Annotated in this window: 40 protein-coding genes and 1 pseudogene (2 of these 41 cut by a window edge); 23 read left to right on the top strand and 18 right to left on the bottom strand. The window is 63.0% G+C overall.

The genetic code is table 11. From position 1 onward, the window contains the following. The 6 genes from puuE to SA496_RS07165 form a co-directional block, all read left to right on the top strand. Nucleotides 1-914: the 3' portion of an allantoinase PuuE gene (gene puuE / locus SA496_RS07190; RefSeq protein ID WP_280357722.1), read on the top strand. The gene continues 16 nt to the left of window position 1, outside the view; only the last 914 of its 930 coding nucleotides appear in the window; the start codon falls outside the window, past its left edge; it ends in the stop codon at nt 912-914. Next, nucleotides 911-1,426, top strand: a complete 516-nt coding sequence (gene uraD, locus SA496_RS07185) for a 2-oxo-4-hydroxy-4-carboxy-5-ureidoimidazoline decarboxylase (RefSeq protein WP_120651856.1) — start codon at nt 911-913, stop codon at nt 1,424-1,426. The genes puuE and uraD overlap by 4 nt, the downstream gene beginning before the upstream one ends. 161 nt (nt 1,427-1,587) lie before the next feature. Further along, nucleotides 1,588-2,091: an ureidoglycolate lyase gene (locus SA496_RS07180; RefSeq protein ID WP_120651857.1), complete on the top strand. Its 504-nt coding sequence runs from the start codon at nt 1,588-1,590 to the stop codon at nt 2,089-2,091. Between the two features lie 53 nt (nt 2,092-2,144). Continuing rightward, the gene (locus SA496_RS07175) at nt 2,145-3,422 is read left to right on the top strand and encodes a urate hydroxylase PuuD (RefSeq protein WP_120651858.1); all 1,278 of its coding nucleotides are present in this window, start codon (nt 2,145-2,147) and stop codon (nt 3,420-3,422) included. Nucleotides 3,423-3,661: 239 nt separating this feature from the next. Next, nucleotides 3,662-5,008, top strand: a complete 1,347-nt coding sequence (locus tag SA496_RS07170; RefSeq protein ID WP_120651859.1) for a nucleobase:cation symporter-2 family protein — start codon at nt 3,662-3,664, stop codon at nt 5,006-5,008. Between the two features lie 167 nt (nt 5,009-5,175). Next, nucleotides 5,176-6,027 carry a nucleoside-binding protein gene (locus tag SA496_RS07165; protein ID WP_330115207.1) on the top strand — a complete coding sequence of 284 codons (852 nt, stop codon included), beginning with the start codon at nt 5,176-5,178 and terminating at the stop codon, nt 6,025-6,027. A gap of 251 nt (nt 6,028-6,278) precedes the next feature. Here SA496_RS07165 and SA496_RS07160 read toward each other — a convergent pair whose 3' ends face one another. From SA496_RS07160 to moaA, 5 genes are all read right to left on the bottom strand, one after another. Beyond that, nucleotides 6,279-7,088 carry an outer membrane protein OmpK gene (locus tag SA496_RS07160; RefSeq protein WP_120651861.1) on the bottom strand — a complete coding sequence of 270 codons (810 nt, stop codon included), beginning with the start codon at nt 7,086-7,088 and terminating at the stop codon, nt 6,279-6,281. Nucleotides 7,089-7,210: 122 nt separating this feature from the next. Continuing rightward, the gene (locus SA496_RS07155) at nt 7,211-7,528 is read right to left on the bottom strand and encodes a hypothetical protein (protein WP_153917087.1); all 318 of its coding nucleotides are present in this window, start codon (nt 7,526-7,528) and stop codon (nt 7,211-7,213) included. A 235-nt stretch (nt 7,529-7,763) separates the two neighbouring features. Next, complete coding sequence (locus SA496_RS07150; protein WP_153917089.1) at nt 7,764-8,582, bottom strand: substrate-binding periplasmic protein; 819 nt, start codon at nt 8,580-8,582, stop codon at nt 7,764-7,766. Between the two features lie 66 nt (nt 8,583-8,648). Then, nucleotides 8,649-10,007, bottom strand: coding sequence for an 8-oxoguanine deaminase (locus SA496_RS07145; protein WP_120651864.1), 1,359 nt, complete (start codon nt 10,005-10,007; stop codon nt 8,649-8,651). A 118-nt stretch (nt 10,008-10,125) separates the two neighbouring features. Further along, nucleotides 10,126-11,121, bottom strand: a complete 996-nt coding sequence (moaA, locus tag SA496_RS07140) for a GTP 3',8-cyclase MoaA (RefSeq protein ID WP_120651865.1) — start codon at nt 11,119-11,121, stop codon at nt 10,126-10,128. A 201-nt stretch (nt 11,122-11,322) separates the two neighbouring features. Here moaA and SA496_RS07135 point away from each other — a divergent pair, with 201 nt between their 5' ends. Next, complete coding sequence (locus SA496_RS07135; RefSeq protein WP_120651866.1) at nt 11,323-11,952, top strand: TetR/AcrR family transcriptional regulator; 630 nt, start codon at nt 11,323-11,325, stop codon at nt 11,950-11,952. Between the two features lie 238 nt (nt 11,953-12,190). Here the strand turns inward: SA496_RS07135 and SA496_RS07130 are convergent, their stop codons facing one another. Next, complete coding sequence (locus tag SA496_RS07130) at nt 12,191-12,628, bottom strand: GlcG/HbpS family heme-binding protein (RefSeq protein WP_120651867.1); 438 nt, start codon at nt 12,626-12,628, stop codon at nt 12,191-12,193. A gap of 361 nt (nt 12,629-12,989) precedes the next feature. On the opposite strand from SA496_RS07130, the gene gcl reads away from it, so the two are divergent. From gcl to SA496_RS07100, 6 genes are all read left to right on the top strand, one after another. Beyond that, complete coding sequence (gene gcl / locus SA496_RS07125) at nt 12,990-14,765, top strand: glyoxylate carboligase (RefSeq protein ID WP_120651868.1); 1,776 nt, start codon at nt 12,990-12,992, stop codon at nt 14,763-14,765. A gap of 93 nt (nt 14,766-14,858) precedes the next feature. Continuing rightward, nucleotides 14,859-15,641 (top strand): hydroxypyruvate isomerase, encoded by a 783-nt coding sequence (gene hyi, locus SA496_RS07120; RefSeq protein ID WP_330115206.1) that lies wholly within the window; start codon nt 14,859-14,861, stop codon nt 15,639-15,641. A 16-nt stretch (nt 15,642-15,657) separates the two neighbouring features. Further along, a complete protein-coding gene (locus SA496_RS07115) occupies nt 15,658-16,548 on the top strand; it encodes a 2-hydroxy-3-oxopropionate reductase (protein WP_120651870.1) in 891 nt (296 codons plus the stop codon). 404 nt (nt 16,549-16,952) lie between these two features. Further along, nucleotides 16,953-18,233 carry a glycerate kinase type-2 family protein gene (locus tag SA496_RS07110; RefSeq protein WP_153917095.1) on the top strand — a complete coding sequence of 427 codons (1,281 nt, stop codon included), beginning with the start codon at nt 16,953-16,955 and terminating at the stop codon, nt 18,231-18,233. Continuing rightward, nucleotides 18,223-19,638, top strand: a complete 1,416-nt coding sequence (gene pyk / locus SA496_RS07105; protein WP_153917097.1) for a pyruvate kinase — start codon at nt 18,223-18,225, stop codon at nt 19,636-19,638. Before SA496_RS07110 ends, pyk begins: the two co-directional genes overlap by 11 nt. A 146-nt stretch (nt 19,639-19,784) precedes the next feature. Continuing rightward, entirely contained in the window at nt 19,785-20,693 is a 909-nt protein-coding gene (locus SA496_RS07100; protein WP_120651873.1) for an urea transporter, read from the top strand. Nucleotides 20,694-20,774: 81 nt separating this feature from the next. On the opposite strand, the gene SA496_RS07095 is transcribed toward SA496_RS07100, so the two are convergent. The 6 genes from SA496_RS07095 to recQ all read right to left on the bottom strand — a co-directional run bounded on the left by SA496_RS07095 (nt 20,775) and on the right by recQ (nt 29,625). Then, complete coding sequence (locus tag SA496_RS07095) at nt 20,775-22,907, bottom strand: FimV/HubP family polar landmark protein (RefSeq protein ID WP_442965074.1); 2,133 nt, start codon at nt 22,905-22,907, stop codon at nt 20,775-20,777. Between the two features lie 271 nt (nt 22,908-23,178). Continuing rightward, nucleotides 23,179-24,582 (bottom strand): DHA2 family efflux MFS transporter permease subunit, encoded by a 1,404-nt coding sequence (locus tag SA496_RS07090; RefSeq protein WP_120651875.1) that lies wholly within the window; start codon nt 24,580-24,582, stop codon nt 23,179-23,181. Beyond that, entirely contained in the window at nt 24,582-25,016 is a 435-nt protein-coding gene (locus SA496_RS07085) for a MarR family transcriptional regulator (RefSeq protein ID WP_120651876.1), read from the bottom strand. The genes SA496_RS07090 and SA496_RS07085 overlap by 1 nt, the downstream gene beginning before the upstream one ends. Nucleotides 25,017-25,093: 77 nt before the next feature. After that, nucleotides 25,094-26,110 (bottom strand): DUF2804 domain-containing protein, encoded by a 1,017-nt coding sequence (locus SA496_RS07080; protein ID WP_330115204.1) that lies wholly within the window; start codon nt 26,108-26,110, stop codon nt 25,094-25,096. Between the two features lie 87 nt (nt 26,111-26,197). Further along, on the bottom strand, nt 26,198-27,370 hold the full coding sequence (locus tag SA496_RS07075) for a GGDEF domain-containing protein (RefSeq protein WP_330115203.1): 1,173 nt from the start codon (nt 27,368-27,370) through the stop codon (nt 26,198-26,200). A 131-nt stretch (nt 27,371-27,501) separates the two neighbouring features. Beyond that, entirely contained in the window at nt 27,502-29,625 is a 2,124-nt protein-coding gene (gene recQ, locus SA496_RS07070) for a DNA helicase RecQ (RefSeq protein WP_120651879.1), read from the bottom strand. A gap of 137 nt (nt 29,626-29,762) precedes the next feature. Here recQ and SA496_RS07065 point away from each other — a divergent pair, with 137 nt between their 5' ends. From SA496_RS07065 to lapD, 4 genes are all read left to right on the top strand, one after another. After that, nucleotides 29,763-30,350, top strand: a complete 588-nt coding sequence (locus tag SA496_RS07065; RefSeq protein ID WP_120651880.1) for a UPF0149 family protein — start codon at nt 29,763-29,765, stop codon at nt 30,348-30,350. 10 nt (nt 30,351-30,360) lie between these two features. Continuing rightward, nucleotides 30,361-30,762 carry a YbaN family protein gene (locus SA496_RS07060; protein WP_120651881.1) on the top strand — a complete coding sequence of 134 codons (402 nt, stop codon included), beginning with the start codon at nt 30,361-30,363 and terminating at the stop codon, nt 30,760-30,762. Between the two features lie 65 nt (nt 30,763-30,827). Then, a complete protein-coding gene (lapG, locus tag SA496_RS07055; protein ID WP_256660985.1) occupies nt 30,828-31,523 on the top strand; it encodes a cysteine protease LapG in 696 nt (231 codons plus the stop codon). Between the two features lie 3 nt (nt 31,524-31,526). Beyond that, a complete protein-coding gene (gene lapD / locus SA496_RS07050; RefSeq protein ID WP_153917103.1) occupies nt 31,527-33,473 on the top strand; it encodes a cyclic di-GMP receptor LapD in 1,947 nt (648 codons plus the stop codon). A 93-nt stretch (nt 33,474-33,566) separates the two neighbouring features. Here lapD and SA496_RS07045 read toward each other — a convergent pair whose 3' ends face one another. Then, nucleotides 33,567-33,905, bottom strand: coding sequence for a tryptophan synthase subunit beta (locus tag SA496_RS07045; RefSeq protein WP_120651883.1), 339 nt, complete (start codon nt 33,903-33,905; stop codon nt 33,567-33,569). A 60-nt stretch (nt 33,906-33,965) separates the two neighbouring features. After that, entirely contained in the window at nt 33,966-46,859 is a 12,894-nt protein-coding gene (locus SA496_RS07040) for a retention module-containing protein (protein WP_330115202.1), read from the bottom strand. 467 nt (nt 46,860-47,326) lie between these two features. Here SA496_RS07040 and SA496_RS07035 point away from each other — a divergent pair, with 467 nt between their 5' ends. From SA496_RS07035 to SA496_RS07025, 3 genes are read left to right on the top strand one after another with little or no spacing between them, the layout of a single operon-like run. Then, nucleotides 47,327-48,682, top strand: a complete 1,356-nt coding sequence (locus SA496_RS07035; protein WP_120651886.1) for a TolC family outer membrane protein — start codon at nt 47,327-47,329, stop codon at nt 48,680-48,682. A gap of 22 nt (nt 48,683-48,704) precedes the next feature. Next, nucleotides 48,705-50,861, top strand: a complete 2,157-nt coding sequence (locus SA496_RS07030; RefSeq protein ID WP_120651887.1) for a type I secretion system permease/ATPase — start codon at nt 48,705-48,707, stop codon at nt 50,859-50,861. Between the two features lie 11 nt (nt 50,862-50,872). After that, nucleotides 50,873-52,225: an HlyD family type I secretion periplasmic adaptor subunit gene (locus SA496_RS07025; RefSeq protein ID WP_120651888.1), complete on the top strand. Its 1,353-nt coding sequence runs from the start codon at nt 50,873-50,875 to the stop codon at nt 52,223-52,225. Nucleotides 52,226-52,444: 219 nt separating this feature from the next. On the opposite strand, the gene SA496_RS07020 is transcribed toward SA496_RS07025, so the two are convergent. From SA496_RS07020 to SA496_RS07010, 4 genes and pseudogenes are all read right to left on the bottom strand, one after another. Further along, the gene (locus tag SA496_RS07020; protein ID WP_330115201.1) at nt 52,445-53,041 is read right to left on the bottom strand and encodes a tRNA-uridine aminocarboxypropyltransferase; all 597 of its coding nucleotides are present in this window, start codon (nt 53,039-53,041) and stop codon (nt 52,445-52,447) included. Nucleotides 53,042-53,209: 168 nt separating this feature from the next. Then, nucleotides 53,210-54,229 carry a methyl-accepting chemotaxis protein gene (locus tag SA496_RS07015; protein ID WP_371924415.1) on the bottom strand — a complete coding sequence of 340 codons (1,020 nt, stop codon included), beginning with the start codon at nt 54,227-54,229 and terminating at the stop codon, nt 53,210-53,212. 234 nt (nt 54,230-54,463) lie between these two features. After that, nucleotides 54,464-54,775: pseudogene (locus tag SA496_RS29125) on the bottom strand (PAS domain-containing protein); the annotation flags it as partial. 139 nt (nt 54,776-54,914) lie between these two features. Further along, nucleotides 54,915-55,808 carry a LysR family transcriptional regulator gene (locus tag SA496_RS07010; protein WP_120651891.1) on the bottom strand — a complete coding sequence of 298 codons (894 nt, stop codon included), beginning with the start codon at nt 55,806-55,808 and terminating at the stop codon, nt 54,915-54,917. Between the two features lie 293 nt (nt 55,809-56,101). Here SA496_RS07010 and speB point away from each other — a divergent pair, with 293 nt between their 5' ends. The 3 genes in view from speB to SA496_RS06995 are tightly spaced (at most 24 nt apart) and all read left to right on the top strand, a layout consistent with a single transcriptional unit that may run on beyond the window. Then, nucleotides 56,102-57,061, top strand: coding sequence for an agmatinase (gene speB / locus SA496_RS07005; RefSeq protein ID WP_120651892.1), 960 nt, complete (start codon nt 56,102-56,104; stop codon nt 57,059-57,061). A gap of 8 nt (nt 57,062-57,069) precedes the next feature. Continuing rightward, a complete protein-coding gene (locus tag SA496_RS07000; protein WP_153917984.1) occupies nt 57,070-57,477 on the top strand; it encodes a YybH family protein in 408 nt (135 codons plus the stop codon). 24 nt (nt 57,478-57,501) lie between these two features. After that, nucleotides 57,502-57,671, top strand: the 5' portion of a protein-coding gene (locus SA496_RS06995) for a purine-cytosine permease family protein (protein ID WP_120651894.1). The gene runs 1,351 nt beyond the window's last position; only the first 170 of its 1,521 coding nucleotides appear in the window; the start codon lies at nt 57,502-57,504; its stop codon lies off the right edge, out of view.

Raw genomic sequence — 57,671 nt, 5'->3', positions numbered from 1 at the left:
CACGCGACCTGATCGGTTACGGCAACAACCCACCCCATCCGCACTGGCCTGGCGAAGCCCGCATCGCCCTGTCCTTCGTTCTCAACTACGAAGAAGGCGGTGAGCGCAACGTGCTCCATGGCGACAAGGAATCCGAAGCCTTCCTGTCCGAAATGGTGGCAGCCCAACCGTTGCAGGGCGTGCGCAACATGAGCATGGAATCCCTCTACGAGTACGGCAGCCGCGCTGGCGTCTGGCGCCTGCTTAACCTGTTCAAGAAACACGACATCCCGCTGACCATCTTCGCCGTGGCGATGGCTGCCCAGCGTCATCCGGATGTGATCCGCGCCATGGTCGAGGCCGGCCACGAGATCTGCAGCCACGGCTATCGCTGGATCGACTACCAGTACATGGACGAGGCCCAGGAGCGCGAGCACATGCTCGAGGCCATCCGCATTCTCACCGAACTGACCGGTGAACGCCCGGTAGGCTGGTACACCGGCCGCACTGGCCCGAACACCCGTCGCCTGGTGATGGAGGAAGGCGGCTTCCTCTACGACTCCGACACCTACGACGACGACCTGCCCTACTGGGACGCCGCCAGCACCGCGGAAAAACCGCACCTGGTCATTCCCTACACCCTGGACACCAACGACATGCGATTCACCCAGGTGCAGGGTTTCAACAAGGGCGATGACTTCTTCGAATACCTCAAGGATGCCTTCGACGTGCTCTACGCAGAAGGTGCCGCCGGCGCGCCGAAGATGCTGTCCATCGGCATGCACTGCCGCCTGCTGGGCCGTCCGGCGCGCCTCGCGTCCCTGGCACGCTTCATCGACTACGTGAAAGGCTTCGATCAAGTCTGGTTCGCCCGCCGCGCCGACATCGCACGCCACTGGCACGCCACCCACCCTTTCAAAGAGCAAGCGAAATGAGCCGCTTCCAGACCCTGACTCCATCCAGCCTGTCCCGCGATGCCTTCGTAGAAGCCTTCGCCGACATCTATGAGCACTCGCCCTGGGTCGCCGAGAAAGCCTTCGACCTCGGCCGGGACGACCGCATCAACGAAATCGATGGCCTGCACCAGCGCATGGCCGACCTGTTGCTCAGTGCCAGCCATGAAGCCCAGCTGGCGCTGATCAACGCTCACCCGGACCTGGCCGGCAAGGCAGCGGTCCGAGGCGAGCTGACCGAAGCCAGCACCAGCGAACAGGCCGGTGCCGGAATCCACGAATGCACGGCTGAAGAGTTCGCACGCTTCACCGAGCTGAACGACGCCTACAAGGCCAAGTTCGGGTTTCCTTTCATCATGGCGGTGAAAGGCAGCAATCGGCACCAGATCCTGGCGGCCTTCGAGGAGCGAATCCACAACTCTCCCGAAGCCGAATTCTCCAGGGCGCTGGCCGAGATCAACAAGATCGCGCTGTTCCGCCTGCAGCAAATGTAAGCCGCAGTCGCACCGCCCCTATTCAAGACCGGGCAGGCCACGGCCCGCCCATCGGCTCTCCGCCGCAGAGGAGAGCCAGGGGGGAGGATGGAATCACTACCTCCCCTACCGGCCCCTCCCTCTCGGGGGATGGGAACCAGCAACGAACAAGTAGAACAGCCATGCGAACCCTGAAGATCGAGCCCCTGACCAAAGAAGCCTTCGCCCCGTTCGGAGATGTGATCGAAACCGATGGCAGCGAGTACTTCATGATCAACAACGGCTCCACCCGCCGTTATCACAAGCTGGCGACGGTCGAAACCGCCCAGCCGGAAGACAAGGCAATCATCAGCATCTTCAGTGCCGAATCCCTTGAGATGCCTCTGCGCATCCGCATGCTGGAACGACATCCGCAGGGCAGCCAGGCCTTCATTCCGCTGCTCGGCAACTCCTTTCTGGTCGTGGTCGCGCCACTTGGCGATGTACCTGTACCGGGTTTGGTCCGTGCCTTCCTCTCCAATGGCAGGCAGGGCGTTAATTACCATCGCGGCGTCTGGCACCACCCGGTGCTGACGATCGAAAAGCGGGATGACTTCCTGGTGGTTGATCGCAGCGGTTCTGGCAACAACTGCGATGAGCATTTCTTCACTGAGGACGAGCAGCTCCTCCTCGACCCCCACCACTAATAAGAGAAGCCCAATGATCGGCGTGCTGGTCAGCGGGAAAAGAGGTAAACACTGTGGAAGCACATTTGACCGAATGGCTGAACCTGAGCATTCGCTGGGTTCACATGATCACCGGTATCGCCTGGATCGGCGCATCCTTCTATTTCGTCTGGCTGGAGAACAACCTGAATCGCGCCAATCCGCGCGACGGTCTGTCGGGTGACCTCTGGGCCATCCACGGTGGCGGCATCTACCACCTGGAGAAATACAAGCTCGCTCCGCCGAAAATGCCGGACAACCTGCACTGGTTCAAATGGGAAGCCTATTTCACCTGGTTGTCGGGCGTCGCCCTGCTGACCGTGGTGTTCTATATGAACCCGACCCTGTACCTGATCGCACCCGGCGTGGACATCGCCCCGGCTGCCGCCGTCGCCATCGGCATCGGCTCGCTGATCGCTGGCTGGTTCATCTACGACTTCCTCTGCGACTCGCCGCTGGGCAAGACCCCTGCCCTGCTCGGCCTCGTCCTGTTCCTACTGGTGATCGGCGCTGCCTGGGGCTTCACCCATGTGTTCAGCGGCCGTGGTTCCTACATCCATGTCGGCGCCCTGATCGGCACCATCATGGTCGGCAACGTGTTCCGCATCATCATGCCGGCACAGCGCGCCCTGGTTAAGGCCATCGAAGAAAACCGCACCCCGGACCCGGTCCTGCCGGCCAAGGGCCTGTTGCGTTCGCGCCACAACAACTACTTCACCCTGCCGGTGCTGTTCATCATGATCAGCAACCACTTCCCGAGCACCTACGGCAGCCAGTACAACTGGCTGATCCTGGCCGGGATCGCGGTGATCGCGGTACTGGTGCGCCACTACTTCAACACCCGCCACGACAGCAACAAGTTCGCCTGGACCCTGCCGGCCGGTGCCCTGGGCATGATCTGCCTGGCGTTCGTCACCGCGCCGAACTACAAGGCCGCCGAACCGAGCCTGGCTGTTGAGCCGGCTCATCAGGAACAAGCCGCTCCCACCACCAGCACCGCCGCCGCTCCTGCACAACCGGCTGAAAAACCGGCCCAGGCCAGCACTACCGGCAATGACTTCGGCAAGGTCCACAGCGTGATCCAGGAACGTTGCGCCGTCTGCCACTCCGCCAAGCCCAGCAGCCCGATGTTCACCTCGGCGCCGGGCGGCGTGATGCTCGACACCCCGCAACAGATCCAGATGCTCGCACCGAAGATCCAGGCTCAGGCAGTCGCCAGCCAGATCATGCCGCTGGGCAACATCACTCAGATGACCCAGGAAGAGCGTGACTTGATCGGCCGCTGGATCGCCCAGGGCGCCAAGACCAACTGAGCAACGGCGAGGCTCCTGATAACCCGGGACCTCGCGCACGACCACGGCGGGTGATGTCCCAAGCTTTACCCGCTTTCAAGCCTGCCCCCAGGCGGGCTTTTTTTCTTCCTCGCAGTACCCGCACGACCCCGGCCGGGAGTCACCCTCCCGGCTTGCAACATGAATACCCCGGCAGGCCGCCCCCACGAGGCGCGGCATTGCCAAGCGACTTACAAGAACAAAAGCGCCCGAGGTGTTGCATGACCACTCCGACAGAGCGAGAAATCGCCCTTTCGCCCGCTGACCAGCGCCTGCCCCTGATGCAATTGCTGCTTGTCGGCTTCCAGCATGTCCTGCTTATGTACGGTGGCGCCGTTGCCGTGCCCCTGATCGTCGGCCAGGCCGCCGGTCTCTCCCGTGAAGAAATCGCCTTCCTGATCAACGCCGACCTGCTGGTCGCCGGTATCGCCACCATCGTCCAGTCCATCGGCATCGGCCCGGTCGGTATCCGCATGCCGGTGATGATGGGCGCCAGCTTCGCTGCCGTCGGCAGCATGGTGGTGATGGCCGGAATGCCCGGCGTCGGTATCCAGGGGATTTTCGGTGCCACCATCGCTGCGGGTTTCTTCGGCCTGCTGCTCGCCCCCTTCATGTCACGCATCGTGCGTTTCTTTCCGCCCCTGGTGACCGGCACCGTGATCACCTCCATCGGCCTCACGCTCTTCCCGGTAGCAGTCAACTGGGCCGGCGGCGGTAACGCGGCAACCCATTTCGGTGCCCTGGAATACCTCTCCATCGCCGCTCTGGTGCTGGGGACGATCCTGCTGGTAAACCGTTTCCTCAAGGGCTTCTGGGTCAATGTCTCGGTACTGATCGGCATGGCCCTGGGTTATGCCCTTGCCGGCGCCTGCGGGATGGTCGACCTGAACGGGCTGGAGGAAACGCCCTGGTTCCAGCTCGTGGAACCCATGCACTTCGGCATGCCGAAGTTCGAGCTGGCCTCAGTGCTGTCGATGTGTCTGGTGGTGGTGATCATCTTCGTCGAGTCCACCGGCATGTTCCTGGCCCTGGGCAAGATCACCGGTCGCGAAGTCTGTCCCAATGCCCTGCGCCGTGGCCTGATGTGCGACGCCGGCGCCTCCTTCCTGGCGGGCTTCTTCAACACCTTCACCCATTCTTCGTTCGCCCAGAACATCGGCCTGGTGCAGATGACGGGTGTACGCAGTCGCTACGTGACGGTCGCCGCCGGTGCCTTCCTGATCGGCCTCAGCCTGCTGCCGAAAGCCGCCTTCCTGGTCGCATCGATCCCGCCTGCGGTACTGGGTGGTGCCGGTCTGGCGATGTTCGGCATGGTGGCCGCTACCGGCATCAAGATCCTTCACGAGGCGGACATCAGCGACCGGAGAAACCAACTGCTCGTCGCGGTGAGCATGGGCATGGGCATGGCACCGGTGGTACGCCCCGAGCTCTTCGCCCAACTTCCCCACTGGATGGAGCCCATCACGCACAGCGGCATCGCCATGGCCACTGTCAGTGCCCTCACCCTGAACCTGCTGTTCAACATCCTGGGTGAAAAGGAACGTAGCCGGCACTGCGCTGCGCACTGAATTTGCTCCCATCCGGCTGTCCCCATGAGGTGCAGCCGGAACTCCAAAGCCCGCCTACCCGGCGGGCTCTTTTAACCCTAACCCCGGTGACGGCCGCGTTCGCGCGCTGCCGTTAAGGACAGGTCTTTTCCGCTTTCAGCTCAACAACAAAAAGAAGGAGTACCCGAATGCGTCGTTACACCAGCCTGGCGCTTGGCGCCGCCTTGTTGGCCACTGGCCAGACCGGCTTCGCCGCCGAGGACGGCAAGATCTTCGAATGGATGAACAACAGCGTTGGTTTCCGCTATGGCCAGCAGTTCACCAACCCGAACAACCCGAACAAGTTCGCCAAACGCATCTACAGCTTTACCCACGCCGATGGTTACAAATACGGCAGCAACTTCTTCAACCTGGATGTGTTTCTCTCCGACAGCCGCGACCCGCGCAAAGGCACTGATCATGGCGGCAGTGAGGTCTACGCGGTTTATCGTCACCAGCTATACGCTTCACGGGTGTTCGACCAGCCGCTGGGCACGGGTCTGATCAAGGACTACGCCTTCACCTTCGGCTTCGACGCCAACCGCAACAACAACCTGGCCTCGGCCAATAAGCGAGCCCTGGTGTTCGGCCCGACGCTCAAGTTCAACGGCGCCGCCGTTCTCGACCTGAGCCTGATGTACTACCGCGAGAAGAACCACTCGGGCATCCCCAGCGCCAAGCATCCTGACCACACTTTCGACGCCACCTACATGGTCAACCTGACCTGGCTCAAGCCTTTCCAGCTCGGCGACCACGACGCCAAGTTCCAGGGATTCGTCAACTACGTCGGCGAAAAGGGCGAAGACTACTTCGACAAGGACACGGCCCCGGAGACCCTTATGCGTACCTCGCTCATGGTCGCCGCGATGCCCGGCGCCAAGCGCAAGCCGAACCTGTGGCTGGGTGTCGGCTACGAGTATTGGCACAACAAGTTCGGCGTCGACGGTGGGCGTGGCAGCCGCACCTCGACGCCGACGGTGAATCTGGAATTCACCTTCTGAACCGAGTCTCGCCGTAAGGCGTTCAATCCCCTTTGCGACCCGGAGGGAGGCCAGTCGCCGTGAGGGCCAGTTGATTCGCGACGGGCTGTACAGCGGCTCCCGGTCCGTTACACCGGGAAATCCGCAGACCCGCATCGCGATCGATCCGGCTCCCACACTGCTGCGAAAGGCTTGTGCCATGGATTGGCTCTCCTCCCCTTTCAACCGCGGGGATGGCGCATTGCGCCTCCCCCGGTCTTTTTCCCGGTGAATCAGAAGTGCGCCTTGACCAGCAGGCTGGCGGTGTTCTGGTCGGTGCCATCGAGGATGACGTCACCCAGGAAGCTGTCGTTGTCGATACCGTACTTGTCCTTCCAGTAGTCGTACTCGAAACCGACGTACAGCTGCTTCTCACCCCAGCCCATGGCCTTGCCCAGGTCGTATTTCACCTGCGGATTGAAGTGCAGGTTCGCGTGGTAAGTGCCGCGGCTGTTTTCGTCGTTGTCCACGACCCAGTCCATGAAACCGTCGATCAGGATGTCGGAGTTGCCCACCGGAATGGTGTAGCTCCAGACCGGAGTGATCTGCCAGACGTTGTCGCCGGGACGGCTGCCATCGGTGGTGCGGTTGTAGAAGTTGACCTGGAAGTAATCGAAGCCGGGAATGGCGAGGTCGAAGCCTGGGCCGATCAGGTAGGACTCGACATCGCCTTCGCCGAACTCGTAGGTCATGGCGAGCAGTACGTCGGTTACAGGACCGAACTGGATCTTCTGATCGAAGATCTTGCCAAGGGAAAGGCGCGGCTGGAATTCGCCGTAGTAGGTGTTGTCACCCACCTGCGCATCCTTTTCGCCGTTGTAGAAGATCTTGTCCACGAAGAAGAAGTTATCGCCGTACTTCCAGCCATCCGCGTGCTCGAAGGTGACGGTTTGCTGGATTTCCGGATTGACCTTGAAGTTCTGACCGTAGAGGTAGGTCAGGCTGTTGTTCTGCCAGAACAGAAGGTCACCGGCGATAGCCTGGCCGCCCCCGAGCAGGCCGGTCGAGAGGGCGAGGCAGTGCGGCAGATACTTGGCATTCATGGTTTTTCCCTTGTTTTAGTGGGTTTCAGGTTTTTCCGCCCCGCACCCACCCGTAGCCCGCCCCGGTTTCCGGGCAGGCTGCAGGCAGGTTCGGGATTGGAGGGAGTTGCGCGCGCCGTGCGTCAGCCGATCAGGCCGAGGCGGTATTGGCGGGCGATGCCGGACGGGCTGTCTTCAGCGTTGCGCTGTTTGGCTACGTCCAGGGAGTTCCGTCTGGCCTCGGCAATCGAGGACAGGAGTGCGAGTTCGTCTACGCCCGCATACGTGGGCGACTGGCCGACGCCGAACAGGCTGCCAAGGTCAGCTGCCAGGGCACTGATAGCGGACGGATGCGCAAGCAAAGGGTGTGGACTTGAAAAACGGGATCGCCACGCCTGCGGCTGGCGGTCGGGACCGCATCTGAGGTTGTAGCGAACCTCGCGGAGGTCGAATGAACTCATGGGTAAAGCCTGCCTATTGTTTTTGTCGGTCGTGGGCTTACAGGGTGGCGGTGAGCCCCCTCATGCAGTTGCTTCATCAGGAAAAGCTGATCTGGCGGTCAGGTTTTCCGAATTATATACACTCTGTGAACATCTCAAACAACAGTTTCTTTCAGAATTGTGTACAAAATTTCAGGCGATCTTCGCGCAGAAGACACGGAGCGCCTCTGGAATGGTGCTTCCGGTTCGGAAGGCGTCAGGGGTTTCCCTTCTCTTTCTGGCGCTTCAGGAAATCGATCTTCCACTGCTCCATCCCGAGGTATTCGGAGTCCAGGTTGGCTTCCACCTGATAGCGGGCCTTGAGTGCATCCACTTCCTGGCGGTGCTCTGCGAGAAAGCGATCGAAGCGTGCGATCAGTTCCGGGTACTTGAGACTGGAGAGATTGAACGTGCCGCGGGTATGGGGAAGTTTCGGGTCGAACACCAATGCCCCGGGTCGGGCACGTATGTTGTCCAGGTAGTAGGTGGCCACCACCACGTTGTAATAGGCACCGTCAGCTTCCTGCTTCATGGCCTGCTTGATCATCTGCCCCAGGTCCGTACTGCGAACCACCTGGGTCTGCCCCGCGCCTATGCGGTCCTGATAGGTCCAGGGCGTCCAGCCGTCCACCACCGCCAGCCTGGCCAGATGGTCCACACCCTGCCCCTGGCGTTTGGGCGCAACCAGAACACCGTCCACGTACTCCACCACTGGCTGGCTGTAGCTGATGCTCTTGCCGTTCTTCAGATCGCCCGCCCAGTTGGGGTTGTCGGGGTACTTCAGATCGATGCTGCCATTGAGCAAATGCTTGGTGAGTTGATTGACCGGCAGCGCCTGATACTGGATATCCAGCCCGGCACTGCGCGCGAACAGATCCAGCAAGTCGCGGGCAAAGCCCTGGTACTCACCCTGGTCGCTGACCCAGTAGTGGGGTTGGAAGGACTGCTGCTCGACCCCGATCACGTAGGTCTGCGCCAGGGCGCCATTCGCGGACAGAAGGCCGGCAGCCAGCCAGCCGAAAACCCGAGGTTTCATGACCTCCTCCTTGTTTTCCATTGCGCGGGAAAGACAGGAGCGGGATGGCCCGCTCCCGGTTGTGGGTTACTCGCCGAGCACCAGTTGGCGCGCCAGTTCGTTGTGGCGCTCCAATACGCGCGGCAGGTCCACGGTCACCACCTGGCCATCACGCACGACCACCTTGCCGTTGATCACACTGGTGGACACATGGGTCGGGGTGCAGAACACGAGCGCCGCCAGCGGATCGTGGAGCGCGCCTGCATAGGCGATGTGATTGAGGTCGAAGGCGACGAAGTCGGCCGCCATGCCCGGCGCCAGGGCACCGATGTCATCTCGGTTGAGCACTTTCGCGCCACCCAGGGTGGCGATTTCCAGGGCCTCGCGCGCAGTCATGGCGTCCGGACCGAAACCGACCCGCTGCAGCAGCAGGGCCTGACGTACCTCGCCGATCATGCTGGCACCGTCGTTGGAGGCGGAACCGTCCACACCCAGACCAACCGGCACGCCGGCATCACGCATACGGCGCACCGGGGCGATACCGGAGGCCAGGCGCATGTTCGAGCAGGGGCAGTGGGCAACGCCGGTACCGGTCCGCGCGAACAACTCGATGCCGTGTTCGTCCAGCTGCACGCAGTGGGCGTGCCAAACGTCGTGACCAACCCAGCCCAGATCCTCGGCGTACTCGGCCGGAGTCATACCGAACTTCTCGCGGCTGTAGGCGATGTCGTTGACGTTCTCGGCCAGGTGGGTGTGCAGCGAGACACCGTAGTGGCGTGCCAGCACGGCGGCTTCACGCATCAGGTCGCGGCTCACGGAGAATGGCGAGCACGGCGCCACCACGACCCGCAACATCGAGCCGTGGGAGGCGTCGTGGTAATCCTCGATCAGGCGTTGGGACTCCTTGAGGATGTCCGCTTCCTTCTCCACCACGGAGTCCGGCGGCAAACCGCCCTGGCTGCGACCGACGCTCATGCTGCCGCGAGCCGCGTGGAAGCGCATGCCGATCTCCCCGGCGGCGTGGATGCTGTCATCCAGCTTGCAGCCGTTGGGGTAGATATAGAGATGGTCGCTGGAGGTGGTGCAGCCGGAAAGAATCAGCTCGGCCATGGCGGTCTGGGTAGAAACGCCGATCATTTCCGGGGTCAGTCGCGCCCAGATCGGATAGAGGTTGGTCAGCCAGTTGAACAGCTCGCCATCCTGAGCTGCCGGTACCACACGAGTCAGGCTCTGGTACATGTGGTGGTGCGTGTTGACCAGGCCGGGAATGACGATCTTGCCCTTCATATCCAGCACTTCGTCGGCGGACTGCGGCAGTTCGCTGCTCGGCCCGACCTGCACGATGCGGTTGTCCTCGATGAACATCCCGCCCTGCCGGATTTCCCGGCGCTGGCCATCCATGGTCACCAGCAGGTCGGCGTTCTTGATCAAGAGTGTCTTTGCCATTCGGCTCTCCTTGTAGGGTGCGCCATGCGCACCGTTATACGGACAGAGGGGTTTCGGTGCGCACGGCGCACCCTACGCGCGGCGTACATAAAGCTTGGAGCTTGGGAAAGGGTTCCGGTCAGCCGCCGGTCATGCTCATGAAGCGAACGACTTGCACTTGCTCGGCGGCGTCGAAGTGATGCCGTTCGGGCTTGAGCCTGAGGGCATCGATCAGCGCCACACGCAGCCTTTCCCGGTCTCCGGGATGGCGACGGATCAGTGCCTTGAGGTCCAGGGCGCCTTCGTGCCCCAGGCAAAGCACCAGCTTGCCTTCGGCTGTAACGCGCACACGGTTGCAGTCGCCGCAGAAGTTGCGGCTATGGGGCGAAATGAAACCGACCTGGGTTTCAGTGCCGATTACCTGGTAGTAGCGCGACGGGCCGCCGGTGCGATAGCTGCTGGGCAGCAACTGGAAGCGCTCGCCAACGCGCTCACGCACTTCTTCCGAGGTGCACAGGGTGACCTTGCGCTCGTGGCTGGAGATGCTGCCCAGGGGCATCTCCTCGATGAAACTGATGTCCAGCCCATGCTCGACCGCGAAGGCGACGAGGTCCTGTACCTCATCATCGTTGCGGCCTTTTTGCACCACCGTGTTCAGCTTGATCCGGCGAAAGCCCGCCTTGCGCGCCGCTTCAATCCCTGCCAACACCTGGTCGAGGCGGTCACGCCGGGTAAAAGCGGCAAAGCGCTCGCGCTGCAGGGAGTCGAGGCTGATATTCAGACGGGTGACACCGCTTCGACGAAGGTCGGCGGCCATGTGTGCGAGCTGGGAGCCATTGCTGGTGATGGCCAGGTCTTCCAGTTCCTCGCGGGCACCGAGCCGCGCCAGAAGAGATGTCAGCCCCTTGCGCACCAGCGGCTCGCCGCCAGTGATTCGGATGCGTTTCACACCGAGGCCGATGAAGGCATCGGCGACCGCATAGAGCTCTTCGAGGCTGAGAATCTGCGCGCGGGGAGCGAAGACCATGTCCTCGCTCATGCAGTAGGTGCACCGGAAGTCGCATCGGTCAGTGACCGAGAGGCGCAGATAGGAAATTCGACGCCCGAAGGGGTCGAGCAAGTGGTTGTCTTGCATGGGTGAAGTCTGCCGCAACACGCACCGGACAGGGTACCGATGACATGGACGGATGCAGAATGGAAACAGAATCAAGTTATTTTGTATACAGGAAATTCATCCAGTGGCTCGCTTGAGAGCCCTTTGATGCCGGTGATACCATGCGCGACCTCTCTCCGACCGGCCTTCCTGGCGCTTCGGTGAGCCAATAAAGGAGCCGATGTGAGTAGCATTCGCGAGCGCAACAGAGACCTCATCCTGCGCGCGGCCAGCGAGGAATTCGCCGATAAAGGGTTCGCCGCCACCAAGACGAGCGACATCGCGGCCAAGGCCGGCCTGCCCAAGCCCAACGTCTACTACTACTTCAAGTCGAAAGAGAACCTCTACCGCGAAGTTCTCGAGAGCATCGTCGAGCCGCTCCTGCAGGCGTCCGCGCCCTTCAACCAGGCCGGCCATCCACACGAAGTACTCACGGCCTACATCCGCTCGAAGATCCGCATCTCCCGCGACCTGCCCTACGCATCCAAGGTGTTTGCCAGCGAAATCATGCATGGCGCGCCGCACCTCTCGCCGGAACAGACCGAGCAGCTCAACCTGCAGGCCAAGCACAACATCGATTGCATCCAGGGTTGGATCGACCAAGGCCTGATGGCCAAGGTCGACCCCCACCACTTGCTGTTCAGCATCTGGGCCGCAACCCAGACCTACGCTGACTTCGACTGGCAGATTTCCACCGTCACCGGTAAATCCAGCCTCAGCGACGCCGACTACGACGCCGCCGCGGAAACCATCATCCGCCTGGTGATAAAGGGCTGCGAAGTGGAAGAGAAGGTTCAGGCGAAGAGCGCCTGATACCGACACCACCGGAACCCTGTAGGGGCGAATTCATTCGCCAAGGGCTGCGCAGCGGCCCCCTACCCCTCTCCGCTCCACACCGATAATCCGGATATGGCAGTCCTTCTGACTGCTTGGCGAATGAATTCGCCCCCACAAAAAGCATTTCGCCCCCACAGGACAGGTACCGGTTGGCACCAACCCTGTGAGGGCGAACTCATTCACCGAGGGCTGCGCCGCAGCCCCCTGCTGACGGTCAGGCCGCGCCGGCGTCCGCCTTCAGGCCGGCCGATTCCACGGCACTGACTGCGCATTGCTCGTCGATATCCGACGTATCGCCGCTGATGCCAATGGCGCCGATCACGGTCCCTTGGCCGTCGCGAATCAGTACACCGCCCGGCGCAGGAACCAGATTGCCATCGGCCAGGTTGTTCACCGCACCAATGAAGGCCGGGCGCTGCTGAGCGTCCGCAGCGATCAGGCGCGAGCCCTTGCCCAGGGCCACAGCACCCCAGGCCTTGCCGATGGCGATCTGCGGGCGAAGCATGCTGGCGCCGTCCTGGCGCTGCAGGGTGATCAGGTGGCCGCCAGCATCCAGCACGGCAATCGTCAGCGGCGCGGTGCGCAGCTCCCGACCAACGGCCAGGGCGTGATTGGAAATGCTCACAGCGGTTTCCAGGGTCAGGGTGGTCATTTTCAAGCGTTCCTCGTGAGTGGTTGAACCTTGTGCGGCGTCGTCCGGGCCAGGGTTGGCGCACTCCTGTATCCACGCGGGCATTCTCCAGCCCGTCCTGCGACGCATCCGAAAGCTGTATCTCACTATCCCACCGAACACAAAAAAATCAATAGATAGATACAATCATTACATTTTTTGTATACAGTATTTCCATCAGCGTTCTGACTATGGCTGGAGACGCCCATGAAACGGGCGTTTTAAAAGAGTCGTCGCCCTGCGACCTTTAGCCTCACAAATGGCCTTGACCCTTCAGTCAGACGATGAATAGAATCGAGCCACGTCGCTTGTATACAATTTTCACAAGAAAGAGGCACAAAACATGGCCAAAATGAGAGCAATCGAGGCTGCCGTCCTGGTGATGCGTCGCGAAGGCATCGACACCGCGTTCGGCATCCCCGGCGCCGCCATCAACCCGCTGTACGCAGCCCTGAACAAGATCGGCGGCATTGACCATGTACTGGCCCGTCACGTCGAAGGCGCCTCGCACATGGCTGAGGGTTACACCCGCACCAACGCGGGTAATATCGGCGTCTGCATCGGCACTTCCGGCCCTGCCGGCACCGACATGGTCACCGGTCTGTACTCGGCATCCGCCGACTCCATCCCGATCCTCTGCATCACCGGCCAGGCTCCGCGTGCCCGTCTGCACAAGGAAGACTTCCAGGCCGTCGATATCACCAGCATCGTCAAGCCGGTCACCAAGTGGGCAACCACCGTTCTGGAGCCGGGCCAGGTTCCCTATGCGTTCCAGAAGGCCTTCTACGAGATGCGCAGCGGCCGTCCGGGCCCGGTGCTGATCGACCTGCCGTTCGACGTGCAGATGGCCGAGATCGAATTCGACATCGACGCCTATCAGCCGCTGCAGGTGCTGAAGCCGTCCGCCAGCCGCATCCAGGCCGAGAAGGCCCTGGCCATGCTGAACGACGCTGACCGTCCACTGCTCGTAGCGGGTGGCGGCATCATCAATGCCGACGCCTCTGCCAAGCTGGTCGAGTTCGCCGAACTGACCGGCGTACCGGTCATCCCGACCCTGATGGGCTGGGGCACCATCCCTGATGACCACCCGCTGATGGCTGGCATGTGTGGTCTGCAGACCTCGCACCGTTACGGCAACGCCACCGTGCTGGAATCCGACCTGGTGTTCGGCATCGGCAACCGTTGGGCCAACCGCCACACCGGTTCCGTCGACGTCTACACCCAGGGCCGCCGCTTCATCCACGTGGACATCGAACCTACCCAGATCGGCCGCGTGTTCACCCCGGACCTCGGCATCGTTTCCGACGCGGGCTCCGCACTCGACGCATTCCTGGAAGTCGCCCGCGAGTGGAAAGCCGCTGGCAAGCTGAAGGACCGCAGCGCCTGGGTCGAATCCTGCCGTGAGCGCAAGCGCACCATGCAGCGCAAGACCCACTTCGACAACGTGCCGGTCAAGCCGCAGCGCGTGTACGAAGAGATGAACGAGTTCTTCGGCAAGGACACCTGCTACGTCAGCACCATCGGCCTGTCGCAGATCGCCGGTGCCCAGTTCCTGCACGTCTACAAGCCGCGCCACTGGATCAACTGTGGCCAGGCGGGCCCGCTGGGCTGGACCGTTCCGGCCGCCCTAGGCGTGGTCAAGGCCGACCCGACCCGCCCGGTCGTGGCGCTGTCCGGCGACTATGACTTCCAGTTCATGATCGAAGAGCTGGCCGTGGGTGCGCAGTTCAACCTGCCCTACATCCACGTACTGGTGAACAACTCCTACCTGGGCCTGATCCGTCAGGCGCAACGCGGCTTCGAGATCGACTTCTGCGTGCAGCTGTCCTTCGAGAACGTCAACGCTCCGGAACTCAACGGCTACGGCGTGGACCACGTCGCAGTGGTCGAGGGTCTGGGCTGCAAGGCGATTCGCGTGTTCGACGCCAACGATTTGCAGGCAGCCTTCGCCAAGGCCAAGCAACTGATGGAAGAGTTCCGCGTGCCGGTCGTGGTCGAGGTCATCCTGGAGCGTGTCACCAACATCTCCATGGGTACCGAGATCAACGCCATCAACGAGTTCGAGGAGCTGGCCCAGTCTGGCGCCGACGCTCCGACCGCCATCTCGCTGCTGGATTGATTGCCGTCTTCCCCTCTCCTATTCGTGGTGGGAGAGGGGCTTTCACCTCCCCTCCTCCCGTCCACGGGAGAGGGGAACCAGAAGGAGACATTCATGCCCCGTTTTGCCGCCAACCTGTCCATGCTGTTCACCGAAGTGGACTTCCTGGATCGTTTCGCCGCTGCCGCCGAAGCCGGCTTCAGCGGTGTCGAATACCTCTTCCCCTACGACTTCCCGGTAGAGGAAATCCGCGCACGTCTGGACGCCAACAAGCTGGAACAGGTGCTGTTCAACCTGCCCGCCGGTGATTGGGGCAAAGGCGAGCGTGGCATCGCCTGCCACCCTGACCGCGTGGAAGAGTTCCGCGCTGGCGTGGACAGGGCCATCGCTTACGCCAAGGTACTGGGCAATACCCAGATCAACTGCCTGGCCGGCATCCGTCCGCAGGGTTACGACTGCGCGACCGTCGAGAACACCTTCGTTGAAAACCTCAAGTTCGCCGCGGAGAAGCTCCAGGCAGCCGGCATCAAGCTGGTGATGGAAGCCATCAACACTCGCGACATCCCCGGCTTCTACCTGAACAACACCAAGCAGGCGCTGACCATTCGCGAGAAGGTCGGCAGCGCCAACCTGTTCCTGCAGTACGACATCTACCACATGCAGATCATGGAAGGAGACCTGGCGCGTACCGTCGAGTCCAACCTCGCCGCGATCAACCATGTGCAGCTTGCCGACAACCCTGGCCGCAACGAGCCGGGCACCGGCGAGATCAACTACCGCTTCCTCTTCGCGCACCTGGACCGCATCGGCTACCAGGGCTGGATCGGCTGTGAATACAAGCCGGCCACCACCACCGCTGCCGGCCTGGGCTGGCTGAAAACCCATAACGCCATCTAAAAAAGAGGTAATCCACATGGCCAAGATCGGATTCATCGGCACCGGCATCATGGGCAAGCCCATGGCTCAGAACCTGCAGAAAGCCGGCCACACCCTGTTCTTCTCCGAGCACTTCGACAAGGCTCCGGCCGACCTGCTGGGTGACAACGGCGTCGCCCTGGCCAACCCGAAAGAGGTTGCCCAGGAAGCCGAATTCATCATCGTCATGGTGCCGGACACCCCCCAGGTCGACGACGTCCTGTTCCGTAAGGACGGCGTGGCTGAAGGCGTTGGCGCCGGCAAGGTCGTGATCGACATGAGCTCCATCTCCCCCACCGCCACCAAGGTCTTCGCCGAGAAAATCAAGGCGACTGGCGCCGCTTACCTGGACGCCCCGGTATCCGGCGGTGAGGTAGGTGCCAAGGCCGCGACCCTGAGCATCATGGTCGGTGGCTGCCCGAATGCCTTCGAACGCGCCCTGCCGCTGTTCCAGGCCATGGGCAAGAACATCACCCGCGTGGGTGGCAACGGTGACGGCCAGACCGCCAAGGTGGCCAACCAGATCATCGTTGCCCTGAACATCCAGGCCGTAGCCGAAGCCCTGCTGTTCGCCGCCAAAAATGGCGCCGATCCGGCCAAGGTACGTGAAGCCCTGATGGGTGGCTTCGCTGGCTCCAAGATCCTGGAAGTCCACGGCGAGCGCATGATCAAGGGTACCTTCGATCCGGGCTTCCGCATCAGCCTGCACCAGAAGGACCTGAACCTGGCACTGTCCGGCGCCCGCGAACTGGGCCTGAACCTGCCGAACACCGCCAATGCCCAGCAAGTGTTCAGCACCTGCGCGGCCCTTGGTGGTAGCAACTGGGACCACTCCGGCCTGATCAAGGGCCTGGAGCACATGTCCAACTTCTCGATTCGCGAGGAGTGATGTTTCGTAGGACGGGTTGAGCGTCAGCGCTGCCCATCGAGCCGGCAGCTCCCGCGATGGCCAGCGCCCGCTTTCCCCGTCCTACGACCCCCTTTCGACCCTCCTGGTCCGCGGTGACACGGCGCCAACGACCAGGAAGGTCGATTCCAGTCCCGAACCGCTGCGTGCGGCGGTTCGGGACTGTAATCGGCCTGAAGGCCAGGTATGCAGATGCCTGGCAGACAGACTACAAAGGACCTGTTCAAGATCGAGCGAGCTAGAGAAGAACAAGGCGAGAATGGCTGGAGACGCGGAGTTTACGAGCCGTAAATGAGCAGTCCGGAGTCATCTCTCAACGCAGTTATTCCGACGCGCAGCCGATCTTGAGCAAGTTCCAACAAGAATCCAGCGCCACGGAGCCTGCCATGTCCCTCGATCCCAAAGCCTTCCTGCGCGACCTGTTCGCCACTGCCATCGCCGCCGCACATCCACGCCAGGTCCTGGCCGACCACCTGCCCGCCGACCGTTCCAGCCGCGTAATCGTCATCGGCGCCGGCAAGGCAGCCGCGGCCATGGCAGAGGTTATCGAGCAGGAATGGCGGGGTGAAATCTCCGGCCTGGTGGTAACCCGCTACGGCCATGGCGCGAACTGCAAGAAGATCGAAGTGGTCGAAGCCGCCCACCCAGTACCTGACGCCGCCGGCCTGGAAACCGCCAAGCGTGTGCTCGAACTGGTGAGCAACCTCAACGAATCCGACCGGGTGATCTTCCTGCTCTCCGGCGGCGGTTCCTCGCTGCTCGCCCTGCCCGCCGAGGGCCTGACCCTCAAGGACAAGCAGGCCATCAACAAAGCCCTGCTGAGGTCCGGCGCCTCCATCTCCGAGATGAACTGCGTGCGCAAACACCTCTCGGCGATCAAGGGGGGCCGCCTGGCGAAGGCTTGCTGGCCGGCAACCGTCTATACCTATGCGATTTCCGACGTACCGGGCGACGAGGCCACCGTGATCGCCTCCGGCCCCACCGTAGCCGACCCGACCACTTCAGCCGAAGCCCTGGCGATCCTCGCCCGCTATGAAATCGACGTACCACGCCACGTGCACGCCTGGCTGCAGGACCCGCGCTCGGAAACCGTCAAACCGGGTGATCCCTGCCTGTCCCGCAGTCACTTCCAGTTGATCGCTACCCCCCAGCAGTCCCTCGATGCCGCCGCCGAGAAAGTCCGCGCCGCCGGCCTCACCCCGCTGATCCTCGGCGATCTGGAAGGCGAATCCCGCGAAGTCGCCAAGGTGCATGCCGGCATCGCCCGCCAGGTCGTACTGCATGGCCAGCCGATCAAGCCGCCGTGCGTGATCCTCTCTGGCGGCGAAACGACTGTGACCGTACGCGGCAGTGGCCGGGGCGGGCGTAACGCCGAGTTCCTGCTGAGCCTGACCAATGCCCTGAAGGGCCTGCCGGGCGTCTACGCCCTGGCCGGCGACACCGACGGCATAGACGGTTCCGAAGACAATGCCGGCGCCATCATGACTCCCTGCAGCTACGCCCGCGCCGCCAGGCAGGATCTGTCCGCCAGCGACGAACTGGACAACAACAACGGATACGGGTATTTCGCCGCACTCGGTGACCTCATCGTCACTGAACCGACCCGTACCAACGTGAACGACTTCCGCGCCATCCTGATTCTCGAGAGCCCTGAAAATGACGCCTGACAAGAAAGTAAAAATCCTCGCCACCCTCGGTCCGGCGATCAAAGGCATCGACGACATCCGCCAACTGGTGGAAGCCGGCGTCAACCTGTTCCGCCTGAACTTCAGCCACGGCGAGCACGCCGATCACGCCCAGCGCTATCAGTGGGTGCGTGAGGTCGAGCGCCAACTGAACTACCCGATCGGCATCCTGATGGACCTGCAAGGCCCGAAACTGCGCGTCGGCCGCTTCGCCGACGGCAAGGTCAACCTTGAGCGTGGTCAGGCCTTCCGCCTGGATCTGGACAGCACTCCCGGCGACGCTCGCCGAGTCAACCTGCCTCATCCGGAGATCATCGAAGCCCTGGAGCCCGGCATGAACCTGCTGCTGGACGACGGTCGCCTGCGCCTGCAAGTGACCGCCAGTCACGCCGATGCAGTGGAAACCACTGTGATCGCCGGTGGCGAACTGTCCGATCGCAAGGGCGTCAACGTGCCGGAAGCAGTGCTGCAGCTCTCGCCGCTGACCGCCAAGGACCGTCGCGACCTGGACTTCGGTCTGGACCTGGGTGTGGACTGGGTCGCCCTGTCCTTCGTACAGCGCCCTGAAGACATCATCGAAGCTCGTGAGCTGATCAAGGGCCGCGCCTTCCTCATGGCCAAGATCGAGAAGCCCTCGGCCGTCGTGCATCTGGAAGAGATCGCGCGCCTCTGTGACGCCATCATGGTCGCCCGTGGTGACCTGGGCGTCGAAGTGCCGGCAGAGAATGTGCCGCGCATTCAGAAAGACATCATCCGCACCTGCCGCCAACTGGGCCGTCCGGTTGTAGTCGCCACCCAGATGCTGGAATCCATGCGCTTCTCCCCTGCCCCGACCCGCGCCGAGGTGACCGACGTCGCCAACGCCGTGGCCGAGGGCACCGACGCTGTGATGCTGTCCGCTGAAACCGCTTCCGGCGACTACCCGCTGGAGACCGTGCAGATGATGAGCAAGATCATTCGCCAGGTGGAGAACGGCCCGGACTTCCAGAACCAGCTCGATGTCAGCCGCCCGCAGGCCGAAGCTACCGCGTCCGACGCCATCAGCTGCGCCATCCGCCGAATCAGCAGCATCCTGCCGGTAGTCGCACTGGTGAACTACACCGAGTCCGGCAGTTCCAGCCTGCGCGCTTCCCGCGAGCGGCCCAAGGCGCCGATCCTCAGCCTGACGCCGAATCTCCATACCGCACGTCGCCTGACCGTGGCCTGGGGTATCTACTCGGTCGTCAACGAACGCCTGCACAAGGTCGAAGAAGTCACCAGCACTGCACTGGAGATTGCCCAGGCCCAAGGCATGGCCAAGCGTGGCGATACCGTGGTGATCACCGCGGGCGTGCCTTTCGGCCAGCCGGGCAGCACCAACAGTCTGCGGATCGAGACCTTGAATTGATGTGAAACATCCGGAGCGACGGTTTCCGAAGAGAACCCGCGCTCCACGCACCGGCTTCGATGCCGGGCGATAACAGAAATCCCATCTGGCTACCGCCAGTTAATCGGCGCCCTCTACCGGGGCGCCTCATTTTTTTTCAAGCTGCCATGTACCGACTGCCCCTACGACCCGAAGTCCGTAGCTGGGCTTCTGCCCAGTTGAACGGTTTCAGCCAGATATTCCTCCAGCGCCACCCCGGTTGCGGCGCGCTGATACTGCTTGCCATCGCGGTGGGCGCTCCCAACTTGCTGGGCGGCGCCCTGCTCGGCGGAGCTGCTTCCTGGCTCACCGCAGTACGCCGCCGCTATGCCCCCGACGACATCGAGGCCGGGCTCTACGGCTACAACGGTGTGCTGCTTGGCCTGCTACTGAGTGCGCGCTTCGAACCCTCGCTCTACCTGGCGCTGCTGATCCTCTGCGCCAGCGGCTTGTCCAGCCTGCTGCTCAACGCCCTGCTCAAGGCAGTCCGCCAGCACAACTGGCTTCCCGCCTATACCGCACCCTTCGTCGGTCTCGGCTGGATACTGCTGGCCCTGGGAGGACCGCTGGAACTGACACCCACTACCACCGCTGGCACTACGCTGCATTCCGGGTGGATAGACACGCCTATGGCGATCATCCGGGGCATCGGCCAGGTGATTTTTCTCGACCAGCCAACAGCCGGCGCGCTGGTACTGGGAGCTCTTTTCCTAGCGGGATGGCGAGTGGGGCTCTGGGCGCTGCTGGGATCCAGTACTGCGCTGGTCCTGGCGCTTCTCCAGGGAATGCCGATGCAGGCGGTGCTGGTTGGACTGTTCAGCCTCAACGGAGCGCTGATCGCCCTTGCACTGGGCAAAGATCTGCGTCGCCCCTGGTGCGCACTGGCCGGCATCCTACTGGGCATTGCCCTTCAACCCGGTTTCGCCGCCCTTGGCCTGCCAGCCATGACCGCTCCCTTTATCCTTGCATGCTGGCTGGTGCTGGTGGCCAAGCGAATGATGGGGCTGGCACAACCTGCGCCGTCGCGAACCTTGTAGCTGGAACCTGGCTGGATGAGCCGGCCGCAAAAAGAAAAAGCCCGGCTTGTGGCCGGGCTTTTTCATTGGTTCTGAAACGCTTCAGGCGATCTTCGCCAGCAAGTCACGCGCTTCCTGTTTCTGCTGGTCGTCACCTTCACTGATGACCTCGTTGAGGATGCTGCAGGCCGCCTCGATATTGCCTTGTTTGATGTACGCAAGCGCCAGGTTCAGCTTGGTGAGGTTCTCCTGACGGGCATCCAGCATGTCCAGTTCTTCCAGGCTGACCATCGGATCGACGAACTCGGCCGTGAGCTCGTCCAGGTTCTCGGCCTGTGGCAGCTCTGGCAGCTCGCCGAAGGGGCTCAGGGTATCTGCGTCCAGGGTCAACTCGAAGACTTCCGGCAGCTCCTGGAGATTGGTCGGGAAGCCCAGGTCGTCTTCCACGGTCGCGAAGGCCTGGACCACAGTTGCCTTGCGCTTGGGCTCGGCCGTCTTGAACGGGCTGACCTGCTCCCAATCGGCATCCAGCGGATAGCCATCGAAATCGGATTGCGCGCTCTCGATGTGCGCGTTGCTGGCCTCGGCCAGAGCCGGAGCTGCTTCATCCAGTACGAACACCGGCTCGCTCGGAGCCACCGCACCCAAGTCTGCATAACGGGCACAAATAGCAGCCAGGCGCCCTGCATCGGCATGCAGGTCTCGCAGGGCAGCTTCTTCGAGGGTGAAGGCAACCGTGTCACGCAACTCGCCCAGCACTTCCAGCAGGCGGTAGCGCAGATCCAGGCGCTGGGGTTCCAGCGCAACGGCCGGACGCAGCACGGCCAGGGCTTCGCGCCAGCGGCCATAGGCGATATAGATGTTGGCGCCTTCCAGTGCATCGGGATTGAGCTTGGCAGCGGGCATCGCGACGACCATCGGCGATGCTGCAACGGCTGCGACCGGCACCAGTTTCGGCATTACCGGGGCAACTGGCTGTACCTCTTCGTGGCGATGCTGGAAGGCCACCTTGGCCTTTCCGGTGGTCTGGGCTTCTTCCAGCTCCTGCTCCTGGGCCTCGCGACGGGAGCGGCGCAGCAGCACCCAATCCAGAAGGAACAACAGCACCAGCCCGGACACCATGATCGCCCACCAGACTGGACTGATACCGGAACTGCCTGTTTGCACCGGCGCCAGCACAGTCCGTTCCGTGGCCTGGGCGGCAGGAATGATCGCAGGAGCGGGTACTGGCTGAGCTTGCGGAGCCTCACCTGCCACCGGGGCAGTAGTGATCTGCTGGACTTGCTGCTGCAGCGAGGTCATCTGCTGGTCGCTGCCGCTCAATTGCTGCTGCATAGCATCCAGCTTGGCCTGGAGTTCGGCGATGTGCTGGCGCAGTTCTGCGCGTTCGGCTTCGCCCTGGGCGATGCTGGAATCCACTCGTTGCTGGGCCTGGGTCAGTTCGTCCAGTGTCGATCCGGACGGAGCGGCGACCACCGGTTCCGGTGCCTGAGCCTGGTTCGGCACAGCGACCGGCGCTGCTGCAACAGGAACGCTGGCCTGCACAACGCTATCCGGCAGCAGCAAGGACTGGCCGGCATGCAGGCGATTAAGATCACCATCCGGGAATGCCTGAGGATTGAGGGAGTAGATGCCATCCAGCATTTGCTGTTGGCTCATGCCACTGCCCGCACTGAGGCGTTTGGAGATCGCCCAGAGACTGTCACCCCGTACAACCTTGTATTGCCTGCCTTGGGTGGCGGCGGGTGCTGGCTTGGGTTGTACCTTTGCGACCGGAGCAGTTGCGAAAACTGCCTCACGGACCGGTGTAACCGGTGCGGTGCTTGCAGTGTAGGCCGAACCGGGCGGATCCAGCAGCAGGGTGTATTCGCGCAGCAACTTGCCATTGGGGCGAGCCACTTCGACGATGAAATTCAGGTAGGGCTCGCGAACCGGCTGGTTGGAAACCACGCGGATGCGGCTGCCCGAGCCACGGATCACCGGGCTGAAGCGAAGGTCGTTGAGAAAGATGAAGCGGTCGACACCGGCACGCTCGAAGTCATCGGCCGAGGCCAGTCTGACTTTGATTTCGCTGTCGTTGAGATCGCCGACTTCGAGCAATTCGATTTCGGCATCCAGTGGCTGGTTCAGGGCGGAATGCAAGGTGATTTCGCCTAGCCCCAGTGCTGGCACCAGGCCTGAATAAAGTGCAGAGCCTGAAGCAAGTGTCAGCAGGAGCTTGTGAACCCTCGCCATACGTCCTCCCCGGTCACGCACATCCGCGAAATGCACCTCTGATGTCCCGCCCGGGCATCCTCGAAGTGACGCGAAAACTCGTTGACCTCAAACCACAATGATAGCGGGATGCTACTCCTTATCCATCCCACGCAACACCAGACATGACGGGCGTCCTGCTCCCTCACCCAGCATAATGGCAGCTGGCCACAAACTTATTCTGTAGCTTACTCCACTATAGGAAAGAATTCGCGAGGGTCTTGACAAAAATTTTATCGTGCGATTTGCACGCTCATACCCTTGCAGAGCGCACGCCCCAGGCAGGCACCACCGCCAACAGGAAGAGTAGCGCAACCAGCCAGAAGCTCTGTTCAAACGCCAGTGCCTCAGCCGCGGCATTCCCCCCCTCGGCAGCATGGCGCCACTCCAGGAAGAAGGTAAGCAGGTTGACCCCGAAGGCGCCACCCAGTTGGCGGACGAAGGTGATCGCGCCGGCGCCCAGCGCCAGCTCTTCTGCATTCAGGACATCCAACGCTCCCGTGCTCATGGCGGGCAGGAGCAACCCGAGGCCGAGGCGGCCGACACAGGCCCACCCGCACAGCTCCAGGAATGCAGCACCTTGCCCAGCCAGTCCCAAGGCAGCTGACGAAACCGCGAACACCAATAGGCCGAATACCAGCATGGAGGCTGCCGAGAGGCGGTCGCTGGCCCAGCCACCGACGAAAGACGCCAGCCCCAGCACCACGCCGGTTGGTAGCAGGAGCAGACCCGCCTTGCCGGCACTGTACCCTTCCACCGTCTGCAGGAAGAGAGGAATCAGGTAGGTGGAGCCGTACAACCCCAGCCCGAGCACCAGTGCGACCCAGCTTGCCTTGCGGAACGCGGCATGACGCCAAAGCTGCAATGGCAGCAGCGGCCGCTCGCAGGCACGACTGCGCCGCAGGAAGGCCACAGCGCATCCCAGGCCTAGAAGTCCTGGCACCCAGGCGCTAGGCGCCATCCAGCCGAAACGCTGAGCCTCGGCCAAGGCTCCAAGCAGGGCGAAGAGCGCAACGCTGAGCAAGATGAAGGCGCGGAGATCCACGCCAGGCGTATTGCGGTCGCGCACGCTGGGCATCAGCCACTGGGCCCCGAGTAAGGCCAACAGGCACAGCGGCAAGGGAAGCCAGAACACCGCCCCCCAGCCGAAGTGATCGATCAGATAGCCACCGACGGTTGGTCCGAGGGTTGGCGCCACCATGATGCCCAAGCCATAGATACCCAGCGCCAGGCCACGACCGCCTTCGGAGTAGACGCGAAAGATGAGTACCATCGCCAACGGCTGGATGATGCCGGCACAGGCGCCCATGACAATGCGCAGGGCAATCAGCTGCCAGGCCGCATCCGCAACCAGCGCCAGCAATGACGCTACGCTGAACAGACCAAGCCCGAGCTGCACGGTACGCCGCGCGCCCAGCCGAGACTGGCACCAGGCGGCCAGTAGCAAACCAGCCGTCATCGCGGCGAGGAACCCGGTTGAAAGCCATTGAGCCAGCGGCCGTCCGACGTTGAAGTCGAACATGATCGCCGGCAGTGCGACGTTGATGCTGGTGGAAGCGAGAATCATCGCCATGCTGCCGAGCATCAACAGGCCCAACAGCCATTGCGGATAGCGTGCGCCGAAGCGCTGGTGCAGCGCTTCCAGATCCTGCCCCATCAGAGGCGGTCCAGGTTCGCCAGAATCCGTGCGTGAACCTGCTGGCAATGGCGCAGCTCTTCATCGTCGATGCCGTCGAAGAGCTCCTGGCGCAATTGGCTGGAGATGGCTTCGATCTTCTCGATCAGGGGGCGGGCCGGTGGGCACAAGGCGATCTTCTTCGCCCGCCGGTCTTCGACGACGGCCATGCGCTGGATCAGGCCCTGGGCCTCAAGGCTGTCCAGCAGACGGGCCAGGGTCGGACCTTCGACGCCGACGCTCTTGGCCAGCTCGCGCTGGGTCGGGGACTCTTCAAAACGGGATAAGTGCAGCAGCACAAGCCAGCGCGCCTGGGATAGGCCCATGCCAGCCAGACGGCGGTCAAGTTCTGCGCGCCATGCGCGGGACATCTGCGCGAGCTGCATGGCGAAACGGTGTTGATCGGGGTAGGACATCGATTATGACTCGGACTTCTTATACTAATAATTAGCCAGCTAACCATAGCCGAAAGCCGCGAGCAAGCCCCCCGCCCCTACCACTTCACATACTGGTCCTCGACGAATCCCCACATTCTTTCGATCTGGACTGGCGCGCGCCCCGCCGGGCGCAGGGTGCCGCTGAAGCGACCGAAGACCTGCTTGAAATTGCTTGCAATGAAACCCAGATTCAAGCGCTCCTCGTGCAGCCCCTCGCCCTCGAAAGTCAGCTCGACCTGACCATCGTGAGAGGTCATGCCCCAGGTCCCTAGCGGCCGCTTGCGATCGAAGCTGAAGCGCACCGTATCGACCTTGAGCATTTCCCCGTCCAACCAGAAGCAATTCTCGGTGAAGCTGGTCTCGTTCACCCCACAGGAGAGGTTCAGACCGACCCGCACACCATTGGCCAGCCCGGACAGGCAGGCCCAGTTCCAATTGGTTTCCGGGCGCATGTAGCCCGCCGACCAGTCGTGATGGGCAAAGGCGCCGATCTGCGCAAGATCGAAGTTGCCCAGGGTGCTGCTCACCTGACCCTGGCAGCCGACACCCGCCACCTTCTGCGCATAGACCCAACCATTCGCAGCCGTCGGCGTGCAGATGCACATGGGCTGGAAGCCAGGCTCCCGTTCACTGAACCAGGCGTCGATGCGGGTGCCGTCGTCGAGCTCCACCAGCAGGCGCTTGTGTGCCGAATCCGCGCGGTTCTCCAGGCGCAGCAAGTTGCGTCCCTGGCGCAGTTCGCACACGCCGTCATCCGGCGTTTGGGAAAAGGTGGTCCCGAACCCCAGCGGCAACTTGAACTGCCGCTCGATCATGCGTCCGCTGGCCGGGTGGAAGAGATAGACGAAACCAACGCCCACCAGGCTCAGATTGGCTAGGGCACACCCGCCGATCAGCTCGTCGCTGAGCAACCCGAAGTACTGGAACTGGTGGAAGCGCCGCCATTTCGCCAGAGCCCCCAGGCGACGCCCCATGGGCGAGCGGAAGTCGAAATCGCGGTAGTTGATGAGGTCCGGTGCAGCGGAAAAGATGCCGTAGTGCGGTTGGCCGTCGGCCTGGATCAGCTTGTCCATGCGGATCGCTCGAAGCGGGAGGAGCGGCGATGCTAGCACCGGCCGCCGCGCCGGACAGTCACGACGCGCGCCATCGGAAGCGACTATCTATGCCACGACCCGATTACGGCCGAATGCCTTGCCCTCGTACAGTGCCCGATCGGCATACTCATACAGCTCGTAGAGCTTGCCTAATGGCATACCCGGCAGCGGATGAATGCAGGCCACGCCAATGGACATGGTCAGCACCGGCGCGGTAGGAGAGGCTTCATGCCGGATGGACTGACCCTCCAGGGCCGCACGCAGCTTTTCGGCGCAGCGACGCGCGTCCTGTTCGTCGATGTCGTAGAGCAGCACGGCGAATTCCTCTCCCCCCAGGCGCACCGCCATATCGAGCGGACGACGCGCGGTTTCTTCAAGTACGCGCGCCACCTGTTGCAGCACCTGGTCGCCAGCCTGGTGGCCGTAGCGATCGTTGTAGGCCTTGAAGTGATCGACGTCGCAGAGCAGCAGCGCCAACCCGTGCTGCTCCCGCTGGGCCTGCCGCCACAACCGTTCGAGCTGGCGATTGAAGCTACGGCGGTTGTACAGGCCGGTGAGGCTGTCGTGGTCGGCCAACACCCGCATCAGGCGGCTGATGAGAAAATGCTCGCGAGATTTGAACTCCAGCAGGTAGCAACCGACGGCGCCGGCCAGATTGCCGAACAGCAGGAACAGCAGATTGTTCACCAGTCTTGGCCAGGTCAACCCGGCCCAGAGCTCCAGCCCGACATAGGCCAGCAGTATCACCAGGGAAACCCCCAGCGCCTCCACGAGACGTAGCCCCACGAGGAAATAGGCCGCCATGCAAACCAGCAGCAAGCCCTCATAAGGAAAGGACGGATCGCTGCGATGGGCGATGGCCACCACCGCCGCCGCACCTATGCCAAGGGAGCCGATGCAGACCAGGCTGAGTGGCGCCAGCAGGTGGCGCTGGCGGCGCTGGAGCATCAGCACGCCGCAGACCAGAAGCAATCCCAGCACACCCAGGCGAACCGCCAGCATCCACCAGCGTTCCTCGCTGCTGATCAGGTAGAAATCGAGCACGGCGAACGCCAGCCAGATCAACAGTCCGACGCTGAGGGCAATGCGTTTGAGATCGAAATTCTCTTCGAGGAAATAGTCGCGATACTCGCGCTCCAATGAGCGCGTGAAGCGCAGATGCCGAAACCCCAGCTCGAGCTGATCGGCATAGGGATTGGGGCGAACGTCATTTAGCCAGGCAGTATTGCTGTAGGACACAACTACCTCTTCTGTCGGAGGCCTCTGACGCACATTAGCCGGTCGTGCACTGCGTCACAAGTTCGTCGTTTTGCACCGCCAGTTTTTCGGCGCACCGTGACCGGCCCCACGGTTCGCCTTGCCCGCTCGACTCAGTTCTCGAATTCCGCCTGCAAGGCTGCCCGCACGCAATGCAGCACGCCGTCGGGCACGCGACCGGCGAACACCTGTGCCACTTCCGCGACTGGCGGCAGCTCGCCCTCGCCGTCGAGGAAGGCGTCCTGGATCTCACCCAGCAGGTCCTCCGGCAGGTCCAGCGCCTGCTCCAGGCTCAATTGCTGGTTGCCGATGGTCTCTGCCAGCAGGCTGTAGACATTCTTTTCGCTGCAATTGAGTTGGCGGGCGATCTGCGCCGGGGTCATGCCCGCACGCGCCAGGCTCACCAGCTCATGCCGCAGGTCGGTGACAGCCCGCGGGGCTTCGGCGACACCGTTCAGCACTTCGAGGAAAGCCTCCCCGTAGCGCTCCAGCTTACGCGCGCCAACGCCGCTGACCTGTGCCATGTCGGACAGGCTGCGCGGCTTGCTGCGGAGCATTTCCAGCAGGGTCGCATCAGGGAAGATGACGTAGGGCGGCACACTGTGCTCTTCCGCCAGCTTGCGACGCAGCGCACGCAGGGCTTCCCACTGCTCGCGCTCTTCGCCACGCACCAGTTGGCTGGCGGCACTGGCAGCCGGCTTGGGAGCTTTGGTCGACAGGTCGCGGCGCAGTTCCAGTTGCACTTCACCCCGCAGCAGCGGGCGGCATGCCTCGGTCAGACGCAAGCCACCGAAGCCCTCCAGATCCACATCCGCCAAACCACGGGCGACCAACTGACGGTAAAGGGTGCGCCATTCGCCTTCGGAGAGGTTCTTGCCCATGCCGAACACGGACAGATGCTGATGGCCGGAGGAGCGCACTTTCTCGTTGTCACGCCCCAGCAACAGGTCCACCAGGTGGCCGACGCCATAGCGCTGGCCGCTGCGGTGAATGGCCGACAGGGCCATGCGTGCCGGCTCGGTAGCATCCCAGGTCTGTACGCCGTCCGTGCAGATGTCGCAGTGGCCGCAGGGCTGTGGCAGCACTTCATCGAAGTAGGTCAGCAGCGCCTGGCGGCGGCAGCGGGTTTCCTCGCACAGGGACAGCATGGCATCCAGCTTGTGCTGCTCGATGCGCTTGTGACGTTCGTCGCCCTCGGAGTTGCTCAGCATCTGCTTGAGCAACAGCACGTCCTGCAGGCCATAAGCCATCCAGGCGTCAGCCGGCAGGCCATCGCGACCGGCGCGGCCGGTTTCCTGGTAATAGGCCTCCAGGGACTTGGGCAGGTCCAGGTGGGCGACGAAACGCACGTTGGGTTTGTCGATGCCCATGCCGAAGGCGATGGTGGCGACCATGATCAGCCCTTCCTCATTGAGGAAGCGTTTCTGATGATAAGCCCGCAGGTCGTTGGACAGCCCCGCGTGATAAGGAAGCGCAGGGAAGCCCTGCTCGGAGAGGAAGGAGGCCACTTCCTCCACCTTCTTGCGCGACATGCAGTAGACGATGCCGGCATCGCCGCGACGTTCGGCGAGGAATCCCAGCAACTGCTTGCGCGGCTGATCCTTGGCGACGATGCGATAGAAGATGTTCGGCCGGTCGAAGCTGGAGAGAAAACGCTCGGCGTTCTGCAGGTGCAGCCGCTGGACCATCTCCTCACGGGTACGCATGTCGGCCGTCGCGGTCAGCGCCATGCGCGGGACATTGGGGAAGAGTTCGGCCAACTGGCCCAGTTGCAGGTATTCCGGACGGAAGTCATGCCCCCACTGGGACACGCAGTGAGCTTCGTCGATGGCGAACAGGCCGATCTGCAGGCGCTGCAGGAACGCCAGCATGCGCGGCTGCACCAGGCGCTCGGGGGCGAGATAGAGCAGCTTGATCTCGCCGCGGCGAATACGCTCGGCAATATCCCGCTGGGCCTCGGCCGACAACATGGAGTTCAGCGCCACGGCCGGCACGCCCAGTTCGTCGAGGGTGGCGACCTGGTCCTCCATCAGCGCGATGAGCGGCGACACCACCACCGTCAGGCCTTCGCGCAGCAGTGCCGGCACCTGGAAGCAGAGCGACTTGCCACCGCCGGTCGGCATCAGCACCAGGGCATCGCCACCCGAGGCCACACGTTCGATGATCGCGGCCTGGTTGCCGCGGAATGCGTCGTAGCCGAATACGTCTTTGAGTATGCGCAGTGCCTGGTCGAGCATGGGGGTCTCCGGAACAAGCCGCGCATTATACGTCAGCCACGCCGGCAAGATGGCCACGCCCATCGCCCACGCCTTTTGCCGCCAACCTCGCACTAGACTAGAATCCAGCGTCGTTTATTCCTCAAGGTAGTCCCACGATGTCCTTCGCTGAGCAACTGTCCCGCCTGCAAGCTTTTCTCGACGCCGATGACCTGCACGAGGAGGCTCTGGACTATGTGGCCACCCATGGCTACCTGACCGCCCTGTGTATCTGCCCGGACCAGGTGCCCGAGCGCGAGTGGATCGACGCCCTGTTCGCCGAGCCGCCGCACTACCGCAGCGACGCCGAGCGCGAAGAGATCGAATCCACCCTGCTGGCCCTCAAGGCCCACATCGCCCGTCAACTGGCCAGCGATGAAGACCCCGAGATGCCCTGCGACCTGGACCTGGGCGAGGACCCGGACGACTCCGACCTGCGCGGCTGGTGCATCGGCTTCATGGAAGGCGTGTTCCTGCGCGAGGAAACCTGGTTCGAAAGCGCCGAGGAAGAAGTCAGCGAACTGCTGCTGCCGATCATGGTGGGTTCCGGCCTGTTCGACGAGCAGCCCGAATTTGCCGACATCGCCAAGGATCGCGACCTGGTGGACGAGATGATCGAGCAGATTCCTGAACTGCTGACCGCCCTGTTCCTGCTCTGCAACGCCCCGGAAGAAAAGCCTGCCCTGCTCAAGCCCCGCCACCACTAAGGCCGCGCGGATGGCGCATAGCGATATCCAGCAGCAGCGCCACCCGGCGCTGCGCATGATCCTCCTGATCATCGGCTGGCTCAGCGTCGTCCTGGGCGTGATCGGCATCTTCCTGCCCGTACTGCCCACTACGCCTTTCCTGCTGCTCGCCGCTGCCTGCTTTGTACGCAGCTCGCGGCGGTTTTACCTCTGGCTCGTGGAACACCCGAAGCTCGGCCCCTGGATACGCGACTACCTGGAAGGCCAGGGCATACCCCTCAAGGGCAAGGTCTATGCCCTGCTTCTGATGTGGGTCAGCATCACCCTCTCCTGCCTCCTCGTGCCCCTGCCCTGGGCGCGCGGCTTCATGCTCACCAGCGCAGTGCTGGTGAGCATCTACATCCTTCGCCAGAAAACCCTGCGCAGCCACTGACACCAGCCCCGGCAAATCATCGATTCCCGCCTAGACTCTGAGCATCCTGGGCGGAGAGACGGCTGATGCGGCAACGGTGGGCGGCAATCGGACTGCGGCACCCCTCGTGGCTGGCATGGCAAGGCAGCTGCCTGCTCGTTGGCCTGCTGCTCTGCCTGGCCAGCGTGCTGGCCAACTGGGACTTCGAGCTGATCCTGCAGAACGCCACCAAACGCTATGGCGACCTGGGCCCGGCGAAAGCCCGCATCGTCGCCTGGAGCGAGCTGATCCAGGCCAGCGTCGACTTGCCCGAGGCCGAGAAGCTCACGGCCACGAACCGCTTCTTCAACCGCCAGCTCCGCTTCAGCGACGACATCCGCACCTGGCGCGAGAACGACTACTGGGCCACCCCTGTCGAGGCGCTGGTCAAGGGTGCCGGCGACTGTGAGGACTACTCCATCGCCAAGTACTTCACCCTGCGCCGCCTCGGCATACCCGCCGAAAAGTTACGCATCACCTACGTCAAGGCATTGCGCCAAAACCAGGCGCACATGGTGCTGACCTATTACAAGACCCCCACCGCCGATCCCCTGGTACTGGACAACCTGATCGGCGAGATACGTCCAGCGTCCCAGCGCACCGACCTGCTGCCGGTGTACGCCTTCAACGCCGAAGGCCTCTACACCGGAGCCAAGCGTGCCGGCGACACCAAGAAACTGTCGCGCTGGCAGGACCTGCTGAAAAAAATGAGAGCCGAAGGCTTCGCCATAGGAGAGGGTTAGCCCATGTCGTTACTCAAGCAACTGTTCCTGGCCATCTGCCTGCTGCTGGCACTGGCCTTCGCCGGCAGTTTCCTCGCGGGAGTCGAAAGCTCCCGCGAACAGCTGCTCAGCCAGTTGCGCTCCCATGCCCAGGACGCTGCCACCGCGCTCGGCCTGTCGATGACGCCCCATGTAGACGATCCGGCGATGATCGAGCTGATGGTCAGTTCGATTTTCGATAGCGGCTACTTCGCCAGCATTCGCGTGGTGCGTATTCCCGATGGAGGTGTGATCGCCGAGCGCCGTACCACCACCAGCAGCGATCAGGTACCCAACTGGTTCGCCCATCTGGTCAACCTGCGACCGCAGGGTGGCGACGCGCTGATCATGCGTGGCTGGCAGCAGGCGGCGCGGGTCGAAGTGCTGAGCCACCCGCAATTCGCCCTGGCCAAACTCTGGGACAGCGCCATTGGCAGCCTGGCCTGGCTGCTGCTCTGCGGCCTGGTCAGCGCATTGGCCGGTGGCTGGCTGCTGCGCACCCAGTTGCGGCCGCTGGACAACATGGTGCAGCAGGCCGAAGCCATCAGCCGTCGCGAATTCCTCGCCCTGCCCAAGGTGCCCCGTACGCCGGAACTGCGCCGCGTAGTGCTGGCGATGAACCAGATGGTGGACAAGCTGCGCAACCTTTTCGCCGAAGAAGCCGCGCGCAGTGAACGCCTTCGCGAAGAAGCCTATCAGGACAGCCTCACGGGCCTGGCCAACCGTCGGCAGTTCGATATCCGCCTGGCCAACCAACTGGTCCCCAATGACCAGAACGCCGCTGGCTACCTGCTATTGCTGCGGGTCAACGACCTTGGTGGGCTCAACCAGCGCCTCGGTGGCCAGCGTACTGACGCGCTTATCCGCGATGTCGGGGAAATCCTCGAGAACCTGGTGCAACAGCGAGGCAATCCGGAATGGCTGGCCTCGCGCAGCCGGGGCGGCGAATTCGCCCTGCTCTCTCCCGGCGTCACCGGCGAAGACACCGAGCAACTGGCCGCAACACTCGCCGCCCAGCTGGAAAACCTGCATGCGATCGGCGCCAGTGACCGCAGCCCGGTCGCCCTGCTCGGCATCGCCGCCTACCGGCCGGGAGAAGACATCCAGCGCGTCATGGGCCGCGCCGACCAGGCCCTGGCCCAGGCAGCGCAGAGCACGGAACGCCCCTGGGTGCGCCTGGACGATTTCGACGTCGCGCCGGGACAGAGCCTTCACGACTGGCGGGCGTGGATCGACGAGGCGCTGAACAAGGGCAAGCTGCGCCTCTACTTCCAACCCGTGAGCCTGTGCGCCAATACCGCTGAAAGCCTGCACCACAAAGTGCTGGCGCGACTGCTCGACCCTCAGGGTGAAGCGGTGCCCGCAGGTCGTTTCCTGCCCTGGATCGAACGCCTCGGCTGGGCCGCGCGCTTCGACCTGGCGATGCTGGAGCATTGCCTGGCACACCTTCAGCAAACGCAATCGCCCATCGCCCTGAGCCTGTCCGCTGTCAGCCTGCAGCCGGGAGAACACCGCGAACGCCTGCTCGCCTTGCTCAAGGCCCACCCACAACAGGCGACACTGCTCACCCTGGAGCTGGACGAACGCCACCTACCACCGGCCAACGAACTCGGCCAGGTCTGCCAGGCGATCCGTGAAACCGGCTACAGCGTCGGTCTGCAGCATTTCGGCGGACGCTTCAGCCTGATCGGCAACCTCGCCCACCTGGGCCTGGCTTACCTGAAGATCGACGGCACCTACATTCGCGCCATCGATCAGGAAAGCGACAAGCGCCTGTTCATCGAAGCCCTGTTCCGCGCCACCAACAGCATCGACCTGCCGCTGATAGCGGAGATGGTGGAAACGCAGGGCGAACTGGATGTGCTGCGGGAACTGGGAATCCAGGGCGCCATGGGCCGCCTGATCGGCGCACCGGCTCCATGGCATGAGTGAGTGGGTGTTTCTGTAGGAGCGAGCTTGCTCGCGAAAGATCGCGCTCGGACTGTTCGCGAGCAAGCTCGCTCCTACAAATTCGGCGGCGACCGCTCAATACGGCAATAGCGAATCGTCCGGCACCAGCGCCCCCAGATCCACCACCTGCGAACGGGCGTATGCACGTTGCTGGAGTTTGCGACGCGCGGCTTCGGGCAAGTCGATATAACTCATCACGCCGCGGGTCACCAGCACCTGCACAAGGTCCTCGACCACCCGTACCAGTTCCAGGTCGGAGTGCTGCAAGGACAGCAGATGGTCGTGCAGGCTGCGGCTGGCGAACCAGCTCTGCACTTCCGGATCGTTCGCCGGCATGCTCTGGGTCATGTTGTCGAAGGGTTCGTGCTCCACCCGCAGCACCCGACCCTTCTCATCACGCTGTACGAAAACCATAGGTCCCTCCCCTGTTCCACTCCAGATTCAGGCCCGCCCCGAGACGGGCCCCGATTACATTCAGGCGTCCACCTTCAGCGAGCCATCATCGAGCATGTGCGAGATCACCGACGCAGCATCCGGCGCCCCATAGGCCGCCATCAGGTTCACGCCTTGCAACACGACGGTCTGGCCGGTGCCGCCTGCGGCTGCGGCAGTGTTGCTGTCCACCGTGATGGTGGTGTTGGCACCGAAGGCCATGGTCAGGTAGTCGTCCAGGCTACCCACATTGCTGTGTTCACCGGTCAGCAGCTGCGACAGGTCCAGCTTGTCCACCCCCGGCGTGAAATCGTTGATGGTGGTGATGCCGGTTTCGCCAGGCAGCCACTTGAAGGTGTCCGCCCCGGCGCCACCACTCAGTTGGTCATTGCCGCCGTTCCCCGCAAGCACGTTGTTGCCGCTGTTCCCGGCTAGCACGTCATCGAAGCGCGAGCCGAGCAGGTTCTCGACATCGATCAGCGTATCCAGGCCACCGCCGCCGGTGTTCTGCTGGCCGGTCAGAGCCAGGTTCACCGCTACACTGGAGGCCGCATTGAAGTACGACGCGGTGTCGGTACCCAAGCCGCCATCGAGGATGTCATTGCCGGCACCTCCAACCAGCACGTCGTTCCCTTCCAGCCCAGTCAGATGGTCATTACCACTCGTACCCTGGATCACATCGTCGCTGGCCGTACCGACGAAGTTTGTACTGGCCTCGAGGTCCACCTGCAGTGCCTGGGTTGGCGAAGTGTCACCGTCGGCATCGCGAACGCCCACCTGGAAGTTCAGGCTGGTATCCAGCGTATTGGCTTCCGCCGTGATGAAGCCCACGTCGGACACCTTGAGCACATCGTTGTCAGTTGCCGACGAGGTGAACGTCACCCGGTCGCTCACATCCGACGCACCACCCGCGCCGATGGTGGAGTTGAAGTTGATGGCGGCCGACGAGCTGATGCCTTCGACACTGGTGAGGATTTGCGCGCCGTAGATCTGCCAGTTTTCGCCCGGAGCATTGAAGTCGCTCTTCTCGATGACGATGGCACCGTCATTGTTGTCCAGCACGATGCCATAGGCCGCCAGCGCCACACTGTTGGCCGTCATGATGTCAGCACTGCTCACCACCAGCGCGCGGGTAGTTTTCGCACCACCGGCACCGACCAGTTTGAGCACCACGACCAGGTCTTCTCCGTTCACCCCATCGAACTTGAGGAACATACCTTCGGCCCGGGCGCTGGGTTCCACACCCAGGTTCCCTTTCGGGTTGCTGGTGTAGAAGTTGAGGTCCAGGACTTCACCCTTGCCCAGCGTGTCCCCGGCCACGCCGTTGTCCGAATTGCTCACGCTGACCCAGGAAGCGGCCTGGCTGAAGAGCTCACCATCGGTGAAGGTCGAGGTGGTGGATGTCCCGGCAAGCAGATTGTTGCTGCCGGTACCGCCGCCAGGTTCGGCATAGCTGGTGTACTGCACGAAGAAGTCGTTATCCAGCTCCACCACCGCGACCGCCGGCTGCGTCGAATCCGGAACCGTGCTGTTGACCTCATAGCCCGTAATGCTCAATGAGGTGCTGGTCTTGAAGATGGTGAACCCCTGGATCGGTTCATCCATCGCGACACTGTAGGTGCCGTTGACCTTGTCGAAAGTCAGCGTGCCATTGGCCTGTTCCAGCGTTCCCGGACTGGCCGGGTTCGGAGCGTAGTTGAAGGTAATGTCGAAGGATGCACTGGTGGCCGACTCGGACACCCAAGTCACTGCGCTGGACGAAATCGCCACGCCCCCAACGGTGCCGCTCAGACTGATGGCTGTGAAGTCCGAGTCAGATGCCGAGAAGGGCCCACTGCCACGGGTGTCTCCACCAGTGCTGTAGACGAACACACCCGAAGCACCGGCTACGCTGTCGCCGTTGGAGAACACCAGATTCGAGGTCTGCAGGATGGCGGGGATGTCGTCCTCCACCTGAATCAGCAGGTCGCCGGCCAACGGCAGGTTGCCGCTGCCGTTGCTGGCCTGCAGCGCCCCCGTCAGGTTGAGAGTCAGTATCTGGTCATCGCCACCTGCGCCGCTGGGATGATCGAGCGCACCCAACAGGGAGAAGGTGTAAACACCATTGCTGGCCACCTGCAACGTGAACACGGTATCGGCACCCGCCTTGGCAACCAAGGTGTCATCCACGCGTGAGTAAGTGATCGCAACACCATCGGACGTCAGCACGGGCATTGCTTGCGGGGTCGCGGCCACGCTGAACTGCGCACCAACCGGAGTGCCGACCAGCAGTTCGCCGAGGTTTCCGGTGACCACCGTGGCCTGGGCGTCACCGTCGGTGATGCCACTGGGCAGCTCATCCTCGTCTACTCGACCGATTACCGGCGAAGCGTCTTCGATCCGCACCGTCAGCGAGGCGCTCGACGGGTCGCCGTCCTTGTCGATGATGTTGTAGGTGAAGCTCTCACTGGTGTCGGCGGCCACGTTCTTCGGTGCGACGTAGGTCCACGCACCCGTGGTGAAATCGAAACTCAGCTTGCCGCCACCGGGTGTGGTGATTGCATTCAGCAGACTGCCGGAAAGCGTACCTCCCGTACTCAGGCTGATCGTACTGGCCCCATTCCAGGTGTAGGTGGTGGCGCCGATCTGGATGGACTGGATACGGCCCGCGCCATCAGCACCGAAGGCATCGTCATCACCGCCACCCACTGCGTTGTCGCTACCCAGCAGGACGTTGCCGGACACCACCCCGCCGACGATCTGGCTGGCCAGGGTTTCGACCAGGTCCTCGAAGGCGCTCACCATGATGGGAGCGCCGGAGCCATCGACGTCCACATCCTGCAGTCGCGGGGTATTGATACCGTTGCCCACACCGATGGTCGTGACGTTGATGCCGTTGTTATCGACGAAGCTGTTCCACTGGGTCGCCACCGCCGAGGTCAGGGATGTGTCGCCCGGACCGGTCTGCTCGTTCGGATTGCCATCACTGATGAAGAAGACCTGGTTGCTCCAGCTCGACAAGGGCGTATAGACCGCCATGGTCTGCTGGATGGCCGCAGTGAAGTCGGTGTTGCCGGAGAACGGACGTGCACCGCCTTCCGCCGGATTCAGGCTGTTCACCAGATTAGTGAAGGCAGTGACATCAGTCACCACCGGGTAGGACGCGGCGGTACCGGAGAACGCCACCAGCTGGATACGCACATCGCCATCGGTGGTGCCGAACAGCGCCTGCCCGGCATTGCGCACCGCATTCAGCATGGTGTTCAGCTCGGTGTTGTCGATGCTGCCGCTGAAGTCCAGCACGAATACCACGTTGAAGTCCTGGCCACTGCCCTCGGCCACATCGGCGCTGTCGCTCTTACCCTGCGGCGTATCGTCGTCGACCTTGATGTCCAGGGTGCCGTTGGTGGAGTCGCCGTCCTTGTCAGTGACCTTGTAGGTCAGGGTGAACAGTTGGTCGTTCTCCTCACCAGCCAGTGCATGCTGTATCGGCGCGAGCTGGGTCACACCATATGCACCAGTGGAGCTGTTCAGGGTCACCTCGATGACCGTGGTGGTGCCCTGCTTTATCAGCAACGTGGTGCCGGACTTCAGATAGGTGAAGCCGTCGGGAGCCCCCATGGTCAGCCACTGAACATCGCCGGCACCATCGGCACCGAAGTCGAACCCGACACTGCCTGTGGTATTCGCCGAATCCGGGTCGTCGCCGGAGCCATCTGCGATGCCGCCAGGAAGGGCGTCGTCGTCCAGTTGGACCACGACGTTGCTGGACACGGCTGGTGCGTCGTCGCGGAAACTGATGGCGCTGCCAAGATCGAGGGTCGCGCTGTCCTTGTCGCCGTCCCCATCGGTGATGGTGGCGGTCAGGGTAATCAGGTCGGCACTGGACAGGCCAGCCACCTGGTCAGGGCCGCTGTCCGGCGAATGAACGATTGCGCGCTGCTGGTCCAGGGTTACCGTGCCGTCGGCGGCAACGCTCAGGCGGAAGGCGACCTGTCCTCCGCCGCTGACCACGCCGACGATGTCCGAGCCAACCTTGGACAGCAGGATGCTGTTGCCCGTCGCGGTGTCCCGCAGGCCGCTGTCCACGCCAGGCAACTTAACGTCCAGGCTATAGGTGGTGGCGTTGCTGGCGGCCGCACCGTCAGCGCCGAATACCGCCGTGAAGGCCCCGGCGAAGCTGGTGCTGGCATTGAGGTTCAGGACGGTCTCGTCCACCTGCACGCCCAGCGCACCCAGCCCTTCCACGCTGATATCAGGTACATCGTCGACAATGCTGACAGTCAGGATGCCAGTGCCGGTGTTGCCGTTGGCGTCGGTCACCTGGAAGGTGAAGGTCTCGGTGAACTGCAGGTTGTTGCCGTTATCGCCCGGATTGACCTTGGGCGCGGAGAGCAGGCTATAGGTGTACGAGCCGTTGCTGTCGAGCACCAACTGGCCGTACTGCCCGGTGCCCGCCCCGACACCCAGGCTAAAACTGTAGGGCCCGTTGCCGCCACTGCCCACCAGAGTGCCACTGGCAAATTCGTCATTGCTCGACGGCGTGCTGCCAAAGCTCAGAGCGGCTTCACGCACATCCTGATCCGAGGCGGCCTGAACACTACCGACCACTGTGTAGTTGGACACATTGATGGTCAGAGTCGTGGTGCTGAGATCGCCATCGGCATCAACGATGGTGTAGGTGAAGGTATCCACTGCGCCAGCCTGGCCCACCGAGTTGGCATGGCTGGTGTAGGTGTAACTGCCGTCAGCATGCAGCACCAGGGTACCCAGGCCAGTATCGATGGGCACGCCGACACTGCCGGAGGCCGCGGTCGTCGTATCGCCACCGGTACGCACCCCCACTACGCCCGTGGTCGGCGACGGACGCCCATCGGCACCGAACACATCGGCCACCGATCCCAGACCGGCACCACTGACGACATTGCCATTGACGCTGCCGCCCTCGCTGACCGATGCACTGTCAGCCTTAGCCTTGGACAGATCGTCGACGATCTCGATAGTCGCGGTGGCGGAGGCGCTGGCCAGACCATCGTTCACGCTGACCTGGAAGCCATCCGTCTCCGGACCAGCTGCATCGGTGGTGGCTTCGGTCAGGGTGTAGCTGAAGCTGTAAGTGCCGTTGCTGTAACTGGTGATCTGCACCGTGCCGTGGTCGGTACTGAAGCTCTGACCGACCAGGCTGCTGAAGCTGCTGGTGGTGAGGTCCACGGTCAGGCTGCCGACACTGAGAGTCTTCAGGTTGGCCAGGCCATCGGAGTCGGCGACGGTGAAGCTGCCGGTGGTGATGTTGCTGCCATCCCCGGCGCTGGAACCATCCGGCAGACCTTTCTCATAGACCTTGGCCAGGTCGCCGCCAGCACTGGGCGTGCTGACATCGACCGTCGGGATGTCGTTGCTACCGGTGATGATGATGGTCAGCGTCGAGCTGCTCGGGTCTTGGTCGGCGTCCCGCATGGAGTAGGCGTACTGCAGGGTCACCTGCTCGCCCTGGTCGAGACCCTCCACCGCGGCCGAGCCGTTGGCCAGCGCGAAGCTGTAGCTGCCATCGGCATGCAGGGTGACCACGCCATAGGGGGTGTTCACCAGCAGGCTGCCGTTATCCCCAGGTGTGGCACCTACCACGCCGTTCCAGCTGGTGAAGGACTTCGGCTGGTCGGCACCGCCGACGTCGTTGTCCAGCACATTACCGCTGACACTCGCGGGGCTGCCGTTTTCGGTCAGGCCACGGCTGTCCGGGGTGGCGTTGGGTACGTCATCGACGATCTCAATGGTCGCGGTGGCGGAGGCGCTGGCCACACCATCGCTCACGCTGACCTGGAAGCCATCCGTCTCCGGACCAGCCGCATCGGTGGTGGCTTCGGTCAGGGTGTAGCTGAAGCTGTAAGTGCCGTTGCTGTAACTGGTGATCTGCACCGTGCCGTGGTCGGTACTGAAGCTCTGACCGACCAGGCTGCTGAAGCTGCTGGTGGTGAGGTCCACGGTCAGGCTGCCGACACTGAGAGTCTTCAGGTTGGCCAGGCCATCGGAGTCGGCGACGGTGAAGCTGCCGGTGGTGATGTTGCTGCCATCCCCGGCGCTGGAACCATCCGGCAGACCTTTCTCATAGACCTTGGCCAGGTCGCCGCCAGCACTGGGCGTGCTGACATCGACCGTCGGGATGTCGTTGCTGCCAGTAATGGTGATGGTCAGCGTCGAGCTGCTCGGGTCTTGGTCGGCGTCCCGCATGGAGTAGGCGTACTGCAGGGTCACCTGCTCGCCCTGGTCGAGACCCTCCACCGCGGCCGAGCCGTTGGCCAGCGCGAAGCTGTAGCTGCCATCGGCATGCAGGGTGACCACGCCATAGGGGGTGTTCACCAGCAGGCTGCCGTTATCCCCAGGTGTGGCACCTACCACGCCATTCCAGCTGGTGAAGGTCTTCGGCTGGTCGGCACCGCCGACGTCGTTGTCCAGCACATTGCCGCTGACACTCGCGGGGCTGCCGTTTTCGGTCAGGCCACGGCTGTCCGGGTTGGCGTTGGGTACGTCATCGACGATCTCAATGGTCGCGGTGGCGGAGGCGCTGGCCACACCATCGCTCACGCTGACCTGGAAGCCATCCGTCTCCGGACCGGCCGCATCGGTGGTGGCTTCGGTCAGGGTGTAGCTGAAGCTGTAAGTGCCGCTGCTGTAGCCGATGATCTGCACCGTGCCGTGGTCGGTCGTGAAGCCCTGCCCCACCAGGCTGCTGAAGCTGCTGGTGGTGAGGTCGACATTGAGACTGCCGACGCTCATGGACTTCAGATCGCCCAATCCATCCGGATCGCCAACGCTGAATGTGCCATTGACCTGGGTGCTGCCATCCCCGGCGCTGGAACCATCCGGTAGGCCCCTCTCGTAAACCTGGGCCATGCCCCCCTGGACTTCCGGGAAAGCGACTTCAACCGTGGGTGTGTCGTTGCTACCAATGATCGTGAGGGTAAGGGTCGAATCGCTGGCGTCACCATCGGCATCACGCATGCTGTAGGCGTAGTGCAGGACTACCTGCTCACCCGGGGCCAGTGCTTCCACCGCCGCCGAGCCATTGGCCAGCGCGAAGCTGTAGCTGCCATCGGCATTCAGGGTGACCACGCCATAGGGGGTGTTCACCAGCAGGCTGCCGTTATCCCCCGGTGTGGCACCGGCCACGCCGTTCCAGCTGGTGAAGGCCTTCGGCTGGTCGGCACCGCCGGCATCGTTGTCCAACACATTGCCGCCCAGCGTAGCGGAGACGCTGCCTTCAACGATGCTGGCGCTGTCGGCATAAGCCTTGGGTGTATCGTCGTCCACATTGATGATCAGGCTACCCGTGGCGCTATCGCCGTCGGCATCCGTCACCTTGTAGGCAATGCTGAAGCTCAGATCGTTTTCGTCATACCCGTCCGGATGCATGATCGGGTTGTTCTGAACGACGCTGTACGCACCGGTCGCCCAGTTCAGGGCCAGGGTGATGACGGTCAGGCCGCCCTGCTTGATCAACAGATTGTCGCCGCTCTTCTCATAGCTGAACCCAGCGGGCGCGCCGCTGGTTAGCAGCGTGACCGAACCGGGGCCATCCGCGCCAAAGCTGTGCCCCAGTGTGCCGGTGACATTCGCGGTATCCGGCGAGACGTCGCCAATGCCATAAGCGTTGCCACCTGGAAGGGCATCGTCATCCAGTTGCACCACGGGACTGGTGCTGACCACAGGCGAGTCGTCATCCACCTTGATGTAGAGCGAACCACCAGCACGGTCGCCATCGCGGTCGACGATCTTGTACTCGACCTCGAAGGTCAGGTCGTTCTCGTCATCTCCCTCGGGATGCATGATCGGTGCGTTCTGGGTAACGCTGTAGGCGCCAGTGAGCTTATCCAGGGTGATGGTGATGACGGTCACGTCGCCCTGTTTGATCACCAGGCCACCTGCGACTTCCACGTAGGTGAAGCCGTAGGGCGCGCCGCTGGCCTGCAGTTCGATCCCACCGGGGCCATCAGCGCCGAAGTCATGGGCGATGATGCCGCTGGTATTGCTGGTATCCGGCGAATTGTCGCCCACACCATAGGGGTTGCCGTGAGGCAGGGCGTCGTCGTCGAGGCTGACCTTCACATAGGGATCGATATTGGGTGCGTCATCCCTGAAGCTGATGGCGTTGCCCAGGTCGAGGGAGGCGCTGTTCTTGTCGCCGTCACCGTCGGTGATGGTGGCGGTCAGGGTGATCAGGTCGCTATCAGACAGGCCGACGGCCTGGTCCGGGCCGGTATTGGGGGTATGGAAGATTGCCCGCGACTGTTCCAGGGTAACCGTGCCGTCCGCAGCCACGCTGAGGCGGAAGGCCAGTTGCCCACCGCCGACCACGCGCCCGACGATATCCGTGCCCTCCTTGAACAGCAGGATGCTGTTACCCGTCGCGGTGTCCCGCAGGCCACTGTCCACACCTGGTGACTTCACTTCCAGGCTGTAGGTGATGGGATTACTGAGGGCTGCACCGTCGGCACCAAAGACCGGCAGGAAGGCACCAGCAAAGTTGCTGCTGTCGGCGACACCGAGCGTGGTTTCGTCCACCTGCAGATCGAATCCTTCCGTCCCCTTCACGCTGATACTGGGCACATCGTCGACGATGTCGATGGTGAGCGTTCCGGTGCCGGTGTTGCCGTTGGCGTCGACCACCTGGAAGGTGAAGGTTTCGGTGAACTGCAGGTTGTTGCCGTTGTTACCGGGGTTGACCTTGGGTGCGGAGAGCAAGGTGTAGGTGTAAGAGCCGTTGCTGTTGACCACCAACTGGCCGTACTGGCCGTTGCCGGCGCCAACACCCAGGCTGAAGCTGTAGGGCCCGTTTCCACCATTGGCGACCAGGCTGCCACTGGCGAATTCGTCATTGCTGGCCGGCTCGCTGCCGAAGCCAAGCGCGGCTTCTCGCACATCATCGTCCGAGCCAGCCTGTACGCCGCCCACCACGGTGATGTTGGACACATCGATGGTCAGGGTCGTGGTGCTGAAGTCGCCGTCGCCGTCGACGATGGTGTAGGTGAAAGTATCCACCGTGCCGGCCTGAGCCAGGCTATTGGCGTGGCTGGTGTAGGTGTAACTGCCGTCGGCATGCAGCACCAGGGTGCCGAAGGCGGAGGTGATGCTGTCGCCCACACCGCCGGCAATCGGTGTCGAAGTGTCACCACCGGCACGCACGCCCACCACACCGGTGGTCGGCGACGGGCGCCCATCGGCACCAAAGGCATCGGCCACCGACCCCAGCCCTGCGCCCGTAACCACATTGCCGGTCACGCTTGCGCCTTCGCTGACCGAGGCGCTATCGGCCTTGGCTTGCGGTACATCGTCGACGATCTCGATAGTCACCGTGGCCGAGGCAGTAGCCAGCCCATCGTCCACATTAACAAGGAAGCCGTCCGTCTCCGGACCAGAGGCATCGATTGTCGTGCCGGTCAGGGTGTAGCTGAAGCTGTAGCTGCCATCGCTGTAGCCGGTGATCAATACGGTGCCATGAGCGGTGGTGAAGCTTTGTCCCACCAGGCTGGCGAAACCGTTGGTGGTGAGGTCCACGGTCAGGCTGCCGACGCTGAGGGTCTTCAGGTTGGCCAGGCCGTCGGAGTCGGCCACGGTGAAGCTGCCAGTGGTGACCGTGCTGCCGTCACCCGCGCTGCTGCCACCGGTAAGGCCCTTCTCGAATACCTGGGCGAGGTCGCCTTCCGCATCGGGGCTGCTGACTTCGATGGTGGGAATGTCGTTGCTGCCGACGATGGTGATGGTCAGGGTCGAGTTGCTCGGGTCACCGTCGCCGTCCTGCATCGAATAGGCGTATTGCAGGGTCACCTGTTGGCCTTCGGTCAGGGCTTCCACCGCCGCCGAACCATTGGCCAGCACGAAGCTGTAGCTGCCGTCGGCATTCAGGGTGACGACGCCATAGGGGGTGTTCACCAGCAGGCTGCCGCCTTCGCCGGGCGTAGCACCGGCCACGCCGTTCCAACTGGTGAAGGCCTTCGGCTGGTCGGCACCGCCGGTGTCATTGTTCAGCACATTGCCGGACAGGCTCGACGGCTCGCCATTCTCGGTGAGGCTGCCGCTGTCCGGGGTGGCGGTTGGCACATCGTCGACGATCTCGATGCTCACGCTGGCCGAGGCGGTAGCCAGGCCATCGCCCACATTAATAAGGAAGCCGTCCGTCTCCGGACCAGAGGCATCGATTGTCGTGCCGGTCAGGGTGTAGCTGAAGCTGTAGCTGCCATCGCTGTAGCCGGTGATCAATACGGTGCCATGAGCGGTGGTGAAGCTTTGTCCCACCAGGCTGGCGAAACCGTTGGTGGTGAGGTCCACGGTCAGGCTGCCGACGCTGAGGGTCTTCAGGTTGGCCAGGCCGTCGGAGTCGGCCACGGTGAAGCTGCCGGTGGTGACCGTGCTGCCGTCACCCGCGCTGCTGCCACCGGTAAGGCCCTTCTCGAATACCTGGGCGAGGTCGCCTTCCGCATCGGGGCTGCTGACTTCGATGGTGGGAATGTCGTTGCTGCCGACGATGGTGATGGTCAGGGTCGAGTTGCTCGGGTCACCGTCGCCGTCCTGCATCGAATAGGCGTATTGCAGGGTCACCTGTTGGCCTTCGGTCAGGGCTTCCACCGCCGCCGAACCATTGGCCAGCACGAAGCTGTAGCTGCCGTCGGCATTCAGGGTGACGACGCCATAGGGGGTGTTCACCAGCAGGCTGCCGCCTTCGCCGGGCGTAGCACCGGCCACGCCGTTCCAACTGGTGAAGGCCTTCGGCTGGTCGGCACCGCCGGTGTCGTTGTTCAGCACATTGCCGGACAGGCTCGACGGCTCGCCATTCTCGGTGAGGCTGCCGCTGTCCGGGGTGGCGGTTGGCACATCGTCGACGATCTCGATAGTCACCGTGGCCGAGGCAGTAGCCAGCCCATCGCCCACATTAATAAGGAAGCCGTCCGTCTCCGGACCAGAGGCATCGATTGTCGTGCCGGTCAGGGTGTAGCTGAAGCTGTAGGCGCCATCGCTGTAGCCGGTGATCAATACGGTGCCATGAGCGGTGGTGAAGCTTTGTCCCACCAGGCTGGCGAAACCGTTGGTGGTGAGGTCCACGGTCAGGCTGCCGACGCTGAGGGTCTTCAGGTTGGCCAGGCCGTCGGAGTCGGCCACGGTGAAGCTGCCAGTGGTGACCGTGCTGCCGTCACCCGCGCTGCTGCCACCGGTAAGGCCCTTCTCGAATACCTGGGCGAGGTCGCCTTCCGCATCGGGGCTGCTGACTTCGATGGTGGGGATGTCGTTGCTGCCGGTGATGGTGATGGTCAGGGTCGAGTTGCTCGGGTCACCGTCGCCGTCCTGCATCGAATAGGCGTATTGCAGGGTCACCTGTTGGCCTTCGGTCAGGGCCTCCACTGCCGCCGAGCCGTTGGCCAGCACGAAGCTGTAGCTGCCGTCGGCGTTCAGGCTGACGACGCCGTAGGGGGTGTTCACCAGCAGGCTGCCGCCTTCGCCGGGCGTAGCACCGGCCACGCCGTTCCAGCTGGTGAAGGCCTTCGGCTGGTCGGCACCGCCGGTGTCGTTGTCCAGCACATTGCCGGACAGGCTCGACGGCTCGCCATTCTCGGTGAGGCTGCCGCTGTCCGGGGTGGCGGTTGGCACATCGTCGACGATCTCGATGCTCACGCTGGCCGAGGCAGTAGCCAGCCCATCGCCCACATTAATAAGGAAGCCGTCCGTCTCCGGACCGGCGGCATCGGCCGTCGCGCCGGTCAGGGTGTAGCTGAAGCTGTAGCTGCCATCGCTGTAGCCGGTGATCGATACGGTGCCATGAGCGGTGGTGAAGCTTTGTCCCACCAGGCTGGCGAAACCGTTGGTGGTGAGGTCCACGGTCAGGCTGCCGACGCTGAGGGTCTTCAGGTTGGCCAGGCCGTCGGAGTCGGCCACGGTGAAGCTGCCGGTGGTGACCGTGCTGCCGTCACCCGCGCTGCTGCCGTCCGCAAGCCCTTTCTCGAAGACCTGGGCCACACCACCCTCGGCGTCAGGGAAGCTCACTTCCACCGTGGGAATGTCATTGCTGCCGACGATGGTGATGATCAGGTTCGCGGTGCTCTGGTCACCGTTGCTGTCCTGTATGCCGTAGCCAACGCTGATGTTGACGCTCTGCCCTTCCGCGAGCCCCTCCACCGCCGGGGTGCCGTTGTTCAGTACGAAGCTGTAGCTGCCGTCGGGGTTCAGGGTCACTACGCCATAGGGAGTGTTCAGCAACAAGCTGCCACCGGGGCCTCCAATGGCGCCGGGGGCCTGCCAGGACATGAAGGTGGTGGGCAGGTCCGGACCGCCATCGTCATTGTCCAGCACATTGCCCTGCACACCGTCCTGGCCTTCGCTGACGCTCTGGGTGTCAACCACGGCAGTGGGTACGCCGTTGACCGGCACAACTGCTGGAACCACCAGCGGGATGTCAGGTATTCCGGTATCCGGTTGCGGGAACTCCACGGCGAAGGCGATGGGACCTGTGGGGAAACCGATGTTGGGGTCGACGCTGCCGGCCGTTTCCCCTAGCAGCACAAAGGAGTGGCCGCCACCAGCGTTACCACCGCCAGCGCCGCCACCGGGACCAGCTGCAGTGGCCTCGGCGGCCTTGGTCGGGTCGACGCCTGCTTCGATAGCGGCCTGGAGTTTCTCGACGTCGGTCAGGTCCTGCTGGCTGGGAGTGGCCGGTGCGCTGTCAGTGCCGGGCTGGGTCGCATCGGGTGCTCCGGCCAGCAGCGCGTTGTTCAGCGGCATGCTGCTGTCGCGGCCGAGCACCAGTTCCTGGCCGTTGGCCAGAGCCACGGCCACCGCGCCTTGGGCGCCAGTGACCAGTTGCTCACCCGCGAAAACCCGGTCGCCTTCGGTGAGCAAGCGGCGCGAACCGTCCGCAGCGACTGCGAAGACTTCCCCTACGACCTGCCGAACGACCCCGATTGATCCAGCCATGACTCCTTCCTCCCGCACCGCGTGCTGCCAGACGGACAGCGCCGTTCCCAGTCAATGAGGGGTCACAGCACGTCCGAACCAAAACTACGGGAACGAGAAGAAGCATCAGCGGAAGCGGGAAAAGCCAAAAAAACCACGCAATGTCAATAAAACGTCACGCAGCCCGCCGACGGCCATTTACGCCGGACTTACCCCGCCCTGAGTTTCTTGATTTGTGCTTGACCGCATTACGCAACCGCAGGTGGGTCCGGAAAGGCCCAAAACATGCGATCTGCTGGCAAAAAGATGTCTTGGATTTCCGACGAGTGCATAAGAATTTTTCCTGATAAAGGTTGTGAAAAATTCTTCTTAGCCAAACTGAAAGTTGTTCTTAGCTCTGATGTTACAAGCCTGAAACGGTTTCATATGGATTTTCGCCAATTTTTCGGCGCCAGGACGCAATGTATTAACAAGGAGAACGACAAGAAATGCGCACTCTCACCCCCCTGTGGTCCGGCATCCTGCTTGCCATGGCAACCACGCAAATCCACGCCATGACGCTCACGGACGCCATCCAGAGCACTCTGGACAAGCACCCCGAGCTTCTCGCCAGCGCCCAGAATCGACTGGTCGCCGATGAAGAAGCCAAAGTCGCCAAAGGTGGGTACTTACCGACCGTCGACCTGATAACCGGTGTGGGGCGGGAGCAAACCGACAACCCGACAACCCGTGCCCTCGGCGATCACAACAAGGAAACCCTGAATTTCCGCGATGCCGAGTTGAGGCTGCGGCAAATGCTGTTCGACGGTTTCAACACGCCCAACGAGGTGGCGCGCACCAAGTCCGTGGTCAACTCCCGTGCCTACTTCACCCTGGGTACCGCCGAAAGCCTGGCGCTGCGCACCGTGGAGGTTTACCTGGAGGTGCTCAAGCGCCGCGAGATGGTGATCCTGGCAAAGAACAACTTGATGGCCCACGAGCGCATCCACGACCAGATCGGCTTGCGCAGCGAACGCGGCGTGGGCAGCACAGCCGACTTCGACCAGGCTGAAGCGCGCCTGGCCCTGGCCAAGAACAACCTCTACACGGAGGAAGTGAACCTGGCCGATGCGGAAGCCAATTTCTACAGCGCCGTCGGCGTTCCCGCCGACGAGTTGGTGGAACCAACCAGCATCAAGGGCGAAATGCCGACCGACCTGCTGGCCGCGCGCCAGGGCGTAATGGATAGCAACCCTTTACTGAAATCGGCCCAGGCCGATGTGCAGGCTGCCGAGAGCCAGTACGAATCGGCCAAGGCGCCCTTCTACCCGCGTCTCGATGCCGAGCTGGCCACCACCGCCGACGACAACGTGCAAGGCGACGAGGGCCACTACAACACCTGGCGGGCCGGCGTCGTGATGAATTACAACCTGTTCAACGGCATGCGTGACAAGTCCCGTCTGCAGGCAGCAGCGCACCAGATCAACCAGTCCATGGATATCCGCAACAACGCCCTGCGGGTGCTCAACGAGAACCTCTCGCTGGCCTGGAACGCCATGGAAAACGCCCGTAAGCAGACCCCGGAAGCCCGCGCCTACGCCGACTACACCGCCCGTGTCCGCGAGGCCTACCAGCAGCAGTTCGGACTTGGCCAGCGCACCCTGCTGGACCTGCTGGACAGCGAGAACGAACTCTTCACCGCCAACCGCCGTTACGTGGAAGTGCGCTACACCGAAGAGTTCTCCATGTACCGGGTGATCTCGGCCATGGGCGACCTGCTGCGTCGCCAGAAAGTCGTTGTCCCGGCCGAAGCCGTCGCCCTTTCCGAAGTGAAGAGCGAAGCCCGGCTGCCGGACATGAAGTGAGCCAGCATGGGAGTTCAGGACCATGACCACCATGGAGCGGACTGACAGTCCCCGCGACCCGCGCCAGGGTCATGACGATCCGCTGCTCGACGGCCTGCTGATCCTCTGTCGCCTGCACGGCCGCCCGGCCAGCCGCTCCAGTCTGAGCAGTGGCTTGCCCCTGCCGGGCCAGCGCCTGTCCGCCGAATTGCTGCCTCGCGCGGCTGCTCGCGCTGGCCTGCAAGGGCGCCTGCTGCGTCGCGAACTTGCATCCATCTCGCCACTCAACCTGCCGCTACTGTTGCTGCTCAAGGGCGGCCGAAGTGCAGTGCTGACCCGGCTCGATGACCAGCGCGCACTGATCCTGCCATGCGAAGCCGACGGCGGTGAGCAATGGGTGCCGCGCGAGATCCTGGCGCTGGAGTACGGCGGCCAGGCCCTGTTCGCGCGTCCGCGCCACGAACTGGAGGAAGCCCATGCACCGCTGGTGCCACGGGTGAAATCCTGGTTCCGCGACACTCTTCGCCTGTCCCGCTGGCTCTATGCCGACGCCATGCTGGCGAGCCTGTTGATCAACCTGCTGGGCATGCTGGTGCCGCTTTTCGTGATGCAGACCTACGACCGCGTGGTACCCAACCAGGCCACCGCAACCCTCTGGGTACTGACCATCGGCCTGCTGATCGGTACCGGCTTTGACCTTCTGTTGAGGGTGCTGCGCGCCAACCTGCTGGACAGCGCCGGCAAGAAGACCGACGTGGTGCTCTCGGCCACGCTGTTCGAGCGCATCATCGGCATGTCGATGAAGGCACGGCCCGCCACCATCGGCGGGTTCGCCCAGAGCATCCATGACTTCCAGGGGCTGCGGGAATTTCTTACCGCGGTGACGCTCACCAGCCTGATCGACCTGCCGTTCTCGGTGCTGATGCTGCTGGTGATCGGCCTGCTCGGTGGGCCACTGGTGGTGATCCCGATTCTCGCCTTTCCGCTCACCGCGATCTTCGCCTGGATCATCCAGACGCGCCTGCGCGACACGGTGCAACGCAGCCTCACCCTGGGCGCCGAACGCCAGGCGCTGCTGATCGAAACCCTTTCCGGCCTGGAAACCCTCAAGGCCTGCGGCGCCGAAAGCGAGCGCCAGCACCGCTGGGAGCACACTCACGGCGCCCTGACCCGACTCGACAGCCACGCCCGCTTCCTGTCCGCACTGGCCACCAACGGCACCCTGTGCATGCAGCAGTTCGCCGGCCTGGCGATGATCGTCGCCGGTGTCTACAGCATCATCGCCGGCAACCTCAGCGTCGGCGCCCTGGTGGCCTGCTACATGCTCAACAGCCGCGTGCTCTCGCCCCTCGGGCAAATCGCCGGACTGATCACCCGCTACCAGCAGGCGCAACTGACCATGAAGTCCACGGACGCGCTTATGGCCCTGCCACAGGAGCGCGAGGCCACCCAACAGCCGCTGGAACACCAGACGTTCAAGGGCAACCTGGAAGTGCGCCATGTCGAGTTCCGCTATCCGGGGCAGGCCGCGTCGGCGTTGAACAAGATCAGTCTGCGCATTGCCGCTGGCGAACGTGTCGGCATCATCGGCCGCAGCGGTTCGGGCAAAAGCACCCTGGCGCGCCTGGTCCTCGGTTTCTATGCGCCGGACGAAGGCCAATTGCTGCTGGATGGCATCGACCTGCGGCAGACCGATATTGGCGACCTGCGCCAGCAGATAGGCTACGTCAGCCATGACCTGCCGCTGCTGGCTGGCAGCCTGCGCGACAACCTGACCCTGGGTGCACGCCACGTCCATGACGAGCGCATGCTGGAAGTGGCGGAAGTGACCGGCGTCGCCGAGCTCGCCCGGCAACACCCGCAAGGGTATGACCGGCCGGTGGGCGAACGCGGCCAACTGCTCTCCAGCGGCCAGCGCCAGGCCGTACTGCTGGCTCGCGCGCTGCTGCTCGACCCGTCGCTGCTGGTGCTCGACGAGCCTACCAGCGCGATGGACAACTCGAGCGAGGAACAACTGCGCCAGCGCCTGTCGACCTGGTCGGCTGGCAAGACGCTGGTCCTCATCACCCATCGCAGTTCGATGCTGGCTCTGGTGGATCGCCTGGTAGTGCTCGACAACGGCCAGATCGTTGCCGACGGGGCCAAGGACACGGTGATCGAAGCCCTGCGCAAGGGCCACATCGGTCAGGGCAACGCCTGAGGAGACACAGCATGGCCAGCGCAGAATCACCCAACCGCTACTTCGGCCGCCGCGATCGCAGCGACGCCGAGTTCATGCCGGAAGTGGCCGGCGCCATGGCGGAGGATTCGCCGCGGGCGACCCGCGTCACCGTCTGGGTGGCCTGCACCCTGCTGCTGGTGGCGCTGGTCTGGGCCTATTTCGCCGTGCTCGATGAAGTCACCACGGGCGAAGGCAAGGCCATCCCCTCCAGCAAGGTCCAGATCATCCAGAACCTCGAGGGCGGCATCGTCTCCGAGATTCTCGTGCGCGAAGGCCAGGTAGTGGACAAGGGCACCGTGTTGCTGCGTCTGGACGACACCCGCTTCAGGTCCAACAAGGGTGAGAGCGAAGCGGACCGCCTTGCGCTAATGGCCAAGGTGGAACGTCTCTCAGCGGAGGCCGAAAGTCGTGAGATGGCACTGCCCGAAGAGATTACCCGCGACGCACCGCAACTGGCCGAGGACGAGACGTCCCTCTACCGGGCACGCACCGATCGCCTGGAAAGCGAACAGCGCATCCTCAGCGAACAACTCAGGCAGAAGAAACAGGAACTGGCCGAATTCCGTTCCAAGAGCCAGCAATACCGCTCCAGCCTCGGGCTGATTCAGCAGGAGCTGAACATGTCCCAGCCGCTGGTGAAGGCCGGTGCCATCTCCCAGGTGGAAATCCTTCGCCTGCAGCGCAGCGCCGTGGAAACCCGTGGCGAACTGGAAGCCACCAACCTGGCCATTCCCCGCGCCGAATCGGCCGTGTCGGAGATCGAGCGGAAGATGGAAGAAAGCCGGCTGTCCTTCCGTTCCGACGCCTTCAAGGAACTCAACGAAGCCCGCACCGAACTGTCGAAGATCACGTCCAACAGCAAAGCCATCGACGACCGCGTCAGTCGCACCACAGTGGTATCGCCGGTGCATGGCGTGATCAAGCAGTTAAAGGTCAACACCATCGGCGGCGTGGTCCAGCCCGGCAGCGATCTGGTGGAAGTGGTGCCGCTGGAGGACAGCCTGCTGATCGAGGCGCGCATCCGCCCGCAAGACGTGGCCTTCCTGCACCCTGGCCAGAAAGCCATGGTCAAGTTCACCGCCTACGACTACACCATCTACGGCGGCCTCAAGGCTGGGCTGGAGCTGATCAGCGCCGACACCATCCAGGATGAGGAAGGCAAGAGCTTCTACCTGATCCAGGTGCGCACAGAGAAGAATCATCTGGGCAAGGACGATCACCCGCTGCTGATCATCCCTGGCATGGTCGCCACGGTGGACATCATCACCGGCCAGAAGAGCGTGCTGGACTACCTGCTCAAGCCGGTGCTGAAAGCCCGTCAGGAAGCGATGCGCGAGCGCTAGGCCGTGAACGAACTGTAGCGTGGAAGTCGCTTTTCATTTCCACCATTCGACGCTGAGCTGAACACCGCTGGTGGATGAAAAGAGCGTCATCCACCGTACGAATTTCCTGTGGTAGCCAATTCATTCGCGATGCGGAACCACGGACCGCTGCGCGGCCCTTCGCGAATAAATTCGCTCCTACATGAAGCAGGCCGTGCCAATGACCGGGATCGGCGCTCGTCATGAGCCGTGATTCTTCCTGAAGGTCTCTTCCCCCATCGCCTCGATCTGCCCCTGGATCAGCGCATCGAACGGTCGCAGCAGGTTGTCGTAACGCGCCGGCGCTTCGAGGATGTCGAGGGCGGCAACGATGGCTTCGATCGTGGACAGCGCCCCGGCCATCGGTGCCTTGCGCAAGCGGTAGCGGGAGGTCAGCCCGACCGGCAACGTCACACGCGGCAGCGCTTCGAGTTCGGGGTTGAGGTAGAGCAATTTGCGCGCCTTGCGCCAGGTTCCGTCGGGCACCACGAGGAGCAGCGGACGCGGATCGTCGTCGGCCACTTCGGCCACAGGGCGGGCATCATCGCCGGGGAACAGCAGGCAGGCGCGGTACCGGGTATCGGCGAGTGTCTCGGCCAGATCAATGAATCGCTCGCCCACGCGCAGCTCCGCATTCGCCAATCCAAGGGCCGCCAGGCGCGCGGTGTTCAGGGCATGGTTCACCTCGCTCGGGTGCTGCAACAACAGCACCCGGGTGCGGCTGGGCAGATGCGGAATCAGCGGGCACAGGCAATGGGTTTCGGGGCGCTGGCAGCGGGGGCAGTGCGGGCGGGGCATGAAGGATCTCCTGAGAGGAGCATTCTGCCACAGGGCATCCGGACGACATGCTGTAAGGGCCATATCAATTGCCGACCGGACCGCAGGGCCGGCCTGCGGAATTGCAGAGGATGCTGTGCATCCCTTGGCGAATGAATTCGCCCCTACAAGGAACCCACCTGCACCGGCCTACCGATTGAACCGCTCCGCCAGGCTGTGCAGGTAGTCAGCCATGCGCTCCAGATCCTGACTGATGGCGGCGCCTTCCTGGGCCTGTCCCGCGCTGTGGTCGGAGAGCTGCGCGATGCGGGTGATCTGCCGACTGATGTCCTCGGCCACATGGCTCTGCTGCTCGGAAGCGGCGGCCATCTGCTGGCTCATTCCGGTGATTCGGGTCACCGCCTGGCTGATGCCTTCCAGGGCTTCGCGCACAGCCTGCACGCTGTTCACGCTGTCGCGGGAGATGACCTCACCACGACTGGCGGTGGCGACCGCACGATCGGCACCGGCACGCAGTGACGCGATGATCTCGTGGATCTGCTCGGTGGACTGGCGGGTGCGTGAGGCCAGGGTACGTACCTCGTCCGCCACCACGGCGAACCCCCTGCCCTGCTCACCCGCCCGCGCCGCCTCGATGGCGGCATTGAGCGCCAGCAGGTTGGTCTGTTCGGCAATGGCGGTAATCACGTCTGCCACACTGCCGATGGACTGGGTGGACTCGGCCAGATCATGCACTGCACGGCCGATCTCACTCACCGCTTCGGCCATGTGGCGCATGGCATCCAGGCTTTCGCCGGCAAGGTCGTTGCCCTGACGGGCCAGCCGCTCGGCTTCCTCGGCGGCGTGGGCGGTGTGACTGACGTTGTGGGAAACCTCCTGGATAGTCGCTGCCATCTCGTTGATGGCCGTGGCCGACTGATCCGTCTCACTACGCTGCTGCTCCAGCAACTCGGCTTCCGAGCGGGACAGGCGCGCGGCCTCGGCAGCTCGCTGCTTGACGCTCTCGCCGGCATCTTCAAGGCGCGTCAGGGCCGTCTGCAGGCGCGCCTCTTCACTGATCATGGCCATGTCCAGCAATGCCTGGGCACCCCGGCTATCGGTGTAGGTCAGGGCCACCAGGCCGCTGGTGAAGGCCTTGGGATGCCCGGCCAACGTGCGGCGGATGGTCTGCCGATAGCGATACAACTGGAAGGAGCCGAGCACGAGCATTGTCACCAGGGTCAACAGCAGCGACGGCCAACCCTGCAGCGACAGGTTGCCGCCCAAGAGCACCAGGGTGGCCAGTATCACCGGCCAGGAGCGCATGAAGTCGTAGCTCCAGTATTCCAGTTGCGGCACCGGCGACTTGCCAGCCCGCAAACGGGCATAGAGCGCATCGGCCCGAGCGATCTGCTCGCGGCTGGGCACCGAGCGAACGGACTCGAAACCGATCATCCGGCCCTCTTCGTAGACAGGTGTGACGTAGGCGCTGACCCAGTAGAAGTCGCCGTTTTTCGAACGGTTCTTCACCAGCCCCATCCAGGGCTTGCCCTGCTTGAGGGTCTCCCACATATGGGCAAACACCGGCGGCGGCATGTCTGGGTGGCGAACGATGTTGTGAGGCTGGCCGATCAGTTCTTCGCGGGTGAAACCGCTGATGGCGACGAAGGCATCGTTGCAGTAGGTGATCTTGCTGTTGAGGTCCGTGGTGGATATCAGCCTTTCATCGGCGCTGAACGTACGCTCCCGCTGGCTCACGGGCAGATTCTGACGCATGGCTGACATCTCCTTGTGAATGGGCGCTTTGCCACTCGTCCCGGTAAAAGAGGTCTAGCACGGCGAACACGAAAACCCACAAGAACTGTGAGGTCACCCCCACGACAATGTGATGCGCGTCGCAATAAATCCGTGAAACTCAACGCAGGTTCAACTGCGCCCGCAGCAGGTCGCGGAAGGTGAGGATCAGCGGCTCCTTGGCCCGCCCCCGGCGCAGGATCATGGAGAACGGCGCCTGGTAGCCGAAGGTCGCCGGCAGCAGTGCTCGCAGACTCTTCTGTTCGACCCAGGGTTGCGCGTAGTGCTCCGGCAGGTAACCGATGTAGGCGCCGGAAAGCACCAGGATCAATTGCGCCTCCATCGACTCCACGGTCGCCGCACTGTGCTTGAAACCATGGCGCGCCAGTTCCGCCTGGCTCCAGTAGCCGCGCCCGACCATACGCTGCTGGGTGATGAGTTCAGCGGGAATGCGCCGCTCGTTGTACAGCGGGTGGCGTTCACTGCAGTAGAGCCAGTGCTGTTCGCGATAGAGCGGCTGGTAGACCAGGCCGTTCATTCGCGTGGAGAAGGCGCCGATGGCCAGGTCCAGGCGGTTATCCAGCACGCCGAGTTGCAGGTCATAGGGGCTCATCACCGAGAGGTGCAAGTGCACCGCCGCGTGTTCCTGGCTGTAGGCGCCGATCACTTCGGCCAGTGGCAATGCCGGATCGCTCACTGTGGAGTCGAGTACCCCGAGGTTCAGCGTGCCGCGCAGCTCGCCCTTGAGGGACGCGGAATAGCGCTCGAAGCTTTCCAGTTCTCCCAACAGACGCAGGGTTTCCTGATAGTACAGCTCGCCTTTGCTGGTCAGGCTGAACCCACCGCGCCCGCGATGGCAGAGGGTCAGGCCCACCTGCCCTTCCAACTGGCTCATGTAGGTGCTGATGGCCGAAGTCGAGAGGTTCAGCTCCTGCTGCGCGGCGGCGAAGCCCTGGTTACGCACCACGCTGGCGAAGATGCGCAGGAGTTTCAGGTCGGGCATGGCGGTGGACATGGGGGGCACTCTCGGTTCCAGGTGCAAACGAACGATGTAGGGGCGAATTCATTCGCCAAGCAGGACGCAGTCCTGCCCCTTCCCTGGAGCCGATCGGGGCAGCTGCGCAGCCCTTGGCGAATGAATTCGCCCCTACAAGGAACCACGCCCCTGTCGGCAAGCGGCCATCTTACCCGCTCCCGATAGTTTAGAAATCCTTGAAGTAATTATTTGCCGCCAGCGATTTTTCCCTGATGGCACTGTCACCAGAATCCGCCCACTACCTACAACCACAACAACCGTGAGGCCACCCCGTGGACAAAAAACTCCATCAGCCCCTGGGCGGCAATGAGATGCCCCGTTTCGGCGGTATCGCCACCATGATGCGCCTGCCGCACATCCAATCCTCTGAAGAACTCAATGCCCTGGATGCCGCTTTCGTCGGCGTTCCGCTGGACATCGGTACTTCCCTGCGTTCCGGTACCCGTTTCGGTCCGCGTGAAATCCGCGCCGAATCGGTGATGATCCGCCCGTACAACATGGCGACCGGCGCTGCCCCCTTCGATTCGCTCAACGTGGCCGACATCGGCGACGTGGCCATCAACACCTTCAACCTGCTCGAAGCCGTGCGCATCATCGAGCAGGAATATGACCGCATCCTCGGCCACGGCATCGTTCCGCTGACCCTGGGCGGCGACCACACCATCACCCTGCCGATCCTGCGTGCCATCAACAAGGTGCACGGCAAGGTGGGCCTGGTACACATCGACGCCCACGCCGACGTCAACGACCACATGTTCGGCGAGAAGATCGCCCATGGCACCACCTTCCGCCGTGCCGTGGAAGAAGGCCTGCTGGATTGCGATCGTGTTGTGCAGATCGGCCTGCGTGCCCAGGGTTACACCGCCGAAGACTTCAACTGGAGCCGCAAGCAGGGCTTCCGCGTGGTGCAGGCCGAAGAGTGCTGGCACCAGTCGCTGGCTCCGCTGATGGCTGAAGTCCGCGAGAAAGTTGGCGGCGGCCCGGTTTACCTCTCCTTCGACATCGACGGCATCGACCCAGCCTGGGCGCCCGGTACCGGCACCCCGGAAATCGGTGGCCTGACCACCATCCAGGCGATGGAAATCATCCGTGGCTGCCAGGGCCTGGACGTCATCGGCTGCGACCTGGTCGAGGTCTCCCCGCCTTACGACACCACCGGCAATACCTCGCTGCTGGGCGCCAACCTGCTCTACGAAATGCTCTGCATCCTGCCGGGCGTAGAGCGTCGTTGAGTCCGGCCATGAGCGAAAAGCAACACGTCCTGGAGGCCGCCAGCATGCTGGTGGCCGCCTTCGCCGCGAACGATACCGAAGCCTACTTCGCCGCCTTCAGCGAAGACGCCAGCTTCGTCTTCCACACCTGCGACAAGCCGCTGCCGACCCGCGCCGCCTATCGCGAGCTGTGGGAAAGCTGGCAGCGCGAAGGTTTCGAGGTGCTGGCGTGCGAATCCATCAACCCCGTGGTGAGCCTGCAGGGCGACGTGGCGATTTTCTACCACGACGTCGCCACACGCCTGCGCATCCAGGGTGAAGAAATAGAAAGCCGCGAGCGGGAAACCATCGTTTTCCGTCGGCAACAAGAAAGCGGCCGCTGGTTGGCCTGTCACGAGCACTTGTCGGCTATGCCGGAGCATCTGCCCCCGACCTGACGAGGTTCCCTGGGAGAGTAAGAAATGCATAACAACAAAAACGATCACGCAGTCACCCGAATAGAAACACATGGTGTCGAGCAGATTCCCGATCATGAACGGGATGCCGGCCCCCTGGACCTGTTCCGCCTCATCTTCGGCGGCGCGAACACCTTCGCCACCGCTGTGCTCGGCAGCTTCCCGGTGCTCTTCGG

The sequence above is a fragment of the Pseudomonas sp. JS3066 genome (assembly GCF_036328175.1).
GTDB lineage: Bacteria > Pseudomonadota > Gammaproteobacteria > Pseudomonadales > Pseudomonadaceae > Metapseudomonas.
This window is presented reverse-complemented; position numbering and strand designations above follow the sequence as displayed.

Excerpts from the sequence above, each read along its gene's own strand:
- uraD (WP_120651856.1), top strand. The coding sequence starts at position 911 with ATGAGCCGCTTCCAGACCCTGACTCCATCCAGCCTGTCCCGCGATGCC.
- SA496_RS07180 (WP_120651857.1), top strand. The coding sequence starts at position 1,588 with ATGCGAACCCTGAAGATCGAGCCCCTGACCAAAGAAGCCTTCGCCCCG.
- SA496_RS07170 (WP_120651859.1), top strand. The coding sequence starts at position 3,662 with ATGACCACTCCGACAGAGCGAGAAATCGCCCTTTCGCCCGCTGACCAG.
- SA496_RS07165 (WP_330115207.1), top strand. The coding sequence starts at position 5,176 with ATGCGTCGTTACACCAGCCTGGCGCTTGGCGCCGCCTTGTTGGCCACT.
- SA496_RS07160 (WP_120651861.1), bottom strand. The coding sequence starts at position 7,088 with ATGAATGCCAAGTATCTGCCGCACTGCCTCGCCCTCTCGACCGGCCTG.
- SA496_RS07155 (WP_153917087.1), bottom strand. The coding sequence starts at position 7,528 with ATGAGTTCATTCGACCTCCGCGAGGTTCGCTACAACCTCAGATGCGGT.
- SA496_RS07150 (WP_153917089.1), bottom strand. The coding sequence starts at position 8,582 with ATGAAACCTCGGGTTTTCGGCTGGCTGGCTGCCGGCCTTCTGTCCGCG.
- SA496_RS07145 (WP_120651864.1), bottom strand. The coding sequence starts at position 10,007 with ATGGCAAAGACACTCTTGATCAAGAACGCCGACCTGCTGGTGACCATG.
- moaA (WP_120651865.1), bottom strand. The coding sequence starts at position 11,121 with ATGCAAGACAACCACTTGCTCGACCCCTTCGGGCGTCGAATTTCCTAT.
- SA496_RS07130 (WP_120651867.1), bottom strand. The coding sequence starts at position 12,628 with ATGACCACCCTGACCCTGGAAACCGCTGTGAGCATTTCCAATCACGCC.
- gcl (WP_120651868.1), top strand. The coding sequence starts at position 12,990 with ATGGCCAAAATGAGAGCAATCGAGGCTGCCGTCCTGGTGATGCGTCGC.
- hyi (WP_330115206.1), top strand. The coding sequence starts at position 14,859 with ATGCCCCGTTTTGCCGCCAACCTGTCCATGCTGTTCACCGAAGTGGAC.
- SA496_RS07115 (WP_120651870.1), top strand. The coding sequence starts at position 15,658 with ATGGCCAAGATCGGATTCATCGGCACCGGCATCATGGGCAAGCCCATG.
- SA496_RS07110 (WP_153917095.1), top strand. The coding sequence starts at position 16,953 with ATGTCCCTCGATCCCAAAGCCTTCCTGCGCGACCTGTTCGCCACTGCC.
- pyk (WP_153917097.1), top strand. The coding sequence starts at position 18,223 with ATGACGCCTGACAAGAAAGTAAAAATCCTCGCCACCCTCGGTCCGGCG.
- SA496_RS07100 (WP_120651873.1), top strand. The coding sequence starts at position 19,785 with ATGTACCGACTGCCCCTACGACCCGAAGTCCGTAGCTGGGCTTCTGCC.
- SA496_RS07095 (WP_442965074.1), bottom strand. The coding sequence starts at position 22,907 with ATGGCGAGGGTTCACAAGCTCCTGCTGACACTTGCTTCAGGCTCTGCA.
- SA496_RS07090 (WP_120651875.1), bottom strand. The coding sequence starts at position 24,582 with ATGGGGCAGGATCTGGAAGCGCTGCACCAGCGCTTCGGCGCACGCTAT.
- SA496_RS07085 (WP_120651876.1), bottom strand. The coding sequence starts at position 25,016 with ATGTCCTACCCCGATCAACACCGTTTCGCCATGCAGCTCGCGCAGATG.
- SA496_RS07080 (WP_330115204.1), bottom strand. The coding sequence starts at position 26,110 with ATGGACAAGCTGATCCAGGCCGACGGCCAACCGCACTACGGCATCTTT.
- recQ (WP_120651879.1), bottom strand. The coding sequence starts at position 29,625 with ATGCTCGACCAGGCACTGCGCATACTCAAAGACGTATTCGGCTACGAC.
- SA496_RS07065 (WP_120651880.1), top strand. The coding sequence starts at position 29,763 with ATGTCCTTCGCTGAGCAACTGTCCCGCCTGCAAGCTTTTCTCGACGCC.
- SA496_RS07060 (WP_120651881.1), top strand. The coding sequence starts at position 30,361 with ATGGCGCATAGCGATATCCAGCAGCAGCGCCACCCGGCGCTGCGCATG.
- lapG (WP_256660985.1), top strand. The coding sequence starts at position 30,828 with ATGCGGCAACGGTGGGCGGCAATCGGACTGCGGCACCCCTCGTGGCTG.
- lapD (WP_153917103.1), top strand. The coding sequence starts at position 31,527 with ATGTCGTTACTCAAGCAACTGTTCCTGGCCATCTGCCTGCTGCTGGCA.
- SA496_RS07045 (WP_120651883.1), bottom strand. The coding sequence starts at position 33,905 with ATGGTTTTCGTACAGCGTGATGAGAAGGGTCGGGTGCTGCGGGTGGAG.
- SA496_RS07040 (WP_330115202.1), bottom strand. The coding sequence starts at position 46,859 with ATGGCTGGATCAATCGGGGTCGTTCGGCAGGTCGTAGGGGAAGTCTTC.
- SA496_RS07035 (WP_120651886.1), top strand. The coding sequence starts at position 47,327 with ATGCGCACTCTCACCCCCCTGTGGTCCGGCATCCTGCTTGCCATGGCA.
- SA496_RS07030 (WP_120651887.1), top strand. The coding sequence starts at position 48,705 with ATGACCACCATGGAGCGGACTGACAGTCCCCGCGACCCGCGCCAGGGT.
- SA496_RS07025 (WP_120651888.1), top strand. The coding sequence starts at position 50,873 with ATGGCCAGCGCAGAATCACCCAACCGCTACTTCGGCCGCCGCGATCGC.
- SA496_RS07020 (WP_330115201.1), bottom strand. The coding sequence starts at position 53,041 with ATGCCCCGCCCGCACTGCCCCCGCTGCCAGCGCCCCGAAACCCATTGC.
- SA496_RS07015 (WP_371924415.1), bottom strand. The coding sequence starts at position 54,229 with ATGCTCGTGCTCGGCTCCTTCCAGTTGTATCGCTATCGGCAGACCATC.
- SA496_RS07010 (WP_120651891.1), bottom strand. The coding sequence starts at position 55,808 with ATGTCCACCGCCATGCCCGACCTGAAACTCCTGCGCATCTTCGCCAGC.
- SA496_RS07000 (WP_153917984.1), top strand. The coding sequence starts at position 57,070 with ATGAGCGAAAAGCAACACGTCCTGGAGGCCGCCAGCATGCTGGTGGCC.